The sequence below is a fragment of the Paraburkholderia sp. BR10923 genome (assembly GCF_040948765.1).
Classification (GTDB): domain Bacteria; phylum Pseudomonadota; class Gammaproteobacteria; order Burkholderiales; family Burkholderiaceae; genus Paraburkholderia; species Paraburkholderia youngii.
Genome location: NZ_JBFPKO010000029.1, coordinates 1 through 57,671 on the forward strand (window position 1 = coordinate 1; position 57,671 = coordinate 57,671).

Annotated in this window: 47 protein-coding genes and 1 pseudogene (1 of these 48 running past the window's edge); 18 read left to right on the forward strand and 30 right to left on the reverse strand. The window is 61.4% G+C overall.

The window, feature by feature from the left end; genetic code table 11:
* The 4 genes from AB3X94_RS34785 to AB3X94_RS34800 all read right to left on the reverse strand — a co-directional run.
* Positions 1-1,027, reverse strand: a 1,027-nt coding sequence (locus AB3X94_RS34785; protein ID WP_368613884.1) for a Wzz/FepE/Etk N-terminal domain-containing protein, incomplete at its 3' end; no start/stop codon positions are given.
* Between the two features lie 266 nt (positions 1,028-1,293).
* A complete protein-coding gene (locus tag AB3X94_RS34790) occupies positions 1,294-1,731 on the reverse strand; it encodes a hypothetical protein (protein ID WP_368613885.1) in 438 nt (145 codons plus the stop codon).
* Positions 1,731-3,689 (reverse strand): RICIN domain-containing protein, encoded by a 1,959-nt coding sequence (locus AB3X94_RS34795; protein WP_176111787.1) that lies wholly within the window; start codon positions 3,687-3,689, stop codon positions 1,731-1,733. Before AB3X94_RS34795 ends, AB3X94_RS34790 begins: the two co-directional genes overlap by 1 nt.
* Positions 3,690-3,706: 17 nt before the next feature.
* Positions 3,707-4,351 (reverse strand): SCO family protein, encoded by a 645-nt coding sequence (locus AB3X94_RS34800; RefSeq protein ID WP_176111786.1) that lies wholly within the window; start codon positions 4,349-4,351, stop codon positions 3,707-3,709.
* Positions 4,352-5,418: 1,067 nt separating this feature from the next.
* Between AB3X94_RS34800 and AB3X94_RS34805 the strand changes: the two genes are divergently transcribed.
* Complete coding sequence (locus AB3X94_RS34805; RefSeq protein WP_368613886.1) at positions 5,419-5,736, forward strand: hypothetical protein; 318 nt, start codon at positions 5,419-5,421, stop codon at positions 5,734-5,736.
* 191 nt (positions 5,737-5,927) lie between these two features.
* On the opposite strand, the gene AB3X94_RS34810 is transcribed toward AB3X94_RS34805, so the two are convergent.
* Positions 5,928-6,161 carry a hypothetical protein gene (locus AB3X94_RS34810; protein WP_368613887.1) on the reverse strand — a complete coding sequence of 78 codons (234 nt, stop codon included), beginning with the start codon at positions 6,159-6,161 and terminating at the stop codon, positions 5,928-5,930.
* A 43-nt stretch (positions 6,162-6,204) separates the two neighbouring features.
* On the opposite strand from AB3X94_RS34810, the gene AB3X94_RS34815 reads away from it, so the two are divergent.
* Entirely contained in the window at positions 6,205-7,290 is a 1,086-nt protein-coding gene (locus AB3X94_RS34815) for a glycosyl hydrolase (protein ID WP_368613888.1), read from the forward strand.
* 314 nt (positions 7,291-7,604) lie between these two features.
* On the opposite strand, the gene AB3X94_RS34820 is transcribed toward AB3X94_RS34815, so the two are convergent.
* Both AB3X94_RS34820 and AB3X94_RS34825 read right to left on the reverse strand, forming a co-directional pair.
* A complete protein-coding gene (locus AB3X94_RS34820) occupies positions 7,605-8,390 on the reverse strand; it encodes a hypothetical protein (RefSeq protein ID WP_176123601.1) in 786 nt (261 codons plus the stop codon).
* A 90-nt stretch (positions 8,391-8,480) separates the two neighbouring features.
* A complete protein-coding gene (locus AB3X94_RS34825) occupies positions 8,481-9,353 on the reverse strand; it encodes an endonuclease/exonuclease/phosphatase family protein (RefSeq protein ID WP_176111780.1) in 873 nt (290 codons plus the stop codon).
* Between the two features lie 246 nt (positions 9,354-9,599).
* Between AB3X94_RS34825 and AB3X94_RS34830 the strand changes: the two genes are divergently transcribed.
* Positions 9,600-10,292, forward strand: coding sequence for a phosphatase PAP2 family protein (locus AB3X94_RS34830; protein WP_176112016.1), 693 nt, complete (start codon positions 9,600-9,602; stop codon positions 10,290-10,292).
* Here AB3X94_RS34830 and AB3X94_RS34835 read toward each other — a convergent pair.
* Positions 10,287-11,180 carry an SDR family oxidoreductase gene (locus tag AB3X94_RS34835; RefSeq protein WP_368613889.1) on the reverse strand — a complete coding sequence of 298 codons (894 nt, stop codon included), beginning with the start codon at positions 11,178-11,180 and terminating at the stop codon, positions 10,287-10,289. The genes AB3X94_RS34830 and AB3X94_RS34835 overlap by 6 nt on opposite strands.
* Before the next feature lie 103 nt (positions 11,181-11,283).
* On the opposite strand from AB3X94_RS34835, the gene AB3X94_RS34840 reads away from it, so the two are divergent.
* Positions 11,284-12,141, forward strand: a complete 858-nt coding sequence (locus AB3X94_RS34840) for a helix-turn-helix transcriptional regulator (RefSeq protein ID WP_368613890.1) — start codon at positions 11,284-11,286, stop codon at positions 12,139-12,141.
* Positions 12,142-12,229: 88 nt separating this feature from the next.
* On the forward strand, positions 12,230-14,146 hold the full coding sequence (locus tag AB3X94_RS34845) for a potassium transporter Kup (protein ID WP_368613891.1): 1,917 nt from the start codon (positions 12,230-12,232) through the stop codon (positions 14,144-14,146).
* Between the two features lie 20 nt (positions 14,147-14,166).
* On the opposite strand, the gene AB3X94_RS34850 is transcribed toward AB3X94_RS34845, so the two are convergent.
* Entirely contained in the window at positions 14,167-15,753 is a 1,587-nt protein-coding gene (locus AB3X94_RS34850) for an alpha-amylase family glycosyl hydrolase (RefSeq protein WP_368613892.1), read from the reverse strand.
* A gap of 49 nt (positions 15,754-15,802) precedes the next feature.
* On the opposite strand from AB3X94_RS34850, the gene AB3X94_RS34855 reads away from it, so the two are divergent.
* Both AB3X94_RS34855 and AB3X94_RS34860 read left to right on the forward strand, forming a co-directional pair.
* Complete coding sequence (locus AB3X94_RS34855) at positions 15,803-17,467, forward strand: alpha-amylase family protein (RefSeq protein ID WP_368613893.1); 1,665 nt, start codon at positions 15,803-15,805, stop codon at positions 17,465-17,467.
* Positions 17,468-17,597: 130 nt separating this feature from the next.
* Positions 17,598-18,611 (forward strand): Gfo/Idh/MocA family protein, encoded by a 1,014-nt coding sequence (locus AB3X94_RS34860; RefSeq protein ID WP_368613894.1) that lies wholly within the window; start codon positions 17,598-17,600, stop codon positions 18,609-18,611.
* Positions 18,612-18,672: 61 nt separating this feature from the next.
* On the opposite strand, the gene AB3X94_RS34865 is transcribed toward AB3X94_RS34860, so the two are convergent.
* Both AB3X94_RS34865 and AB3X94_RS34870 read right to left on the reverse strand, forming a co-directional pair.
* Complete coding sequence (locus tag AB3X94_RS34865; protein ID WP_368613895.1) at positions 18,673-19,020, reverse strand: hypothetical protein; 348 nt, start codon at positions 19,018-19,020, stop codon at positions 18,673-18,675.
* 516 nt (positions 19,021-19,536) lie between these two features.
* Positions 19,537-20,310 carry a helix-turn-helix transcriptional regulator gene (locus tag AB3X94_RS34870; protein ID WP_176111772.1) on the reverse strand — a complete coding sequence of 258 codons (774 nt, stop codon included), beginning with the start codon at positions 20,308-20,310 and terminating at the stop codon, positions 19,537-19,539.
* Positions 20,311-20,421: 111 nt separating this feature from the next.
* On the opposite strand from AB3X94_RS34870, the gene AB3X94_RS34875 reads away from it, so the two are divergent.
* Positions 20,422-21,501, forward strand: a complete 1,080-nt coding sequence (locus AB3X94_RS34875; protein WP_368613896.1) for a zinc-binding dehydrogenase — start codon at positions 20,422-20,424, stop codon at positions 21,499-21,501.
* Positions 21,502-21,520: 19 nt separating this feature from the next.
* On the opposite strand, the gene AB3X94_RS34880 is transcribed toward AB3X94_RS34875, so the two are convergent.
* Positions 21,521-22,225, reverse strand: coding sequence for a GntR family transcriptional regulator (locus AB3X94_RS34880; protein WP_176111770.1), 705 nt, complete (start codon positions 22,223-22,225; stop codon positions 21,521-21,523).
* 203 nt (positions 22,226-22,428) lie between these two features.
* Here AB3X94_RS34880 and AB3X94_RS34885 point away from each other — a divergent pair, with 203 nt between their 5' ends.
* The 3 genes from AB3X94_RS34885 to AB3X94_RS34895 all read left to right on the forward strand — a co-directional run bounded on the left by AB3X94_RS34885 (position 22,429) and on the right by AB3X94_RS34895 (position 26,442).
* Positions 22,429-23,703 (forward strand): glucarate dehydratase family protein, encoded by a 1,275-nt coding sequence (locus tag AB3X94_RS34885; RefSeq protein WP_026228580.1) that lies wholly within the window; start codon positions 22,429-22,431, stop codon positions 23,701-23,703.
* Positions 23,704-23,775: 72 nt separating this feature from the next.
* Positions 23,776-25,101 (forward strand): MFS transporter, encoded by a 1,326-nt coding sequence (locus AB3X94_RS34890; protein WP_368613897.1) that lies wholly within the window; start codon positions 23,776-23,778, stop codon positions 25,099-25,101.
* 51 nt (positions 25,102-25,152) lie between these two features.
* The gene (locus tag AB3X94_RS34895; protein ID WP_368613898.1) at positions 25,153-26,442 is read left to right on the forward strand and encodes an MFS transporter; all 1,290 of its coding nucleotides are present in this window, start codon (positions 25,153-25,155) and stop codon (positions 26,440-26,442) included.
* Positions 26,443-26,495: 53 nt separating this feature from the next.
* Here AB3X94_RS34895 and AB3X94_RS34900 read toward each other — a convergent pair.
* The 10 genes and pseudogenes from AB3X94_RS34900 to AB3X94_RS34945 form a co-directional block, all read right to left on the reverse strand.
* Positions 26,496-26,809, reverse strand: a pseudogene (locus AB3X94_RS34900) (IS6 family transposase); the annotation flags it as partial.
* A gap of 73 nt (positions 26,810-26,882) precedes the next feature.
* Positions 26,883-27,863 (reverse strand): glycosyltransferase family 2 protein, encoded by a 981-nt coding sequence (locus AB3X94_RS34905; protein ID WP_368613899.1) that lies wholly within the window; start codon positions 27,861-27,863, stop codon positions 26,883-26,885.
* Between the two features lie 462 nt (positions 27,864-28,325).
* Complete coding sequence (locus AB3X94_RS34910; RefSeq protein ID WP_368613900.1) at positions 28,326-29,171, reverse strand: hypothetical protein; 846 nt, start codon at positions 29,169-29,171, stop codon at positions 28,326-28,328.
* 355 nt (positions 29,172-29,526) lie between these two features.
* The gene (locus AB3X94_RS34915) at positions 29,527-30,423 is read right to left on the reverse strand and encodes a DUF707 domain-containing protein (RefSeq protein ID WP_368613901.1); all 897 of its coding nucleotides are present in this window, start codon (positions 30,421-30,423) and stop codon (positions 29,527-29,529) included.
* A gap of 136 nt (positions 30,424-30,559) precedes the next feature.
* Positions 30,560-31,654, reverse strand: a complete 1,095-nt coding sequence (locus AB3X94_RS34920) for a hypothetical protein (protein WP_368613902.1) — start codon at positions 31,652-31,654, stop codon at positions 30,560-30,562.
* A gap of 289 nt (positions 31,655-31,943) precedes the next feature.
* Positions 31,944-33,032, reverse strand: a complete 1,089-nt coding sequence (glf, locus tag AB3X94_RS34925; protein WP_368613903.1) for a UDP-galactopyranose mutase — start codon at positions 33,030-33,032, stop codon at positions 31,944-31,946.
* Positions 33,022-34,287 carry a flippase gene (locus AB3X94_RS34930; RefSeq protein WP_368613904.1) on the reverse strand — a complete coding sequence of 422 codons (1,266 nt, stop codon included), beginning with the start codon at positions 34,285-34,287 and terminating at the stop codon, positions 33,022-33,024. The genes glf and AB3X94_RS34930 overlap by 11 nt, the downstream gene beginning before the upstream one ends.
* Positions 34,288-35,354: 1,067 nt before the next feature.
* Complete coding sequence (locus tag AB3X94_RS34935; RefSeq protein WP_368613905.1) at positions 35,355-36,521, reverse strand: hypothetical protein; 1,167 nt, start codon at positions 36,519-36,521, stop codon at positions 35,355-35,357.
* A gap of 361 nt (positions 36,522-36,882) precedes the next feature.
* The gene (tnpB, locus tag AB3X94_RS34940) at positions 36,883-37,140 is read right to left on the reverse strand and encodes an IS66 family insertion sequence element accessory protein TnpB (RefSeq protein ID WP_368613927.1); all 258 of its coding nucleotides are present in this window, start codon (positions 37,138-37,140) and stop codon (positions 36,883-36,885) included.
* A gap of 114 nt (positions 37,141-37,254) precedes the next feature.
* On the reverse strand, positions 37,255-39,048 hold the full coding sequence (locus tag AB3X94_RS34945; protein WP_368613906.1) for a PQQ-binding-like beta-propeller repeat protein: 1,794 nt from the start codon (positions 39,046-39,048) through the stop codon (positions 37,255-37,257).
* Between the two features lie 339 nt (positions 39,049-39,387).
* Here AB3X94_RS34945 and AB3X94_RS34950 point away from each other — a divergent pair, with 339 nt between their 5' ends.
* Positions 39,388-40,281: a GntR family transcriptional regulator gene (locus tag AB3X94_RS34950; protein WP_176111760.1), complete on the forward strand. Its 894-nt coding sequence runs from the start codon at positions 39,388-39,390 to the stop codon at positions 40,279-40,281.
* Between the two features lie 41 nt (positions 40,282-40,322).
* Positions 40,323-41,057, forward strand: coding sequence for an ABC transporter substrate-binding protein (locus tag AB3X94_RS34955; RefSeq protein ID WP_368613907.1), 735 nt, complete (start codon positions 40,323-40,325; stop codon positions 41,055-41,057).
* Positions 41,058-41,163: 106 nt separating this feature from the next.
* On the opposite strand, the gene AB3X94_RS34960 is transcribed toward AB3X94_RS34955, so the two are convergent.
* The 4 genes from AB3X94_RS34960 to AB3X94_RS34975 all read right to left on the reverse strand — a co-directional run bounded on the left by AB3X94_RS34960 (position 41,164) and on the right by AB3X94_RS34975 (position 45,544).
* Positions 41,164-41,580, reverse strand: a complete 417-nt coding sequence (locus AB3X94_RS34960) for an organic hydroperoxide resistance protein (protein WP_176111758.1) — start codon at positions 41,578-41,580, stop codon at positions 41,164-41,166.
* A 210-nt stretch (positions 41,581-41,790) separates the two neighbouring features.
* Positions 41,791-43,095 (reverse strand): cation:proton antiporter, encoded by a 1,305-nt coding sequence (locus AB3X94_RS34965; protein WP_368613908.1) that lies wholly within the window; start codon positions 43,093-43,095, stop codon positions 41,791-41,793.
* 51 nt (positions 43,096-43,146) lie between these two features.
* Entirely contained in the window at positions 43,147-43,467 is a 321-nt protein-coding gene (locus AB3X94_RS34970; RefSeq protein WP_368613909.1) for a hypothetical protein, read from the reverse strand.
* A gap of 67 nt (positions 43,468-43,534) precedes the next feature.
* Positions 43,535-45,544 (reverse strand): protein-L-isoaspartate(D-aspartate) O-methyltransferase, encoded by a 2,010-nt coding sequence (locus tag AB3X94_RS34975; protein WP_368613910.1) that lies wholly within the window; start codon positions 45,542-45,544, stop codon positions 43,535-43,537.
* Between the two features lie 217 nt (positions 45,545-45,761).
* On the opposite strand from AB3X94_RS34975, the gene AB3X94_RS34980 reads away from it, so the two are divergent.
* Together AB3X94_RS34980 and nadE are read left to right on the forward strand one after the other, a co-directional pair.
* A complete protein-coding gene (locus AB3X94_RS34980; protein ID WP_368613911.1) occupies positions 45,762-46,274 on the forward strand; it encodes a CinA family protein in 513 nt (170 codons plus the stop codon).
* Positions 46,275-46,288: 14 nt separating this feature from the next.
* The gene (gene nadE / locus AB3X94_RS34985; RefSeq protein WP_368613912.1) at positions 46,289-47,149 is read left to right on the forward strand and encodes an ammonia-dependent NAD(+) synthetase; all 861 of its coding nucleotides are present in this window, start codon (positions 46,289-46,291) and stop codon (positions 47,147-47,149) included.
* Positions 47,150-47,163: 14 nt separating this feature from the next.
* On the opposite strand, the gene AB3X94_RS34990 is transcribed toward nadE, so the two are convergent.
* From AB3X94_RS34990 to AB3X94_RS35000, 3 genes are all read right to left on the reverse strand, one after another.
* Positions 47,164-47,430 (reverse strand): DUF2934 domain-containing protein, encoded by a 267-nt coding sequence (locus AB3X94_RS34990; protein ID WP_176123634.1) that lies wholly within the window; start codon positions 47,428-47,430, stop codon positions 47,164-47,166.
* 246 nt (positions 47,431-47,676) lie between these two features.
* Positions 47,677-47,949, reverse strand: coding sequence for a DUF6723 family protein (locus AB3X94_RS34995; protein ID WP_176111751.1), 273 nt, complete (start codon positions 47,947-47,949; stop codon positions 47,677-47,679).
* A gap of 135 nt (positions 47,950-48,084) precedes the next feature.
* Positions 48,085-48,648, reverse strand: coding sequence for a hemerythrin domain-containing protein (locus tag AB3X94_RS35000; RefSeq protein WP_368613913.1), 564 nt, complete (start codon positions 48,646-48,648; stop codon positions 48,085-48,087).
* Positions 48,649-48,790: 142 nt separating this feature from the next.
* Here AB3X94_RS35000 and AB3X94_RS35005 point away from each other — a divergent pair, with 142 nt between their 5' ends.
* Complete coding sequence (locus AB3X94_RS35005; RefSeq protein ID WP_368613914.1) at positions 48,791-49,870, forward strand: glycosyltransferase family 4 protein; 1,080 nt, start codon at positions 48,791-48,793, stop codon at positions 49,868-49,870.
* Between the two features lie 7 nt (positions 49,871-49,877).
* On the opposite strand, the gene AB3X94_RS35010 is transcribed toward AB3X94_RS35005, so the two are convergent.
* A complete protein-coding gene (locus AB3X94_RS35010; protein ID WP_368613915.1) occupies positions 49,878-53,000 on the reverse strand; it encodes a CheR family methyltransferase in 3,123 nt (1,040 codons plus the stop codon).
* Between the two features lie 267 nt (positions 53,001-53,267).
* On the opposite strand from AB3X94_RS35010, the gene AB3X94_RS35015 reads away from it, so the two are divergent.
* Positions 53,268-54,257, forward strand: coding sequence for a chemotaxis protein CheB (locus tag AB3X94_RS35015; RefSeq protein ID WP_176111747.1), 990 nt, complete (start codon positions 53,268-53,270; stop codon positions 54,255-54,257).
* Positions 54,258-54,363: 106 nt separating this feature from the next.
* Positions 54,364-57,671, forward strand: the 5' portion of a protein-coding gene (locus AB3X94_RS35020; RefSeq protein WP_176111746.1) for a CheR family methyltransferase. The gene runs 775 nt beyond the window's last position; 3,308 of the gene's 4,083 nt are visible here — the first part of the coding sequence; the start codon lies at positions 54,364-54,366; its stop codon lies off the right edge, out of view.

Consider the following 57,671-nt stretch of genomic DNA (forward strand, 5'->3'; position numbering starts at 1 on the left):
GCAGGCTGCGCTGCGTGGCCACGCTCTGATCCAGATAGGCCTTGCCCTGCTCACTGAGGTTGAACACGCCCATGCGGTTGCGCATGTCGTTATAGCGCCCCTCGGCGCGCTCCAGGTCGCTCTTGAGTTGCGGCAGCTGTGCGCTCAGGAACTCGAGCGACCTCTCGGCTTCCGCCGCCTTGCGCTTCAGATTCTGGTCGACATACGCATTGCCGATTTCGGCAAGCGTGCTGGCCGTCAGCATCCGCTCGGAGCCCGTCAGCGACGCGCCGATGATGCCGCTGTCCTTGCCCTTCTGCGACACGGTCAGCCTGTTCTGCAGGTTCTCCACCGTCTTTTCGCGCGACTGCCTCTCCAGAATGAACTGCGTGCCCGGCCTCGCGTTCAGCGCATCGACCCGCAGCGTGATCGCCCCTTCAGGCAGTGTCGTGTCGAGCGTTGCGCCCACACGGCCCTCGACCGGCTCGCTCAGATCCGACTGCTCCAGCCGGTAGCGCCCGTCCTCCAGAACGGTCAGCACGAACTTCTCGCCTTCGAATGCTTCCGGAACGTTGAAGCTGGACACCTTGACCGATTCGTTGCCCCACGCATATCCGCCAAATCCAAACAGACCAGGCGAGGAAAGACTTTTGGCCTGCCGCCCCAGCCAGTCGCCGATCAACGGAAAGCGCTTTGGCTTTGCGCTGATATCGAGGCGCAGATCGTCGACGGCCTTGCCGACCACCATTCTCGACTGAATGATTTCCATCTCGGCCGTCGCCTCTGTCTTGACGTCGAACATGCTCGAGACGTCGCCCAGAGGACTCCTTGAATTGTTGGTCGGGATGCTGTCTTCCACCTGCACGAGAATATCGGCCTGGTACACCGACGGCGCGATAAACGCGTATGCCACGCCCAGGGCGAGCACGCTGCCGGCGATTCCACCGACCAGCCAGCGGTTAGCCATCAGTACGTCGAAATAACGTGAGAGACTCACATCGTTATTGCGAACCACAGCGGCATTCGTAAGGAGAGAGTTCTGGTTCATCGAAACCCCAGGGCGGGTGTACGAAAAGGGTGGAAGCTGGATTTAAGGTGCAGGCGATACGGACCCGCCGCCTGCTCGAATCAAATCGTCTTATCGTCTATACAGCTTCCGCCGGACCTGGCGCAGACTTCTAATTTTTCGGCATCGGATATATTGCGCCGGCAGACAGACATCGAGTTATTCATATCAGACGCAATCGCAGCCTATCTGACGGCTTGCCGCACCTCCGTACGCTGCCGCACGTTGTCACTTTTCAGCCCAACGTGCTAGGGCCTGGTCACGAAATGCCAGAGCGCCGCACACTCGGTATCGGATATCCGGTAGTGAGGCATGGCTTTGCGCAACAACACGTTGGCTGGGTCGATGCCTTCCCTCAGCGCCCTGCAGAACGTTGCCTGATCGTAACTGCTCGCCGGACCGTCCCTTCGACTCTTCGCAGGAAACAGGGTGCCGGCGGTCAACGGTGGTGCGAATGCGTCGGCCGCGCCGGTTTGCGAATGGCAGTTCGCGCAACGGGTAGTCGAGCCGGGCAGCAGATGATCGTCGTCGCGCAATTGCGCCGCGACCGAACGCTGCCCGTTGAAGATCGCGCACCCGAGATCCTTCGGCTCGCAAAGCGGCGCGGCGTGCGCAACATGCGTGATGCCCGCCAACCCAAGCATCAGCGCCACACGCGCCGCGGTTCGCCGTGACAGTAGTGCCATCACTGGATCTGCACCGTGCGCGAAACGCTCGGCACGCCCTTCGCGTTCAGGCCAAACAGCATGTAGTAGCCGGGCACCACGACACCCGGATCGGAAGGAATATTGATCAGATATTCACCCGCCGTTCCTACCGTGAAAGTCACGGGTACCCGACGCTGCTCGTTGTTGACCGCGTGGGTCGACGAAGACATGCGCATCAACGCAAAGGCCGTGATGCCACTGCTGCCCGTTACGGCGATCGATGTCCCGAGCTGTGCTGTGGTCGGCGCGGCTGTGAGGGTCGGTCGGGTTGCCGCCGAGCCGTCCGCGTTCAGCAGGTACGGCGGGGTCAGTATTTCGAGGTTCGTGTGATTTGTCGAGCAACTTCCGCACAGTCCACCGCCGCCGCTCAGTACGCGACCGTCCGGCAACAGCAGTCCGATGCTGTGATAGTTACGCGGCACGGCTTGCGGCGGGAGCACCGAGAAAGTCTTGGTGGTAGGGTCCCACAACTCTGGCGCCAGCACGGAGGTGTCGTCCGAAAACGTTACCGGGTACGCCTCTCCACCTAAGACCACCACCTGACCGTTCGGCAAGACCACGCTGGTGTTAAAGGCGCGGCGGTAATTCATCGGCGTAAGCGTTTGCGTCACCGCGGTGCCGCTACTGATGTCGATTAGCGTGGCGTTCGCAGTCGCATTGGCATACTCGTAGCTCGTCGCACCGCCTACAGCCAGGATCTTGCCAATATCGTACATAACGGCGTTGCCGTTCATCGCATCGGTATCGCTGCCCCGGTTGCCGGCAGGCGTCACGTTGCCCGCGCCGGCGGTATCGAACCAGTGCATGGCAACGCTCGGACCGGCGTGGAAGACTCGCCCATTTGCCACCGCAAATAGCCATGCATGATTGTCGGAGCGGAAAATGCCAGCCGCGTCATTCGTGAGGATGTAGTCGGCGAGAATGGCGCTGTTGACCTGCCAACCCGTACTCGGTGACCAGGTTTCGCCGGTCTTGCCGCCTTCGCCTCCGTTCCACGAACCACCCACCTGGAATACGTTGCCATTGCTCAACGTTACGCTGCCCTGATAGGCGCGCGCAATCTTCATTAGAGGACCTGACGACCATTGTCCAGTGGAAGGCGTGTAGAAGCTCGTCTCGTCGCTGCTCGAACCACCGGTGACGTAAATACGACCATCCGGAAGATTGACGATGCCAGGACAGAACATATCGTGGCCGGTATTCGTCACATAGACCTGTTTGCTGGTGCCGGTCGTCGGGTTGAAGATTGCGGTGTACGTGTTGCCGGGGGTGACTTCGCCAGCCGTAAAGTTCAGCTTCTGGTCAGCGGACCACAGTACCACCGTTCCATCGGGGAGATTCGCCGCAGCAGCCGGCACGATCGACAGGTTATAGGGTGTCGTCCACTTCGCCGGCAATGTTTTCGCGGTCATGCCGCTGATCTGCCACGTCTGCAGCGGGCCGCCGCTGCAAGGCTGCTGCGTGATCTGCGAGCCCTGCGCGGTGAGACCCGCAATCGCCAGACACAAGTTACTCTGCGACGCAACGATTGCAAAGCCGCCACCTTGCGGTATCAGCTGAAAGCTTTGATTCGGCTGGCCGTTGCAGTTCCACTGGTCCGCCCCAGCACCCGCGTCCGTGCTTACCCCATAGATGTCGAGGCAAAGATTGCTGTTGACGTTGACGAACTGATAAAGCCCGTTGTTCTGCGTCACTGTCCAAAGCTCGTTATTCTGACCATTGCAGGTCCACTCGATGACCGAGGCGCCAGGCGTTGTCGATATGGCGCTCACATCGGCGCACAAGCTCGTGCCGTTAATGGTGATCGTGCTCGATGTCTGCGCGTCCGCCGTCGCGGAGAACATTGAAAGCACCGGCAAGAATGCAATTAGCAGCAATGCTTTCACGCACTTGCCGAATAATTGCGAGGTGATCCTACGCGATCTTGTTTGTGACATGTTCTCAGTCCAATAGATTACACACGCCCTAATGCGCCCAGTACCTCGCAAACTTGATCCGCGCGGGGCAGGTCATCGCTTCGCCAGCGCAACATTCCGTTAGCGTCGAAGCAGTAGATTTGGGTCGAGTGATCGGCAATGTTGCCGAGTGGCAAGGTGCTGCCCGAAAGCGCTGTGCGCATCCGATCGACGTCCTGCAACGTCGGCGTGGCCGCCCGCCATTCGGGTCCGGCCTGGAAGCGCTTGAGCCATGCGTGCAGCGCGGGCGGCGAGTCGGAAAGCGGATCGATTCCAATCGACACCAACTGAACGGGATAGCGATGCTGCAACTGCGATATCCGTTGCTGAACGGTGCTGAACAGCGCACCTTGCAAAGGACAAACTGAACTGCATCCTGTGTAAATCGTCTGCAACGCAGTTACTTTCCGATGCAACAGGTCGGTTAGCAGCTGCTTCTGGCCGCTTTGATCGATCACCCAGTAGTCGTCGAGACGAATAGGCGGCGTGACGAGTCCCACGCTTGCGTGCTGCGCATATAGCGGAAAGGAAATGCCGGCTAACGCCGCCGCCGATACGCCACGCAGCAGCGCACGACGACTCGGGTTTCGGACCGGCGCGCGCGCGCGCAACGCCGCGCGACTCGGCGCGTGTTGATGAAACATGAACATGATCTCCCGCAACGTGTAACGATCTTCAGAACTATTCGTCGCCATCTTTTATTGCGTGTTACTCGCGCGGCAAATACGCATACTTCGCGCGACGGCTACGTTCGCTCTCTGGTGGCGAATCATCGGTACTGGTGAGCGTATCAGGGAACCTTCATGAAAATGACAGTGTCCGTCCCGCGACTTGCTGCGTTTTGTGAGGTCGGCCACATAACCATGAACACCCAAAAACTGTGCATTTGGAAGGCCCGAGCAAAGCTCTTTCTTTGACTTGCAGATCTCGAGTTGCGCGCTGAATCACTGAATGCGGTAGAGGTGGAGAAGTGTTTCGCTGGCGATATGTGTCAGTCTGCGCCCTGACTCGCGGTGTTCGCTTTATTTCGAAACTCAAAGGCGAACCGTTGCGAAAATCCGCATTTCGCGATTTATTTAATGCGATCAGGGCAGCGCCACCAAAATTCCTCGACGGATGGTCTCTCTTTCTAAAACCATACTAATGAATTCAATTAGGTTTTCAGCCGCCAAGAACTAGACATTGGCAGAAAAGAGGTGCCCACCCCTGTCCATAGGCGCCAGGTAACAACTTTGTAACGGTTCTCCTGCTGTTGGGTGAATTCATCGGGAGAGCGTGGGAACGCGTCTGGATAAGCGTGGGAAGGGAGGCAGGGCACCTTACCGATAGGCTCCCATATCACAAATTTCGTTGTTACGCTTAGTTACGACCGCCGAGGCAATTTTTGTTCCATTTCTGTATCATTCGTTTCGTCAGATCAGTCAGGGAAAACCTAGGTCGATTTTGATTCGATCAGTAGAACTTCGCAATTTGCGACGAATCAGCGAATCTTCCTTTTTGAAGGATGAAAGCGGTTTTCCGCGCATCGCATTAAAATCTGAGGATTAAATTCAATTAATGCACGACGCGAGTCCGGCAACGGGCGCCCTTGACAAAAGCGGATCATTAGTTAGTTGTACTCCGTGTTGTTGCGTAATTATTCGTGGCGACGTCCTTATCACGCGAACGTTGTTCGTTTTAGCGGCCAAGGTTCATGGGCCTTGATAGACAGATGTCCTCTTTCAGCAGACTCTCTCCAAGACTAAAGCCATCATTTCGTCAACTTCCTCAGATCGCAAAAATTGTTTCAGTGCTTGCATTTACCGCAGGAATTCTGAGCCTTGCAGGTTGCGGCGGTGAAACAAGCGATGATGGCAACACGCAGTCCGTGACTGCCAGCTCCTCCCTTTCTGCCAACGCAGTCGCGAACGCGACTACGAATGCGTACAGCAACGGCGTAGTGCCCACCGATAACGGTTCGCCGCCGGTTCAGGCGAACGGTCAGCCTTATAACCGCGCCCAGGTGCAACGGGCGGGACAAGGCGATTGAGCCGTTTCGCGACGATCAATACGAAAGCCGCATATCCCGCGCAAGACCATTTGCAATCGTGACGTCAGCGACAGTTGACTCACGTGTTCGACGTGTTTGCGTTACGTGTGCCATCGCTTCAGGAACTGATGGTCATCGGCAAACGTAACGCCAACGTTCTCGGTCCATTTCTCCGTCAGTAGCATTTATAGCTAATCCATGAAATTCAGACTCTGCTCCTTATTCACCGTTTTAGCCCTGTTGTGCGGGCAATCGATGCCAGCGTTCTCCAAGTCGTTCTCCAGGTCACATTGGGGCAACACCAACACCACATCGACAACCGCAGCCGCCACCACATCCACGCCAGCCACCACGTCCAACACGTCCAACACGTCCACCGCATCCACCGCAGCCACCACCGCGACCACTGCAAGCGCCACTGCCACGCTGCAGCCGCCGCCCACCGGAAGCGGAAACGACCGTTTTGCAATGGACGTGAACTGCAATCTCTGGAGCGGGGATCAGACGGCGCTCAACGAATGCTCAAAAGACCTGGATCTGATTGCCGGATTGGGCGTCGGTACGGTTCGCCTCGGTGTTTCGTGGGACTTCATGACACTGGCCGACGGCAGCACGCTGGACCCCAATAAGGTGGCCTTTCTGAAGGGGCTTTTGAACGCCGCACGCACGCGCGGCATGAAGATTCTTTTCGAGGTGGGCATGTACGCGCCGTCTAGCGCATACCAATGCTCGGCCACCCAGAATCCGCCGAGCGGATCGTCGCCGCGACTCGACTTCTGCGACGCAACGTTCACGAAGTATCTCGGCTCGCTGATGGACGTCGTTCTGCCCTTCACGGCCGATATCGAACTGTTCAATGAGACCAACTGGTCGTTCTCGGCTTCGGACCCGTCTTACGGCGATCCGAACGGTATCTCCGGCTACATTCTGAATCGCAGCAAGACGCTCTATTCGGAAACCAAGCAGGTCCTGAACACGAAGAGCCAGTCGGGCTACAAAACGGTTCTGCATACTCAGGGCATCTCGTACTTCTACAACTCGGCGTATCCGAATAACGGCTGGTTACCGCCCGCAGGCAACCAACTGATCCAGGCGACCGACTACATCAATGCCATGGGCAACAACATGAAGAGTGCTTCCAGCCCGTTGAACACCACGATCGACGTCGTCGACGTTCACCCGTACTTCGGCAGCGCCGAGTACGACACGCTGGTGCAGGCATTCGTGACTACCGTGTCGAACCTCGTGAGCAGCGGTGCGAAGCCGATCTGGCTGACCGAGACCAACAATGGCACCAACGGTACGGACGCCGGACAAACGGCCGCGTTCAATCAGTTGAAGATTCTGATGAACAACGGTTCGGTGGCAAAGGCGTTCTGGTATGTCGTGCGTAACGGCGATCCGAGCAACGGCGAGGGTGACGGCTACTCGATCTACGACTACAACCGTAACCTGATTCGCCCGCAGCTTGCAGCCGCGATTCAGGCCTACACGGCAACCATTCCGAATTCGGAACGTTTCCTGTCGGGTTCTTATCTGACTCCGATCAAGTAAGCCTGCCCGTGTAGCCCATGAATGAAGGGAGCGCCGACTATGGCGCTCCCTTCTTTTTTGACGTTTGGATACGCCCCGTGTGCGATCGCTCACGTCAGGCGGCGAACTCGTCCGGCAGCGGACGAGTCAACTCAGCGCCGTGCTTTTCTTCTTTTCTTCGGCTTCGGTGGCGTGAGTGCGGCGCTCCAAAACGCGGAGGCCGCGCGTTTGGCCGCCGCCGTCGTTCGTACCCGCGCCGAGTTGGCGATGGTATTGGCGCCGCTTAGCCACATGCTCAGGAACGGGTTCTTCCTGGTCGTAGCCTCTTCGCTCTACTACCGCATCGCTCGCCCAGCAGGACGCTGCGGCAAAAAAATCACGCACAGGGCCATGAACGAAACCAGAATCACCGATGCATAGAGTCGGCTGATCTCGAGCCCACCTTGAGAAACGGGTTTGTCGAGCAGATCTCCCAAGGTCGCGCCGAGCGGACGGGTCAGGATGAACGCTGCCCAGAAAATGGCGGTCCGCGACAGCCGCGACCAGTAATACAGCGCGCCGACGATCAGCAGACCCGCACCGAAGATCAAAGCGCCGTTCTCATAGCCAAGCCCCAGTCCGCCTTCGTCCGATCCCGCCACCCAATCGCCCAACGCCGTACCCAGTGTCTGCGAAAAGAGGATCGTCACCCAATAGAACCACTCGGCTCTCGGCGTGGTTACGCTCTGCACTGACACCGTACCTTCCGATTTGTACCAGATGCCCAGGCTCGCAAGCAGAAGCGCGAAGACGATCATGACACCGCCAGGATAGCCAACTCCCACGGATCGATCGAAGAAGTCGGCCAGCGTGGTACCGAGCGTGGTCGTTGCGACGATGGTCGCCCAATAAAGCGTGGCATTGAACCGCTCCGCCCTGATCTGCCCTGCGACCAGCGCAATAAAAATAACTGCAAAGATCCCGGTGCCGATCAGATAACCCAATTTGAGCGACATGGTCACCCAATCGCCGCCCGTTTCACCAAGTGTCGTGGCGGCGATTTTGATGATCCAGAAGCCCAGCGTGATCTGAGGGACTTTGCTGACTGCATGCGCGCGAATTTCCGATTGGCTGCTATTCATGTGAGGTGCTCACTATTCTGGTAGCTTGAACATAGGCTCAACCATCGCAGAACAACTCTTAACAGAGCCTTAAGCATTCCCGCGGAAGTTTCAACGCAGTTCCAGCCACATCGGCTGATGATCGGACGAGCGGCTGTGCGGATCGACATCGCACGACGCAATGCGTGTGCCCAGGTCTTGCGTGACGAAAACGAAATCGCACGCGAATGGTCCGTCGGGCCATTGCTCGTGATCGTATAGGCCGACCGTCGCAGCCCGCGGCTCGCCGGGGTGCGCGCGGGCCCACGCATCGACGAAGGTCGGCGCGTCGGCGATCGGTTCGAGCATCCGGCAAAACGCGGTGTCTTCGAACGCGCTGTTGAAGTCCCCGCAGACAACCGCGCTGAGCGGACGCGCCGTATCGGCAAACGGGCTGTCCGGCTTTTCACCACGCGCGGGAAAGTGCGCGTGATTGCATGCTTCCTGATGCAACTCGCGCAGTCTCGCCACTTGCGCGAGCCGCTGTTTCTCCGAATAGAACTCGAGGTGCGTGCTGATGACACGAATCGGACCGACGTCGGCTTCGAGCACCGCTTCGAGCGCGACGCGCAGCATCGACGGCTTGGCGGGATCGGCAGGCCACGGCAGCGAATGGCGCAGCACCTGACGAACCGGTAAGCGGGTCACGATGGCATTACCGAACTGCCGCCGATGACGGCTCGCGCCCAGCGACGGCAGATCGGAGCCGATCGCATCGAGCACGGTCATTTCCGGAAGCAGAGCGGCAAGTTCGGCGAACTGATCGGACGACGGCGCGCCTTTCAATCCGCCTGCAGCCGGTGCTTCATTAAAGCCGCGGGTGACTTCCTGCAGACACAGCACGTCGAAGTCGCACAACGCGCGTGCTTCCCGCACGATCCGGCCGAGGTCGACGCGGCCGTCGACGCCGCAGCCCCACTGAATATTCCAGTCGACCAGTTTCATGATGGCCTCCTTGAAAGAATCCGACTATCGGTCATCGCTGCGCCTGGCGCTGCTACGGAAACAACTTCCGACAGAGCGATTCCAACCCGTATTCCGCATTGTGATGAGCGATCGCCGGGTCACCGAAAGTTAGCGATGAAATTGCGCAGTAAAAATTGTCAGTGAAGGTAAGCGCCAAAAAATGCCGTGCGTGCGATGAATTATGCTGATAGTCATCCGCGACTGCCCCAATTTCTTTGGAAAATAATGAATAGCTTCGATTTATCCATCGAAACATATCTATCCAACATACATTTCAGTCATTTCGCGACGCTATCCATACAAGCCATCGACAACCTGTACACCTTCAAAGGTCTCGTACTCGTTCCCGTGCTGTGGTGGATGTGGTTTCAGCAAGACGAATGCCGCGAATGGCGGCGAGAAATGGTTCTCGCGACGGTTGTCAGCGGCCTCGCGGCGCTCTTCGTCGGAAGAGTGCTGACTCACTGGTTGCCGTTCAGGGTGCGCCCCGTCTATGACCCCGAACTGCATCTGAGCTTCGCCAGCGGCGATATCAAGGACGCAGTGCTGACCAACTGGAGTTCCTTCCCGAGCGATCACGCGATGCTATGGATGGCGGTCGCCACCGGCATTTTCCTCGTGTGGCGGGGTATCGGCGTGCTGGCGCTTCTCTATACCGCGCTGTTCATTTGCCTTCCGCGCGCCTATCTCGGCTTTCACTATCCGACCGATTTGCTGGTGGGCGCCGCGGTGGGGATCACGATCACCTTGATCATGACGCGCGACGCGATCCGCACGCGCTACGCGACGCCGGTGCTGCGATGGATGGACCGCCACCCGGCGCCCGCTGCGACGCTAGCCTTTATTCTGTGCCTCCAACTCGTCACACAGTTCGACGAACTGCGCAGGCTCGCGAGCGGCATATTGAAACATCTATGATGGAACGTAGCGCGCTTCGTTCAGATCCGACAGTAGCGTGGGACCGGTCGGCCGCCAGCCCAAACGCGCCTGCGTCTGCGCGCTCGATGCCGGCATATCGAGCGCGGCGAACATGGCCATCCATCCGAAGTACGCCTGCGCTTCGCCCCGCGCGATCGAGACGACCGGCAACTTCAGGCCGCGCCCCAGCGCTTCGGCGATCTCTCGTGCACTAACACCCTCTTCGCCGACCGCGTGATAGCGCGCACCGCGTTCGGCCTTCTCGATCGCAAGCCGGTACAGCCGCACGACATCCGACAGATGCCCCGCCGGCCAGCGATTACGTCCTTCCTCCACATACGCGCACACGCCTTTGTCCCCAGCGATCTGGATGAGCGGCGTGATGAGGCCTTGCCTGTATGGGTTATGCACTTGTGGCAAGCGCATTACCGACACGTTGACTCCGTCCTTCAGCAGTGCATTGCCGGCCAGCTCGGAGCCGATGCGCGGGTTCGGGTGATTGGTGTTGAACACGTCCTCGACGGCCGGCTGCCCGTTGTCCCGGCTGCCGACGCCCGTGCCTGAAGTGATCAGAAGCGGCCGATCCGAGCCCGCCAGCGCCGCGCCAAGTGCTGCGATCGCACGCTTGTCCTTGTCGCAGTTCTCCACGAAGTGCGAGAAGTCGTGATCGAAAGCAAGATGTATGACGGCGTCGGCCTTCGCGGCGCCGCTGCGCAGGCTGTCGGTGTCTTCGAGCGTGCCGCGATGCACCTCCGCGCCCGCTGCGACGAGCGCCTGCGCGCCCTGATCGGAGCGGGTCATGCCGATCACGTGATGCCCGGCTTCGATAAGTTCGGGCACCAAAGCCGAGCCGATAAACCCGGTTGCGCCTGTCAGAAAGATTCGCATGGTCAAGTCTCCAGAATAGCCACCGACGCACTATGCGATCATTCGCTATGCTATTGAAGTAGTGAGCTTATCCCGGTAAAGCGACTAACAGGTTATTCGTCCAGTGAACACCGCCCAATCCCTCGGAGACTTTCTGCGCAGCCGCCGCACGCGGCTCGACCCGGCCAGCTTCGGTTTCTCGGGCCGCCGGCGTACGCCCGGCTTGCGCCGGGAAGAAGTCGCGCAGCGCGCGAATATCAGTTCGACCTGGTATACCTGGCTCGAGCAGGGCCGCGGCGGCGCGCCGTCCGCCGCGGTGCTGGAGCGCATCTGCGCGGCGCTGATGCTGACCAACGCGGAGCGCGAACATCTGTTCATGCTGGGCCTCGGGCGCCCCCCGGAAGTCCGCTACCGCTCCACCGACGCAGTGGACCCGCGCTTGCAGCGCGTGCTCGATTCGCTCGAGGCGAGCCCGTCGATCATCAAGACCGCGACGTGGGACGTGGTCGCATGGAATCGCGCGGCAGCCGTCGTGTTGACCGACTACAGCGCGCTGCCGCCGGGCCAGCGCAACATCCTGCGCTTCCTGTTCGGCAATCCCGACGCCCGCGCAAAACAGCATGACTGGGAGAGCGTCGCCCGCTCCGTGGTGGGGACGTTCCGCGCGGACGTCGCACGCGCGGGGATCGCTTCGGAGGTGGGCGATCTGGTCGACGATCTGTGTCGCAAGAGCCCCGACTTCGAACGCATGTGGCGCGAAAACCAGGTATTCGGCCACAGCGAAGCCCAGCACGTTAAGCGCCTGCTGCATCCTGCGTTCGGAACCATCGAAATGGAATATTCGCTGTTCGCCGTCGATGGCCGGCCAGAGCTGAGCATGCTCGTCTACACCCCGCTCGACGCGCGAATTGCCGCGCGCATCCGTAGCGCCGTTTCGGCGATGGACGAGACTGACAGCGCCGCGCCCCTGAGCGCTGCATGATCGGCTTCTACGGTCGAGCGCGGCCGACGGATTGCACTTCGGCCCACAAATTGCTCGTACGGCATCGCACAACCTTCGTGTAAAAAAAATGCCTGAGCAAAAGAGGGAGCAAAGCGACGATTCGTCGTCTCGCCGCCAGCGCGGCGGCGGCACGCTCGTGCTAGGCGCACTGGGTGTCGTATTCGGCGACATCGGCACGAGTCCCATCTACGCGTTGCGCCAAGCCGCCATCGAAACCGGTTCGATCGACGTGCAGGTCGTGATGGGCACGCTGTCGATGATCGTGTGGGCCGTCGTCATCGTCGTCATACTCAAGTACGCGTGGTACGTGATGGCCGCCGACAATGAAGGCGAAGGCGGCATCATCGCACTGACGGCGCTGGTCCGCTCGGGCTATGAGGACGAAGGGCGGCGGGTGCCGCGTGCGCTGCTGCTCGCGGGACTCTTCGGCGCCGCGATGTTCTATGGCGATTCGATGGTAACGCCGGCCGTATCCGTACTGTCGGCCGTCGAGGGACTGAGCGAGATCAGTCCATCTTTCGATCCATGGGTCGTGCCGATCGCGGCAGCCATCCTGATCGCGCTCTTCTCGTTTCAGCGACGTGGCAGCTCGGTGGTCGGGCGCGCATTCGGTCCCGTGATGGCCGTGTGGTTTCTGTCTCTTGCCTCGGTCGGGCTCTATCGGGTCGCGCAACATCCCGTCGTGTTGCATGCGCTATCGCCGCGATGGGCCGTATCGCTGATGATCGGCCATCCCCGCATCGCATTCACGATTCTCGCCGCCGTGATTCTCGCGCTGACCGGAGCGGAGGCCCTGTATGCCGACATCGGTCACTTCGGACGCCGCGCGATCCGTATTGCGCTCTTCGCCATCGTGTTTCCGTCGATCATCATCGGCTACTTCGGGCAGGCAGCAACCCTGTTGTTCGTGCCCGGCTCTTTTCACCAGCCGTTCTTCCACGCTGCGCCGCCGTGGGCGCTCGTGCCGGGCGTCATCATCGCGATGCTCGCGACGATCATCGCTTCGCAAGCGGTGATTTCAGGCGCATTTTCAATGACGAGTCAGGCGATCGAACTGGGCTTTCTGCCGCGCCTGCGGGTCGTCGAAACGTCAACAGAGCGGCGCGGACAGGTCTATTCGCCCGCCGTCAACCTGATCCTGTTCGTGGCGGTGCTGTTTCTCGTGCTGGTGTTTCGAAGCTCGTCGAACCTGACTTCGGCGTACGGCATCGCAGTCGCGCTGACGATGCTGATCACCACGATCCAGATGATCAGCGTGTCGCGCAACGTCTGGCATTGGCCCCGCTACGGCGTGGCGCTCGTGAGCGCGCCGTTGCTCGTCGTCGACGTGACGCTGGTATCCGCGAACGTGCCGAAAATCGCTTCCGGCGGCTGGTTTCCTGTCGCCGTCGGGCTGATTCTTTTCGTGCTGATGTCGACCTGGAATCGCGGACGCGAGATTGCCGCAACCCATGCGAACGAAGCCGATGCGCTCGACGCGTTCCTGCGCGACGCGCTAGCCGGTCCCGAACCTCCGGCTCGCGTGCCAGGCACCGCGGTTTATCCGGGCAACGCATCGGGCAAGACACCGGCGACATTCAGGAGCAACATCCGCCACAACCGCGTGCTGCACGAGACGACGATTTTCTTCGCCAACATATCGGAGTCAGCGCCGCGTATCGATGACGAAACGCGCATCGACGTGCGAGACCTCGGCAACGGATGCTTCGAGATCATTGCGCATCATGGGTTCGTCGAGCGCCCCAACCTGCCGCGACTGCTTGAATCGCTGGCGGGTCGGTTCGATGGCTGGCACTACGATCCCAGGCACACCACGTTTTTCCTGCCGCGCGATGAAGTCATCAAGGGACGTTCGCACGGCAGCATGACGCGCTGGCGCGAGGCGCTGTTCGGACAGATGGCGTTTCATTCCACGCCCAGCGCGGAATACTATGGGCTTCGAGCGGAAGACGTCGTTGAACTTGGCATTCAGGTGGCGCTTTGAACCGGTGAGTCATCTACCGTTCATGATGGAGAGTCAACGATCACGATGACCGCCTCGCTGGCGGCAAGCAAATTGGCGCCCTGGATGAAGGCGTCACCGATGCGCGTGGTCACCGTCGATAGCAGCACCATGCCCGCGCGCGATTGCACGGTGGCAGCTTCGGCACCCATGTTCAGCGCGATGAACAGACATTGATTGCTGGAGCGCCGCTCATAGGTCAGCACGTCGCCGTCGGCAACGACATTCTCTATCGTGCCCCGCACGAGCGCGGCGCTGCTGCGGCGCAGGCTCAGCAAACGCCGATACAGCGACAACATGCTCGACATATCGCCGTCCTGTTCGCGCACGCTCGTCGCGGTCGCAATCGGCAACCACGGTCTGCCGTCCGTGAAGCCCGCATTCGGCAGCGAGCCATCCCATTGCATAGGCGTGCGCTCGGGATCGCGTCCCTGGCAAATGCCCGGTTGCCGGAGCTCCGCCGGGTCCTGAATCTGATCGGACGCGATATAGCCGTCCGTCATGCCGATTTCATCGCCGTAGTAAAGCGTCGGCGTGCCTCGTAGTGTCAACAGCAGCACAGCGGCCACACGTGCCTGTGCCGCGCCGACGCGCGACGCAACGCGCGGATTGTCGTGGTTTCCCAGCACCCAGTTCGGCCACGCGTATTCGGGCAACGCAACGTCGTAATCGCGGATCATGCGGGCGATGTTCTCCGCATTCCATCTCGCGCTGAGCAACTGAAAATTGAACGGCATATGCGCTCCTTCGCCGTTCACGCCGTAATACTTCACCAGTTGCGCAACAGTCAGATAGATTTCGCCGATCAGCACGCGCTCGCCGTATTCGTCCAGCGTGGCTCGCATCGAGCGGACGAGTTCATGTACTTCCGGCTGATCCTCGGTGTAAGTTTGCAACAGTCGATGATGGTCCGGCTCGCCCGGCAAATAGCCGGGATTGGGCGGATTGTCGCGAAACTGCGCGTCCTTGATCAACAGCCACAGCACGTCCACGCGGAAGCCGTCGACGCCGAGGTCGAGCCAGAAACGCAGCACCTGGTCCATCGCGCGGCGCACTTGCGGGTTCCGCCAGTTCAGGTCAGGCTGCTCGCGCAGAAACGCGTGATAGTAGTACTGCCCCGTCACCTCGTCCCACTCCCACGCCGAGCCGCCCATACGGCTCAACCAGTTGTTCGGCGGTCCGCCATCGGGCGCGGGATCGCGCCACAGATACCAGTCCCGTTTCGGATTGTCTCGCGACGAGCGGCTTTGCTCGAACCACGGATGCCGGTTCGACGAATGATTCGGCACGAAATCGAGCAGCACCTTGAGCCCGAGCCGATGCGCGTGGCCCATCAATTGCTTGAACCCGTCCAGAGTGCCGAACATCGGATCGATGTTGCAGTAGTCCGCGACGTCATAGCCAAAGTCGGCCATCGGCGACGGATAGATCGGGGAGATCCACACCGCATCGACGCCTAGCGCCGCAACGTATTCAAGGCGCGCGCTGATGCCGGACAGATCGCCGATGCCATCGCCGTTACTGTCCTGAAACGAGCGCGGATAGAGCTGATAGATCACACCGCGTTGCCACCACGCCAGCTCCGACATTGCAATTCCTCTTCACGATCGATTGTTTAGGCGCCCCCGCGCGGAACCTATGCTTAATGACCTCTGGTACAAGAACACGATCATTTACTGCCTTTCGGTAGGCACCTTCATGGACGCGAATGGCGACGGCGTCGGCGACTTCGAGGGCCTGATGCGCAGGCTCGATTACCTGCAAGGGCTCGGCATGACGACGATCTGGCTGATGCCCTTCCACCCGTCGCCAGGACGCGATAACGGTTACGACGTTTGCGACTATTACAACGTCGATCCGAAGTACGGCACGCTCGGCGATTTCGCCGAGTTCACGCATGCGTGCGCCCAGCGGGGCTTGCGGGTAATCATCGATCTCGTCGTCAATCACACGTCCGACCAGCATCCGTGGTTCCTGGAAGCACGCAGCGATCCCGCGTCGAAATATCGCGACTGGTATGTCTGGTCGGACGACAAACCGCCCGATGCGCAACGCGGCGTGGCGTTTCCGGGCGTACAGAAGTCGACCTGGAGTTTCGACAAGCGGGCAAAACGCTGGTACTTCCATCGCTTCTACGATTTTCAACCGGACCTGAATACTTCCAATCCGCATGTGCAGGCGGAGTTGCTGAAGATCATGGGCTTCTGGATTCAGCTCGGCGTGTCCGGATTCCGCATGGACGCGGTGCCCTTCGTCATCGCGACGAAGGGCCCGAAGGTGCGCCGCCCCGTCGAGCAGTACGACATGTTGCGAACGTTTCGCGAGTTTCTGCAGTGGCGCGAAGGCGACGCGATCATTCTGGCCGAAGCCAACGTGCTGCCCAAATCGGATCTCCAGTACTTCGGTGACGAGGGCGAGCGCTTGCCGATGATGTTCAACTTCCGCGTCAATCAAAACACCTTCTACACGCTCGCGACGGGCAACACGAAGCCGTTGAAGGACGCGCTGCTTGCGACGAAACCACGGCCGCCGACTGCGCAATGGGGGGTATTTCTGCGCAATCACGACGAACTCGATCTGGGCCGGCTGACGCCCGCTCAGCGCGCGGCAGTGTTCGCCGCGTTCGCCCCGGACCCCGACATGCAGTTGTATGGGCGCGGCATCCGCCGCAGACTTGCGCCGATGCTGTCGGGCGACAGACGCCGTCTTGAACTCGCCTACAGCCTGATGCTGAGTTTGCCGGGCACGCCGGTGTTCCGATACGGCGATGAAATCGGCATGGGGGACGATCTGCGCCGGCCCGAGCGCCAATGTGCGCGCACGCCGATGCAATGGTCGGGCGAGCCGCAAGGCGGCTTCACGAGCCATTCGAACCCGCCTGTGCCTGCGATCTCCGGCGGGGCTTATGGGTTCGAGCGGGTCAACGTGGCAAACCAGCGGCGCGATCCCGATTCGTTTCTCAACTGGACCGAGCGGATGATTCGCATGCGCCGGGAAGTGCCGGAAGTCAGCTGGGGGGACTTCGAAGTGCTGCCCACCTCGCGAAACGATGTGCTCGCGCTCGGTTATCACTGGCGCAACAACTCCGTGCTGTTTCTGCATAACTTCCGCGCCGAGGCGTGTACCGTCGAATTCCGCCTCAGCTCCAACGAACCCGGGCGGGATTCGCTGATCAATCTACTGTCCGACGACCACAGCGGCGCTGACGATGACGGCCGTCACACGGTGGTGCTCGAGCCGTTCGGATACCGATGGTATCGGGTGGGCGGCCTCGACTATCTGCTCAAGCGGACCGAGGTCTAGCGACGACGAGCCACGGTTAAACTGATACGATCGCATGCTCCTGGTCGTTCGCGGACTCACGCGACTTGCCGACTCACGCGAATGCTCAGCCTGCTCGACTCATCGGATACGCAATCGGAAAAGGGATGTCATGGCAAAGGATCAAATAGTCTGGGGAATTTTGGGCGCCGCAAAGATCAACGACAAGGTGGTCGTGCCCATGCACAACGCGCCGAAGTGCCGGGTGAAAGGCATCGCGTCGCGCTCTCTGGAGAAGGCGCGGGAAGCCGCGGCCAAATATGGTCTGGCTGTCGCATACGACGGCTATGAGGCGCTGCTCGCGGACCCGGAAATCGACGCGATCTATATTCCATTGCCCAATCATCTCCACGTGGAATGGACGATCAAAGCGGTCGAGGCGGGCAAGCACGTGCTGTGTGAGAAGCCGATCAGCCTGGACGCGCAACAGGTCGAACGGCTAATTGCCGCGCGCGACAAGAGCGGCCGATACATCCAGGAAGCCTTCATGGTTCGTACGCATCCGCAATGGTTGAAGGTGCGGACCCTGATCGACGAAGGCGCGATCGGCGAATTGCGGGCAGTGACCGGCGGTTTCACCTATCACAACACGAACGAAGACAATATCCGCAACAAGAGCGAGCTAGGCGGCGGCGGTCTGCTCGATATTGGTTGCTATCCGATCACGACGTCGCGCTTCACGATCGGGCGTGAGCCACGGCGCGTAGTAGCGCTGGTGGAACAGGATCCTGCCTTCAAGGTAGACCGGCTCGGCTCCGTGCTGATGGACTTCGATGGCGTGCAGGCGAGTTTCTTTTACTCGACTCAGACCTATCCGTACCAGCGGATGCAATTTCACGGCACCAGGGGGAGAATCGAAGTCGAAATTCCGTTCAATGCGCCACACGATCGACCAACGCGTCTGCTAATCAGTGAGCACAATAGCGACGGTGTCGCGACTGATCGCTGGCTGGAAGTTCCGGTGTGCGATCAATACGGCGTAGCCGCCACCACGTTCGCGGAGGCGATCCTGAGTGGCGGCCCGCAAGCTATTCCGCTGGAAGATGCGCGCGCAAATATGCGGGTGATCGATGCCGTGTTCCGCTCGGCTCAGTCGGGTGCGTGGGAGAGCATCGCCCAAAGTTGAAGTGCAATGCTGGGGCAACCTGTGCGGGTCAACGCGGCGAAGTGCCCCAGCTGTCTGATCTCTACTTGACTGGCGCAGTCACATCGCAATCGCCGCCATGGCTGCCGCCGCCAGTGCTTTTCAGCGTAAGCACGAGTCTGCTGCCTCGGTTTGCCGTCATGATCTGACCATAGCTAACCGTCGGAATGAACTGGATATCCGGCGCGACCGCCACGGGCGGATTTCTCGCCCCGTCGACGGTCAGGTCTAGCTCCACGGTGATCGAGTCGATTGCGGCGCCGAGATCCTGCTTCCGGCCGGCCTGGTCTTTGCGGAATTTGCACAGGCCCTGGAGAACCTGCTCGAGGGCAGTCGGAATATCGACCGGCTTGCCCGGTGCGATCGGAGGCGTGTTACAGCCGACGATCATGAATGGCAACGTGCAAAGCGCTACATATCGCCAGGCTCGCATCGGCTCCCCCGCTTGATGTGGTGGACGTGGTGTCTGCCTTCCCATGCTGTCGCTGGTTCAGTGCCCAGCCGGCGCACGCGAACTCAAACGCTCAATACTTGATATTCCTGGCCGCCTGACGGCCGCTCTGCCTGGTTTGCCGCTTGTCCTGCCGGCAATGCGAATTACTCTTCTGGTCCGCGGCTCTGCACTCCTGCTTCGTATGGCGGGCGCCCTGGCGTGTCTCCTGTCGAACGTCACGTCCGGCGCGACGTTGCTGAGCCTGTTCGGTTGCCCACGAGCTTCCAGCGCAAGCCATCGCGGACACAGCCATGACCGCGGCCGCGAACTGCCGGCTCGATGAAAACATGGCGACCTCCCTGACAGGTTGCATGTGAGTATTCCGGCTTTGTACAAGGGTGCCACGCGTGGGAGTCGCGTCAATCGGACCAAGGTCCTAGGGCCGTCGCGATGGCTTTGTCAGGCGGGCGAAGCTCAAACGGGTGTGTAGATCGAGAGTTTCAGCGACGGGTCGTCGTTCGCCTGAAACGTCGCGTATTGGTAACGTTGGATACCACGCTGAGGATGCGCGAGTACTTTCTCGCCGGACGCGCCGCCACGGACGTCATGCGCGATCCACCAGCTAGCGAACTCCGCACTCGACGAACGCAGGCGCTCCACTAGCTGGACGAACGATGGATCGGTGGCGAAGAGATCATGCGTTGCGCGAAAGAGCGCGATCATGCGGCGCGCTTCGTCTTCCCACGCGGGTCCGAATAGCCGTCGCGCTTCCGGGTCGATGAACATGAAAACGAGGATATTGCGGTCCGCCTCGGTCAGCCGATCGAATCCTAGTAGATCGGCGGCCGCCCGGTTCCACGCCAGGATGTCCCACCGCCTGCCGGTCACGTATGCCGGCAGGCCGAGGTCTGAAACGATGCGCGCGATTGCCGGCGGCACTTTCTCGGCAGCAAACGTCCGCTGATCGTTGCTGCGCGCGAGCGCCCGCAGATGCGCGGCTTCTGCTTTGCCAAGCCGCAGGGCGCGAGCAAGCGCGTCGAGGGTGGCATCGGAGGGGCTGACCGTTCGCCCCTGCTCCAGCCGCACATACCAGTCCACACCGATGCCGGCCAGTTCGGCAACTTCTTCCCGCCGCAGACCCGGCGTACGACGGCGCCGGCCGCTCCCGAGCCGCCCCGATGCCGGGCTCAGCTTCTCCCGGCGCGACCGCAGAAAATCGCCAAACTCACTCCGTCTCGATGCCGGCATGTTCATCCTCGCAAGGAGGTATCGATGAATCCTGGGATAGTACCAGGCCTTGTTGCCTATTCTAGGTTCGCCAGAATGACCTCGTCAGACCACCCTTGACGGAGAACGACGATGAAAGCTGCAATCCTGAATTCGCTTGAGCGACCGCTCGCGATTACGCAAATGCCGGATCCGGAAATCGGCACGGGCGAGGTGATCGTGGATGTCGCCGCTGCGCCGGTGCTGCCATACGCGAATGAAGTGTTCAATGGGCAGCGCCGCTATCCGATCGAGCTGCCGATCGTGCCCGGTTGCGGCGCGATCGGTCGTGTAAGAGCGAGCGGTCCCGATGCGACTCATCTGAAGGTGGGCGACTGGGTGTTCTGCGATCCGACCGTGCGCTCGCGCGACGACGCGTTGATGCCCGACATAGCGCTGCAGGGCTGGAGTTCGCGTGGAGACGGGGGCTTGCGACTGCAACGGTACTTTCACGACGGCCCGTTCGCCGAACAGGTGCGTGTGCCGACCGAGAACGCGGTTCGTATCGGCGACATCGATGCTGGCGAGGCGGCGCGCTGGTGTGCGCTCAACGTGATGCTCGTGCCTTATGGCGGGCTGCTTGCGGCCGCGCTGCGGGCTGGCGAAACGCTGCTCGTCAGCGGGGCTACCGGCAACTTCGGCAGCGCCTGCGTGGCTGTCGCCCTCGCGATGGGAGCGCGCTGCGTGGTCGCGCCGGGACGCAATGCGGAAGCACACGACGACCTGAAACAGCGCTTCGGCGCGCGTGTGCGCCCGGTCAGACTTTCAGGCGATGAACAGGCGGATCGCGAGCGGATGCAACAGGCGGCTCCTTGTCCGATCGATTGCGTCATCGATCTGCTGCCGCCCTCGGCGCCCGTCACAGCCGTGCGTGCCGCGATGAGGGCCGTGCGGCCGTACGGCCGCGTCATTTTGATGGGTGGCGTGGGCATGCTGGGCGATGCTGGGCTCGATCTGCCATATCCGTGGCTCATGCGCAACGACATCACCGTGCGCGGCAAATGGATGTACCCGACGGAAGCCGTGACGCTGATGACGGGCCTGATTCGCTCGGGGCTGCTCGATCTCCGCCATTTCGACGTCAAGACATTCCCGCTCGATCGCGCCAATGAAGCGGTGTCCCACGCGGCCACAAACAGCGGTCCATTCAGAATGACCGTGATCCAGCCGTAGCCAGCGATTCAGCGAACGCTCACTCGTCCGCCAAAAAATTCGGATGACTCGTGCGAATCTGATCGATCTGACTCAGCGTCCCCGACAGATGCTTGCGTAGCGCCGCCTGCGCGGCCTCGACATCGCCTTTGTCGATCGCATCGACGATCTCCGTATGATCGCGCACGACCGCCATCGTCTTGCCCTCCGCCGGCAGATTCAGGCGCCGCAGCCGGTCGATGTGCCCGCTCAGCCTGCGCACCAGATCCCACAGCTGCGGCACGCCCGCCGCCTCGTACATCTGCCGATGAAACGCCTGATCGAGCAGCGAGAACTCCTCGTAGTTCTTTAGATCGAGCAATTCCGTTTGCCGGGCGATCGTGACGCGCAGTTCCGCGATCAGCGTGGCGTTGCGCTGCTCCGCGAGCGTGCGCACCACTTCGAGTTCGATCGAGCGGCGCAGGAAATGCGCCTGCAGCGCGGAGGTCACTTTGATCTGACTAACGACCGTCGCGTGCTGCGGATAGATATCGACGAGTCCTTCCTCGCCGAGCTTCATCAGCGCGTCGCGCACCGGCGTCTGGCTGAGCCCGTAGCGGTTCGCGAGCTCGCTGCGCGACAGCACCGTGCCCGGCGTCAATTCGAGAGAAAGGATCATTTCGCGCAGTCGTTCGAAGACTTGCGGCGCGGCGTGGCGGGAGCGGTCGAGTCGGGTGACCGTCGACGAGTGAGCGTGGTTTTTCATGGCAGAAATTGAAGCTTGGAAGCAGGCGGACCGACGGGGCGGTCCGCTGAGGCACTAGTACTATAGCCGACGCTCGCCGCTTCCAGCGGGCTTGCAAGCGGAATTCGCCACGAAGTGGACATGGGAGTTTACCCCACTAACGCACTAATATATTAGTGCTTTACTATCCGGCCCATCAAACTCCACTTATGCCGATTGACATCATGACTCGCGACATCACCATCACCCAGGTGCGCATCACCCCGATCGCCTTCCGCGACGGCCCGCTGCTCAACGCCGCCGGAATCCACGAACCCTGGGCGCTGCGCGCCATCGTCGAACTGGAGACGAGCGACGGCCGCGTCGGCATCTCCGAGACCTATGGCGACGAACCGATGCTGCGTGTGCTCGAACAGGCGAAGTCGCTGGTGATCGGGCTGTCGCCGTTCGACCTCAATCGCATGGAAGAACGCGTGCGGGGCACGATCAAGGCGACCCCGGGCGCGGTCGAATTCGAACTCGCGCCCGGCTCGCACGCGGCGAAGAACGCGCCGAAAGTCATCAGCACGCTCGAAGTCGCGATGCTCGACCTGCAAGGGCAAATCGTCGGCGCGCCGATCGTCGATCTGCTTGGCGGCAAGGTGCGCGACGCCGTGCCATACAGCGCCTATCTGTTCTTCAAGTACGCCGAGCACATCGACAAGCCCTATGCGCCCGACGCCTGGGGCGAAGGCCTGAGCCCCGAGCAGATCGTCGCGCAGGCGCGTCGGATGATCGAGCTGTATGGTTTCCAGAGCATCAAGCTGAAGGGCGGCGTGTTCGAGCCGGCACACGAAATCGCGTGCATGCGCGCGCTGCATCAGGCGTTCCCCGGCGTGCCGCTGCGCCTCGACCCGAACGCGAACTGGACGCTCGAAACGAGCATCGCCGCCGCCCCTGAACTCGACGAACTGCTCGAGTACTACGAAGACCCGTGCCCGAGTCTCGAAGGCATGGCCGAACTGGCGAAGCACACGCGCCTGCCGCTCGCGACCAACATGGTCATCACGACGATGGAAGATTTCCGCCGCGGCGCCGAGATGGGTTCGGTCAAGGTCCTGCTGTCGGATCACCATTACTGGGGCGGCCTGCGCGCGACCCAGACGCTCGCGCGCATGTGCAAGCTGTGGGATCTCGGCATGTCGATGCACTCGAACTCGCACCTCGGCATCAGCCTGATGGCGATGACGCACGTCGCGGCCAGCATCCCCAACCTGACCTATGCGTGCGACACGCACTACCCGTGGCAGGAGGAAGAAGTCATCAAGGGCGGCCGTGTCACGTTCGACAACGGCTCGGTGCGTGTGCCCACCACGCCGGGCCTCGGCGTCGAGCTCGACCGCGAGCGGCTCGCCGAACTGCATGCGCAGTATCTGTCGTGCGGCGTGCGCAATCGCGATGACCTCTCGCAGATGCGCAAGTACGAACCGGGCTTCACCGGCAAGAATCCGCGCTTTTAATTCTCGCTTCCAAATCCGCGCCTACGAGGCCCGCGACGCGCAATGCGCGTCGCCATCGAAGGAGACAACCCCATGAGTACGATTGCCGACACGGCGCGGCCCGAGCGCGCCGGCGTGCTGGCGAGCGCGGTGCACAAGATCAAGTGGCGCGTGCTGCCGCTGTTCGTCGTGATGTTCATCGTCAACTACATCGACCGCGTGAACATCGGCTTCGTGCGCCAGCATCTGAGCGCCGATCTGGGCATCGGCGCGGCGGCCTACGGGCTCGGCGCGGGGCTCTTCTTCATCAGCTACGCGATCTTCGAAGTGCCGTCGAACATCATGCTGCAGCGCTACGGCGCGAAGCTGTGGCTCGCGCGCATCATGCTCACGTGGGGGCTGGCCGCGGCCGGCATGGCATTCGTGCGCGGCGAGACGTCGTTCTACGCGATGCGGCTGCTGCTCGGCGCGGCCGAAGCGGGCTTCTTTCCCGGCGTCATCTACTACTTCACGCAATGGCTGCCGAGCAACGAGCGCGGCAAGGCGATGGCGATCTTCCTGAGCGGCTCGGCGCTCGCGTCGGTGCTGTCCGGGCCGATCTCCGGCGGGCTGATGCTGATCGAAGGCGCGGGGCTGCGTGGCTGGCAGTGGATGTTCATCATCGAAGGCATGTTCTCGGTCGTGCTCGCGGGCTTCATCCTGCTGTGGCTCGACTCGAAGCCGCGCGACGCCGCCTGGCTCACCCGCGCCGAGCAGGACGCGGTGCTGGATGCGATCGACGAAGAGCAACGCCAGCGCGCCGCCGCGCACCCGGTCAGGCCGTCGCTCGGAACCCTGCTGCGCGATCCGCAGATCCTGATCTTTTGCCTGATCTACTTCGCGGTATCGCTGACCATCTACGGCGCGACTTTCTGGCTGCCCAGCATCATCCACAAGATGGGCCATTTCAACGACTTCCAGGTCGGCCTGTTCAACTCGATTCCGTGGCTGATCTCGATCGCGGCGATGTATCTGTTCGCGATGCTCGCGGCGCGCTTCAAGTTCCAGCAGGCGTGGGTCGCGTGTGTGCTGCTGATCGCCGCGCTCGGCATGTATGCGGCCGGCCAGGGCGGCCCGGTGTTCTCGTTCGTCGCGATCTGCTTTGCTGCGATCGGCTTCAAGGCGGCCTCGTCGCTGTTCTGGGTGATCCCGCAGGGCTATCTCGACGCGCGGATTTCCGCCGCGGTGCTGGCGCTGATCAACTCGATCGGCAATCTCGGCGGCTTCGTGGCGCCGGCGACCTTCGGCTTCCTCGAACAGAAGACCGGCTCGATCGAGGGCGGCCTCACTGGACTCGCGGTGATGTCGGTGATTGCCGCCGGGGTCGTGTTCTTCTCGCGTATGAGCCCGCGCGAAGGATTGCCGGCCTCAGCGCATTGACCGTATCGAACAACCATATAGACACATTTTCAGAAACCTTCAGGAGACTCGATGAAAACACTAGAAGCTACGACGGCTGCCGCACGGACGGCCGTCGGACGATACCGATGGACCATCTGCGCGATGATCTTCGCGGCGACGACGATCAACTACATGGATCGTCAGATGCTCGGGCTGCTCGCGCCGCTGCTGCAAAAGGATATCGGTTGGAACCAGGTGCAGTACGCACAGACCGTGATGGTGTTTACGGTCGCCTATGCGGTGGGTCTCGCGATCTTCGGCCGCATCGCCGATCGCGTCAGCACGAAGAAGGTCTACGGCAGCGCGATGGCGCTGTGGAGTCTGGCGGCGATGCTGCACGCGGTGGCATCGACCGTGCCGGGTTTCGCGGTCGTACGCGGTCTGCTCGGCTTCGGCGAAGCGGCCAATTTCCCGGTCGCGATCCGCACTACCGCCACGTGGTTTCCGAAGAAGGAACGCGCGCTCGCGACGGGCTTCTGGAACATGGGCGCGACGATCGGCGGCATCGTGGCGCCGGCCTTCGTGCCGATCGCCGCGGTGATGTGGGGCTGGCGCGCGACGTTCATCGCGGGCGGCGCGACCGGGTTCGTCTGGCTGGCGGTGTGGTGGCTGGTTTATCGGCAACCTTCGGAGCATCCGTCGGTGTCGAAGGAAGAACTCGCCTACATCAATGCGGATCGCGAAGAAGTCGTCGAGCAGAAAGTCAGCTGGTTGTCGGTGCTTAAGTACCGCGAAACGTGGGCGTTCGTCTTCGGCAAGCTGCTGACCGATCCGGTGTGGTGGTTCTATCTGTTCTGGCTGCCCAAGTGGCTCAATGAGTCGCGCCATATCGATATCGCCCACATGGGCCTGCCGCTGATCGCAATCTATACGATGTCGTCGATCGGCAGCGTGGCGGGTGGCTGGCTGTCGTCGCGTTTGATGGCGCGCACCAACCGGCCGAATTTCGCGCGCAAGCTCACGATGCTTATCTGTGCATTGTGCGTGGTGCCGATCGCAACGTTGTCGGCATTCCAGAGCCTGTGGTGGGCGGTGCTCGCCGTTGGTCTCGCGGCAGCGGCGCACCAGGGCTGGTCGGCGAATCTCGTCACGACGGTCGGCGACGTGTTTCCGAAGCCGGTGGTCGGCACGGTGGTCGGTATCGGCGGCGTGGCGGGGATGGTCGGATCGTTCTTCTTCTCCGGCGTGATCGGCGAGACCTTGCAGCGCACTGGGAATTATTGGGCGCTGTTTACGGTCGGCGCATCGGCGTATCTGGTTGCGCTTGGCATCATTCATCTGTTGATGCCGCGGATGACGGCGGTGAAGTTGCGCGATTGATGTAACGTTTATCGGTGACACAACCGGAGGGCGGGGGACGCATGATTGGTGTCGTCGAGCTCGGCGCCGTGCTCGTCAACCGCCCGTCATGCAGATACGGTTCTCCACGAAGCGTGACGAACATTTCGTCGAGATGCCATGTACTACCCGGCTTATGTCGCGCCGCTTTGACCCGATGAGCAAAGCCCTTACCAAACTTGTCAAACCAGCATCGGATGGTCTCGTATGTCACGATCACGCCGCGCTCGAACAGCAGCTCTTCGATGTCGCGCAGGCTCAACTCGAAGCGGAAATACCATCGAACCGCGCAGCTGATGACCCCGGCCGGAAAACGCTGACCGTGATAGAGCGATTTCGATTTTTTCATCACGCCATCTTACCGGCCTCGCAACCTGACAAAGCCCCAATATTTAGTCGGCGATGCGTAAGCGGCAAGCGTGTCAGCGGCGGTTGAAGCGTCTTACGACGCAATAAAAGATCCACGGGTGGATCTTGAGCATGGTCATAGTGATGGAAAGCTTCAGATGCCGATCGGCAAACAGGCCAAGCAGGTGCTTCACGCGCAGCTTCTCCGATACGCTTTGCAGAATAGGGCTCGCGAGGCGGTAGGTCGGCGCGGTGATCGCGGTCTGAAACGCGATCGCGCGGAATGCCCAGCTGTATTTGAGCCGGAAGAAGAGGCGCTTATAGTCGGTAATCGGGAGGGACGCGGTATTTTTTTCCACGCGGTCCATGATGGCAAAAAGGTCGACGACCTGCGGGTTGAAGCGTCTCGAAATTCCTGATTCACGGATCATGTATGAATAGAGGTTGTCCGGAATGAGGCGCACCACTTTCGAGTTGGCGAGCGTTTGCACCGACACGCAAACGTCTTCGAAGATGAGACCGCACGGATGATCGGCTGCGACGAAGATGGAGCGGCGCACAAGCTTGTTCCAGCAAAAGGCTTGCAGCTTGAGTTCTAGAATTTTCTGGACGGCTTCCACGCCAGTGATAATGCCGTCGCCGGAATCGATCCGAGCGTTGACGGCGCCATCGGAACTAATGCGCTCGGCGGCGAAAATGACGACATCGGCATTGTGCTGGTCGGCTTCGCGCAGCACGGTGCAAATGAGATCGCGATGGACGTGGTCGTCGCTGTCAACGCAGAGCACATAGTCGCCCCGCGCTTCCGATGCTGCGATTTTTCGCGTTTCAGCGAGCCCTTTGTTGTCGATGTTTCTGATTAACTTCCACGAAATGCGATCCTGTTGCGCGAGAACCCGGGCGGCGATTTCACCGGAGCGATCGGGGCTGCAATCGTCGACGGCGATGATTTCGAAATCGGTGCAGGATTGTGACAGCAGTGAGTCGAGACAGTCCTCGATATAGTCCTCGACCTTGTAGATAGGCAGCAGAACGCTGATTCTCGGCTCTGACATAGACAATGCTCCTGGAGGTAAACGAGGCGTGAACTACCCGTTCTATATCGAAAAATCTTGCTTCGCGAAGAAGACAACTAATCACGAATCATGTGGGGAGCAAATCGGGCCGACCTGATGTGCCGGCAGTCTGGGCCTACCAAGATCGCCAGCAACTGAAATAAGCAGACAATTAATGGGTAAAACGGGACGATGCCGTCGCGGCGCAATCACAAGACAAAGTCGACCAGCATGCGGCCGGGAACGAAGTACTCTCAAGACTAGATGTAAATACATCGCTGCACCAATATATTGTAGGAATCGGCACAAATTGGTGAGGTATTGGCGTATTCCACCACTGCGGCAGTGGACGAGGCAAGTATGTCAAATAGGAATTTTTTAATGAAATCGTTTTTGCGATGAGTAGACGAATATGCCAACAGATATCAATTAAATCGGGTGTGTGAGCGACGTGTCGTCAAATTAGCTGGATAACCCGCGCCCCAATGCTATTCGCATGAGTTTGCGAACGCCTTCATCGCGGCCGACTCTCTCTTCGGCGTTACTGATCAACCTCTGCATCACATCCGCGGGATAGATCTCGTCGAAAAGCTGATCGGATCCAGTACTGGCAAACACGTGATGCAGGAATGACCCCTCTGGTGGACAGACCCGTTTGAACACGCCAAGTTTAACCACACGATTATTCCAAAATTTAAGCGTATATGCATTGGTGCAAAGCGCAGCGCACTCTTCGAAATGGTGGGGCAAAAAGACCTTATAATAGGAATCGGCATGCACCGGGTAAAACACTTTTTCAGGCAAGCCGGCCTTTGCACCATAGACTTCCGTCAAAATATGGGAGCCAGTAGCACGCCATTTTATATCCGTGTTTTCCATCGCTTCTACCCGCTGAATTACATCATGCAGCCGTGGATTCCGCGGGTCGAGGCGCAGGAGTGCGGTGCAAAGCAGATCCGGCTTTCCCCGGCCGACCAAGTCGCCCGCAATGTTCAGGTCAAATCGTCTCAGGAGAAGAATATCTGTGTCCGCCCAGATTTCATCGGTTTTGGTAAACATTATTAACCGGAAATAATCTGTGAAATGCGCCATTGAAGGAACGTCATTAACGGGAAAAGCGCTCAGCGAGTCAGCAGAAAGGATCGACCGGGCGTCCTTTTCGATCACGCCTTTTGGCAAGTTGCTAATGGGTTTGTAACTATATACAGCGATTTCGCTGCCATAAGCAGTGAACGTGTTCAAACAAGCGATTTCATAAGGAGATAATTCCGGCCAATTCCAGAACGTTGCAAATTTCGCATCGCTCATAATTTACCTCCCTCGATTTGCTTCGTTGAGAGCATCGCTGCGTTGCTGCATACCATTGGAGGCTCGGCATAGCGTGCCGTACGCGAGGAGGTGATTGCACCGGACTACGCGATACAAGATTTTATACAGAACTAAATGCGATCTGTAGAGCATGTCCGTTTTCGCCCGACTAATGTCGCCAATGGTTGAGCGTGATTAATGAATCATTTAATCGAAAATCTCCGCCATCGCCAAGTCGATCCTGACATTCATCACAACTGCCGACGGCTTGGTCAGGTTGCGAGACCGGTGGGATAATGGCGTGATGAACGCGGCAGCGATACGGTATTCGCGTCACTCACACGCATTATCATTCTCAACGGCTCGAGCGCCTTTCCGGAGCCTGCTGTATTGGCCACGTTGTGGGCTTGATATGATGAAGCCACGGGAGATACTCTTTCAGCAGCCTCATAAAACTGACGATATCTTTCCGTCGCACCGGATTGCTGCCCTTTACCGCATGAATGAACAACATTGGATTGCCCAGTCGACCGCTCGCATATGATTTGCCTGCATCGCTTGTTTTGCCACGAATGACCTTTATCGGAGTGCCCAGCATCCCGTATTGCGCGAGCGTCTGATTCAATTCAAACGTTGGGCTCGTAGTTGAATCGTCTCCCATGCCGCTCCCAGCCGAACCGACCGGGCGTGTATGGAACACGGGAAAACGATCAATAATGCCAACCTTTCCAAAAGAAGCGACCCACTTGGGCCACAAGAAATCGAGGCCCCAGCCTGATTTGTTCATCCCAAAGCTGTGTTTTATCGCATGCAAAGCATTCGAAGATAAACATGGCATCATCAACTCCACGAAATTTGTTTCGCGAAATTCAAACTCATTGTTTCGCAACGTCGTTTGGTGACCGAAATAGCTTCTCTCGTCGAGAGACGGTTGCGCGAGTGCGAAATTCTCTCGTTCTACATATTCGAAGAAATCGTTCACGGTTTGGACGTCCGTCAGGATGTCGTCGTCCGGGAGCCAGATGTAACGATACTGCAGAATCAATTGGGAATTTTGCAACATGAAGTCGTTGAGACCTTCCCATTTTGATCCTTTGAATCGATGTATGGCTTTGGCAAAGATGTCCGCATAATCTTCGTTCTTCCCGTAGTAACTCAGCATCAAATCAAAGTTTGGGGCCTGCCCGCCGCTGAACCATTGCGGATGCAAGGAACTGTCTCCACACCTCAGAACGACCAGGTATTTGTTCATCTTTCAATTTCCCTATGCGTAGAAGCAGATTGCGCGGCACGTAAAAGACAGTCACTGGCGAAGAATTGCATTTGACAGACACCAACCGCGCGAAATCATGAAACGACACACTCCGCTCGGCGACGCGCGCCCTTGCTCATTTCCACAGCGTGCGCACTCGCCGATAGATCGCGCGACTGACACGCTTCGACGCTTCAAGCGTCCCCTTGGTGGCCTGCGGCGGGTGATCTTCGAGCCACCGCAACCGTGCTTCGATATCGCGTTCGCGGTCCGTGTAGAGTGAAATCGGAAAGGGATGGCCGAGCCTCGCGTCGTAAAGCGCGCGAGCGGCATCGACGATGTCGCGGTTCTCCTCGCGCTGGGTGAAGTACGCCATGTGCACGAATGGCACGCTGCGCGCACAGACGATTCTCAGCCGGTGCCGCGCACAGTAGACATGCATCATGTGCTCGTCGTCCTGCCCACCGTCGTCGATCATGTCCCATAACTGCTTGCGAAAAAGAATGCAGCCGATCGAATAGCGCGATTCTGAGGGCACTTCGCAAGGTTCGAGCGCCCGAGTGGCGGCGATGAAAGCATCAGGCTGCAGCGTCGTCCGTTCATGTAGCCAGCGCGCGATATGCGGATAGCCCCATATCGTGCCATTGGTGCCTTTCTCGATCTGGTCAGCAGGGATGATTCGCATCGGACAGCGACCGTCCCCGGCGGCACCGACGAAATGCGGACGCGCCTGGTTCGTGAAGTACTCGCGTTCCAGACTCATCGCACGCATCACTTCAGGGAAGCCCCAGTTGTTGTTGTTGATGAGCGGGGTGACATAGGCAAGCCCGTTCCCGCTTTCCTTTTCCACCGCGTCGTACGTGGCGAGCATCTTGTCGAGCCACCCGCCGGCGATCGGGAACGCGTCGTCGTCCACCTTGCAGATCAGGTCGATTTCGGCGAACGCCGGCTGCGAGAGTAGTTTCTTGATCGTGCGATAGGGGGGGCCAGGTGGAATATCGTCGACGACACGAACGACGCCCGGAAAAAGCCTTGCGTAGCGCCGCGCGACGGCAAGCGTGCGTTCCGCGTCATAGCCGCCCCTGCAGTTCTGAAGCAGGATGAACTCTACGCCTGTCGGCCGGTACGCCATGTGACTGGCGAGGGTCAGTTCAAGCGCTGCGTAGTCGCGACAGAGCAGGACCAGAATGGCGACTCGCCTCAATCCCGCGTTTGAGCCGGATGCAGTCATGCTACTCCTTCGTAGGACGAGTACATTGCGCAATGAAACACTTGACCACGTACTTTTTCATCTCTCAATTTCTCTATGCGTAGAAAGCATGTTGCGGGACACGGAAGAAAGAGTTAGCGGCGAAGAATTGCATTTGATCGACGCCGACCGCGCGAAACCTGGAACCGTTACTACGGCGAGCCCGATGCGCACGCGAACGAAGAGACGTTCAAGTACACGCTCCAAATCTTTCAGGCAATCCAGGCAAGCTCTCGGTTGCCACCAGTCAGAGCTTTCTTACCACTGCTCCTTAGACGAGTCCTTCTACTGCTTTGAGCGCCGCACCAACGACCTGGTCCATGTTGTAATAGCGATACTGCGCCAGCCTGCCCACAAAAGTCACATCGGTAACTGTCTCCGCGAGCGCGCTGTAGCGCATGAACAATGCCTCGTTTTCCTTGCGCGGAATCGGGTAGTACGGCTCGCCTTCGGCTCTCGGATACTCCTTTACAATCGAAGTCCCCCGATGCTGTTGCCCGGTGAGGTGCTTGAACTCCGTAATCCTCGTATATTCGTGATCGTTCGGATAGTTGATGGTACCCGTCGTCTGAAAACGCTCCACGTCGCTCAGATGCTGGTGTTGAAAGTGGAGGCTGCGGTACGGAAGCTTGCCGAACCGATACCCGAAATACGCGTCGATCGGACCAGTGTACACAACGTGTCCACATTCGATATTCGCTTTCACCACGTCATAGTCGGTCGACAGACGCACGTCGATATTTGGACTGTCAAGCATCTTTTCGAACATCGCGGTGTAGCCGTGCGCCGGCATAAATTGAAAAGTATCGGTGAAGTACCGGTCGTCGTCGTTCGAACGCGTTGGTATTCGCGCAGCGACACCCGCAGACAATTCAGACAGATCGAGTCCCCATTGCTTGCGCGTGTAGCCACGGAAAAACTTGTCGCACAGATCCGGGCCAACGCTGCTCAGCACCACGTCCTCGCTGGTCGTATTGACCTCTCGCGCTTCACGTACCGACTCAAGGAACGCTATCGTGTCCTGCTCGCTCAGATCGAGTCCATATAGCTTGTTGATCGTCGTGCGATTGATCGGTATCGGATACAGATCCCCGTCTACATAAGCCTTTACGCGATGCTCGTAGAAGCGCCAATCGGTAAAACCCGACAGGTATTCGAATATCCGCTTACTGTTCGTATGAAAGATGTGCGGACCATACGGATGGATCAGCACACCGTTCTCATCTTCACGGTCATATGCATTGCCGCCAATATGATTGCGCTTGTCTACGACTAGCACACGCTTGCCGCTTGCCGCCAGACGTTCGGCACAGACGGCGCCTGCAAAGCCGGCGCCTACGATAAGGAAGTCATAATTCATCTCTGCGCATCCTCGTATAAAAAGCCGGAATCTTGCATTTGATCAGGTGGAGAGCCATCAAGGTCGTAACCAGAAATTCGGTGGCAAGCACTGACATTGCCGCGCCCTGAGCGCCGTAAGCCGATGCAAGCGGCACGAGCAGGGCAAGGTTGATCAAGCCGCAGACGACCAGTATCTCGCTGACTCTCTTCTTCATGCCGAGCGGCAGCATCACCTGAACGCCGAGTACATTGTTCAGACAGATGAGCAACGGCAGGAGGGACATCCACTTAAGGACGATGACCGCTGGTTCGTACCCAGGTCCCACGGCGATGCGAATGATCAAATCGGCGCCGGCCCAGAGCGCGACCGAAGCCAGCAACATGGTCGAGCCCCCCAAGTAGAGCATCTTGCGCACCAGCCCGAACGCCTTTTCGGAGTCTTCGGAAAAGAGCGCCGTCACGCGCGGGTAAATTGCGTTGGCGAACGGTACGAGCGGCGCCTGGGCGACGTTCCGAATCTTGTCGGCTACGCCAAAGTAGCCAACAGCGACGTCTCCCGCAATAAATCCAAGCAACACGCTATTAGTGGTTGTGTACAGACTGATCGCTGCCGTGGAAATGAACATGTGCCAGCCTTCACGAAGCGCTTCGATGACGTCCGCCATGCTCGGCATCAAGGGGATGATCAGTCGGTTTTTTGCGATCAGGATCGATGCGACGACTCCGGCAGCAATCACGCTCATCGAACTGATGAGCGACGCGATCCACGTGTCGGCCGGCGAGTGCACCAGGAAGAACGTTAGCGGAAGCAGTAGCATCCGCGCGCTCAACGTGGAGACCGTAGTAAACGTCATCTGCTCCAGGCCCTGGAAAAGCCACTGTGGAAACAGGACCGTTCCGATAACGACCGGATAGGTAGCCAGCAGAACCGGCAGCAGTTCGCGCAATCTTGCTACGAAGAAAGCCGCTACAAGCAGGATGGCGAAGCAGACCAAAGCGATAAGCGCCTTTGCGCCTTGCGTCGCCCAAAAGATCTTCGATACCGCGTGCCGATCTTTTTGGACCCGTGCGACGTGAGCAGTCGCTGACCAGTTAAAACCGTAGTCCGTCAGCAGCACGAGATAACCAACCAAGGCTTGCGCGAAGACGTACGCGCCAAAGTGTTCCGGGCGCAGAACACGCAACAGGTAGGGAAATGTTGCAAGCGGCAGCAGCATGTTGGCTGCTTGCAGAACTGACAGCGCAACGATGTTGTGTCGGAGTGGACTCGTCATGAGTTAGCCGTTGTCAATACATCGATGAAGGATCGCTTGGAGACATATCTTTATATCCCCTGGGCGGAGTGCGAGTAAGGTCTCCGCGGAAGCGAATACCTGATCAGGCCAACGCCGGTTGGGCCTTGCTGCCGGCTCCCCGACCCTTCGTCCGAGGAAGCTACCGCTACCGGCAATAAGCCGCACGACTCGTTTACGGTGCGCCACGAATTTCATCCGAGTCGTACAACAGTGACGCATCCGCGCCGGACCAGTGCTGACTTTGGCGGACCTCGACATCACTGTCATTAACAAGCACCTAAAATAGATTTCAAATTCCTGGCGAGCTCCGGTATCAAGCAACCAGTTCGCCAGCCTGCTCTTGGGACCGCGCGGCTCGTCAGTAAACGCCACCTTTGTCGATGTTTCTGACGAGCTTCCAGGGAAGGCGATTCTGTTGCGCGAGAACCTCCGGCGGCGATTTCACCGGAGCGATCTGGGCTGCTGTCGTCGCCCTTGTTTCGCGAAAAACGTTGTTGGAGCAAACCGGGCCGACCTGAAATGCCGGTCGTCTGGGCCCACCAGAATCGCCAGGAACTGAAATAAGCAGACAATTGATCAGGTTAAACGGGTTTGTGCCGTTGCGGCGCAATCACGGGAAAGGTCGACCAGGTGCGGCCAGGAAACGAAGTACTTGAGGAATTTGTACATGCTTCGCTGCACCAATGTCAGGAACCGGCACAAATTGGAGAGGTATTGGCGCGTTCTCCACTTCGATAGTGGATCAGGCAAGTATGTCAATAGATATCTACAAACCGGCGTGAGAGCGTCGCCATGGGATGGTTGGGGAGTACCTTTACGCGTCCGCCTCGCTGCCGGTGACAAAGTAGTCTCCGCCACTCGTTTGGCGGGGCCTACCGTGGCCACTTCGGCGCCATCGGTCTAGACGGTATGAGAGTCACCGCCATGAACAAGCGCTGCGCGCACTCGATTCGATAGATAGCAACGCATGCTCTGCGTTATGTGCCAGATGACGCATTTCGCAGGGTCAGCGGCAATGGAGGCTTCTCATGAAGCAATGGACGACGTCATGGTGACGTAGACCTCCGGCCGCTCGTCGCATCGCGCTTGCCAGTCACGACATACCACGCTCGGCGACCGTTTTTCAATAGCGTGCGCATTCGCCGATAGATCGCGCGACTGACACGCTTCGACGCTTCAAGCGTCCCCTTGGTGGCCTGCGGCGGGTGGTCTTCGAGCCACCGCAACCGCGCTTCGATATCGCGTTCACGGTCCGCGTAGAGTGAAATCGGGAACGGATGGCCAAGCCTCCCGTCGTAAAGCGCGCGAGCGGCATCGACGATGTCGCGGTTCTCCTCGCGCTGGGTGAAGTACGCCATGTGCACGAATGGCACGCTGCGCGCACAGACGATTCTCAGCCGGTGCCGCGCACAGTAGACATGCATCATGTGCTCGTCGTCCTGCCCACCGTCGTCGATCATGTCCCATAACCGCTTGCGAAAAAGAATGCAGCCGATCGAATAGCGCGATTCTGAGGGCACTTCGCAAGGTTCGAGGTCCCGAGTCGCAGCGATGAAAGCATCAGGCTGAAGCGTGGTCCGTTGATGTAGCCAGCGCGCGATGTGCGGATAGCCCCATATCGTGCCATTGGTGCCGATCTCGATCTGCTCCGCAGGGATGATTCGCAGCGGATAGCGCTTGTCCCCGTCGGCCCCGACGAAATGCGGATGCGCCTGGCTCGTGAAGTATTCGCGCTCCAGGTTCATCACGCGCATCACCTCAGGGAAGCCCCAGTTGTTGTTGTTGATGAGGGGAGTGACGTAGGCAAGCCCGTTCCCGCTTTCCTTTTCCGCCGCGTCGTACGTGGCCAGCATGTTGTCGAGCCACCCGCCGGCGATCGGAAACGCGTCGTCGTCCACCTTGCAGATCAGGTCGATTTCGGCGAATGCCGGCTGCGAGAGTAGTTTTTTGATCGTGCGATAAGGTGGGCCAGGCGGAATGTCGTCGACGACCCGAACGATGCCCGGAAAAAGTCTTGCATAGCGCCGCGCGACGGCAAGCGTGCGTTCCGCGTCATAGCCGCCCCTGCAGTTCTGAAGCAGGATGAACTCGACGCCTGGTGGCCGGTACGCCATGTGACTGGCGAGGGTTAGTTCGAGCGCTGCGTAGTCGCGACAGAGCAGGACCAGAATGGCGACTCGCCTCGATGCCGCGTTAGAACGGGATGCAGTCATGCTACTCCTTCGTAGGTGCCGACGAGCACATTGTCTAAGGAAAATACATGCGAGTATCGGGACACACTGAATTTGGCGTCGTCTACATCACGAATTTACGAACACCAACAGTGCCGATGCTAATAACCGCGCCTCAGGTCGCAGCACCGATCGCGGCTACTTAAGAGACAAGACGGGGACACGCCGGTTCATCATAGTACAAGCAATGATGAAGTGAAGTCGCATTCCATAGCGCGTCGCCCCACCTCTCGACGGCGAACGGTTACTTCAAGTATTGAGGCAAACAACTGCCGACCGGAAATTGCGCGACAGTGATGGCGGTGGGCGGCATGGCTATCATGACGCCCAACTCGCGCTACGTTTAGAAGCTCGGGGAGCCTTGTATTTGCGCGGGCGAGAGCAACGTCAGCTCGCGCGCGTCACCGCGACGGCGATGCGGCGCGCGCGCCGGGATCTCGATGCCCTCCAGCCAGGCGTTGAGTTCGGCAAGCGTGAAGCCGCGTTGCGCGAGCGCCAGTGGTGACGGAAAGCGGCGCCGTTCAAGGCGCGTGTACCAGAGCGCGAAGCCGGTGCGATCCCACTCACCTGAGCGCGGAGGAACGCCTCGACGACATCGAATTGCGACGGGTCAGCAGGACACGCGCAGCGGCGCGATACTGCGAATCACTGCGCGCAATCAGAGCAGAGTGGCTATGCTTGCGAAAAAGTTACGTTTCGCTAACGGGTTTAGCAGTCAGAGGCCATAGGCATGAACCACGTGGTCGCCACCAGCGACGAAGACTTGCCCGTTCACGACCATCGGCGACGCGAAGTTGCCCTCGCCGTTCTGAGCTGGCGTGTATTGGTCGTGGAAGAGTATGGTCCCGTCCGCTGCATCCAATGCATAAAAGTCGTTGCCCAAACCGTCTGCGTAATACACCACACCATTTGCGGCGACGGGCGGGATAGCCGGGTTGAACGCGACTTGGTTCAAGCCGACTTGCGCCGTCCACACGGGTTTGGGGTTCACAGTACAGTTGCTGTCGATCGACAGTGCAATGACCCCGTGCTGGTATAAGTTGTTGCTCCCCGAACCGCCAGGGGACACGACGTAAAGCCGATTCAGCACCGGGTCGAATGCAGGAAGGCCTATGTTGCTGCCGTCGGCTGAAGTTTGGGAAATCGTCAACTTTTCAATGGGGCCCTGCTGCTGAATAGTGGCTCGGTTATAAATGAACAGGTTGCCGGACTTGTTGTAGGCCGCGAGCATCGTCGGGCAGGTGGGACGCTGAAAGAGCAATGCTGTAGCGCCGAAGTCGACGTCCGTGAGGGGCGGAGAAAGCGGCGAGTTCGACGCCGCTACCGCCAGGGTCGGCGTGAGCTTCACGACGTGCTCCGCGAACGCGGCATTTTCCGGCTGGGCGAATGCGTTGCCCGTGAGTGCATAGACGACCGTCCCATCCGGCGGAATCGATACGCCGCCCATACCCCATACACCGCCCCCATCTGGCCCGGTTGCGCCGGTTGGATACCAGCGTTGCAGAATCGCAGCTGGGTTTGTGGTGGACGCGCGGACGACCTGTCCATGGTACGGCTCCGTATCGCAGGGGTCGCCGGCTGTCGCCACGTATATCGACGAATTGTCGGGACTAAGCGTCAAGCCGCCATAGACCATCGTTCTTGGAGTAGCGTTGTTTGGGTCGAGAAGTAGCAGGTTGAAGCCCGGGAGATCCACGCCGGTCTGGAGGTTGTACGCATGCAGGTAGCCTCGCCCGCTCACAACGAAAATCCGGTTGTCGGCATGGTCGATGACGGGCGTGCCCTGCACCCCGATCTTGCCTTGGAACAGCCCCTGGCAGGCCGACGTCAAGATAGCTTGAGGGATAGGGGCGCTTTTCCAAATGATATGCCCTGTCGCGGCATTCAGTGCATATGTACTGTTCCCCTCTGTCCCAACATAGACGATGTCGGTTGGCACCCCGTTGATCATCACCCCGACAGCCAGTACCGGCTGAGTCAGGATGGCACCGTCCAGCACAGGCGAGTCCCAGTGCTTTACCAACGTCCTAACGTTGGTCTGGGTGAGCACCGTCTCGACTGAGTTATACCCAGTCCGCTGCCTGTTCATACCAAACGTCGGCCAGTCGGTCGTCGTAAAGGTTGGCGCCGCGACGGCCCCTGGTGTCCGGCTCAATGTAGCGGCAGTCGCTGCTTCGGGAGCCTGGTACGGCGTATCCACCGCCGGCCCGCGATCGTCGAGGAATTTATTCGGATTGATCTTGTCTCCGCCGTTCTGTTTGTCCACGTCCGATCCATCGAGGGCGGCGGCTGGCGGCACTTTCGGTCCGACGCCATGCGGGTGCGGGCCATGAGGGAATGGGTTCAGTGCGTTTGACGACGCCTGAGCGGCTACTGCAAGACCCGGCGCAGATGCCGCTGCCGGTGCCGCGTTCGAACTTTGCGCTTGTGCGCCCGAGCCCGCCATGCAGGCGAGGATCAAAACTGCAACGAGCCGAGAAGCGTCGATAACGTTGTGTGCGCTCTTCATGTAGCCACCTCTTGCAAATATTGCTGTTAGCATTGGGTAGACGGCGCACCGCGACTTCTCGCCTCGATCTACTAATTCATACGCGCTTTGCTAACGTGAGGTTAATCGTAGGCCATCTAAAACCAACCGCAAGAAATGGCCGCGATGGACTACCGTCTGGCGGACGGGGAATTGTCCCTATTGAGTAATGCAAGGCTCACACACCGTTCGGCTGCTTCATCCGAATGCGCGATTTCGCTGGAAGCAGATCGGCACATCCGGCCACCCCGTCCAGAGCCGTTTTCAATCAACGTGCCATCCGCCGCCGCTACGCTGACGTTGCGGCCGAAGGCAAGCCAAATGATCGATCGATCCATCGCCAAGCAGATTGTCGAGCTCATCAAGAGCGAAGGACTCGACGCCGGCGCGCACCTGCCCGCACAGATGCTCGCCGACCGTCTGCGCGTCTCACGTTCCCCCGTGAACGAAGCGCTCGCGTTGCTGCACGAGAAAGGCATCTTGACGCGGGAAAAGAATCGCGGCTTCTTCCTCGCGAAGCCGCTCTCCGAATCTTTTGCGGACGTGGACGACGAACTGCGCCTCGCCGAGACCGACGTCGTGACGCGCGCCTATTTCCAGATCGCCGACGACCGCCTGAAAAACGAATTGCCCGACGAATTCTCGGAGCAACTGATCCGCACTCGCTACGGACTGACCAGCGCGCAACTGACCGCCGTGCTCGGCCGCATCGCGCGGGAAGGATGGGCCGAACGCAAACCTGGCTATGGCTGGCAGTTCTCGCCAATGCTGACCACGCCCGACAGCCTGCTAAAGTCGTACCGGCTGCGCCTCGCGCTCGAACCGGCGGCACTGCTCGAGCCCGGCTACCGGCTCGAGCGCAAGGTGCTGGAGCGGTGTCGCGAGGTGGAGAAGCATCTGCTCGCGGGCGGCATCGAAACAGATACCGCCGACCAGTTGCACGATCGCGGCGTGCGCTTTCACGAGTCGCTCGTCGAGGCTTCGGGCAACAGCTTTTTCATCGACACTATCCGGCGCGTGAACCGCGTGCGCCGTCTGCTGTCGTATCGCTCGATGCAGCATCGCGAGCGCTATGTCGAACACGCGAAGCAGCATTTGCATCTGCTCGAACTGCTGGAGCAAGAGCGCAACGAAGAAGCGTCGGAAGCGATGCGTCAGCATCTGCTGCACACGCTCGACGCGCTGTCCCGCATCAGCGAACTCCTTGAACCCTGAGACCGCCGTTCGCCCTGAACGCGGTCGCCACGAGAACCTCCATGACTATCGATCCCTCCGTCGTCACCGCCTTCACGCCCACGGGCAAGCTGCGCGCGTCGATCAATCTCGGCAATCCGATCCTCGCTAATCGCCATGCCGGGTCCGGCGAGCCGTTCGGCGTATCGATCGATCTCGCGCGCGCGTTCGCCACGAAACTAGGCGTCGAACTGGAACTGGTGGTATTCGATACGGCCGCCAAATCGGTGCAGGCCGTCAGCGAGGAACGCGCGGATTTCGGCTTCTTCGCGATCGATCCATTGCGCGGCGAAACGATTGAATTCACCGCGCCGTATGTACTGATCGAAGGCTTCTATCTGGTGCGCGACGACTCGCCGGTGCGGTCGAATCAGGATGTGGATCAGGCGCACAACCGGGTCGTCGTCGGCAAAGGCAGCGCGTACGATCTGTTCCTCACACGCGAGCTGAAAGCCGCGCAGATCGTCCGCGCGCCGAGTTCACCGAGTGTCGTGCCGACGTTCATCGAACAGCAGCTGGAAGTGGCGGCAGGCGTGAAGCAGCAACTCGAAGCCGATGCGAAGCAAACGGCCGGCCTGCGCCTGCTCGACGAGCGCTTCATGGTGATCCGGCAGGCGATGGGTGTACCGAAGAGCCGCGGCGAAGCGGCGGCTCGGGCGCTGCGTTCGTTCGTCGAAGACGTGAAAGCGTCGGGCTTCGTGGCGGAATCGCTCGCGCGGCATGGGATCGCCGGGGCGTCCGTAGCGCCTGCGGAGTAGCCGTCGGCTCCAAGCCGACACCGCATAGCAAGCGGGGCGGAACAGAAAGGCGGAGCCGCGCCCGATACGTCGGCGCCGCCCCGCCACAAACTACCCTGACCAACCCTCAAACGAGCGTAGTCTGCACATCCACGTTGCCGCGCAACGCCTTTGAATACGGGCAGGTCAAATGCGCGCGCTCGATCAACGCGTCCGCCACGTCCCGCTCGACACCGGGAAGACTGACGAACAGACGCGCCTGAAGGAAATAGGCGCCATCGGTGGTGCCGAGATCGATTTCGGCATCGACGCTCGTATCGGGGGGCAAAGACACGTGCAGCGCGCGCGCAGCCAAACCGAGCGCACCGATGTAACACGCCGACCAGCCGGCAGCCAGCAACTGCTCGGGGTTCGTTCCAACTCCCGAGGTGCCGGGCGACGACAGCTTGATGTCGAGACGGCCGTCCGAGCTGCGCGCGGCGCCTTCGCGGCCGCCGGTCGTATGGGTCTTGCCGGTGTACAGCACGTTTTCGATGCGGGTCATGGTGGCTTACTCCTGTTGATCCAGTGATGTTGATATCTGCAAATCCGGGCTCGAACTCGCGTTGGACGTATTTGAACGCGCCGACGTATCTCGCATGTGTCTGGATCAGCGGGTTTGGTATGCGCACGTATCCGCGGGCCGCGCAGATACATTGCGATACAAGGAGCGGCGCGCGGCCACTAGCGCACGCCATCGCGCCCGTCGCTTCATTCAGCGACGCCGGTCGAAATACCGCCGCAGCAGATAGTTCGCGGTCGAGCCATGCAGCAGCACCGACAACACGATCGCATCGAGCACCGCTGGCAGCAGCGGCGTCATCGCGCCGCGCGCGTATTCGAGGCCGAACATCAGGTAGTAAAACGCGCCGACACCGCGAATCCCCATCCATGCCATCAGGTACCGCTGGCTGCTGTCGATGCGCGCAGCGATCATCGCGACGACGACGGACAGCGGCCGTGCGACGAAAAACAGAAACACCGCGGGCAACACGGCGCGCACGTCGAGCATCTCGCGCCAATGCGCAGACACGACGCAGCCGATGATCAACATCAGCGACAACTCCGCGAGCCGCTCCATTTCGCGCGTGAAGCCCATCATCGATTCGGCGAGGACCGCATGCGCCTTTTCCGGGTCTTTCGCGACTTCGGCCTTTTCGCCGTGCTGCACTTCGTCGAGCACTTCGGACGGATTCTTGTCGCCGGTCGAGCGCAATTCCTCGTGACGCACGGTGACGCCCGCCACGAATACCGCCACGAACGCATACGCGTGCACCAGCAGCGCCGCGCCGTATGACGTCGCCATCAGCCCTAGCGCGAGAAAACCGTCGAGACCGATCGCTTCGCCGTAGCGGGTGCGCAGCAAGAAGATCGCGCGCGCGAACACGATTGCGGATACGCAGCCGACCGCGAGCGCGCTGACGATCCCCCACAGCACCGAGCCGGCGAATTGCACGCCGCTGCCGGAGCCGAACAGTCTCGCGCCGGCAAGCGTCAGACCCAGCACCGCAAACGGATAGGCGGCGCCGTCGTTGAGCCCGCCTTCACCCGACAAAGCGAAGCGCACGGGTTCGTCGTCGCCGGCCTGGGTCACGCGCAACTCGTTGGCGAGCACCGGGTCGGTCGGCGCGAGCGCTGCCGCGAGGAACAACGCCGCGCCGTCCGCGCGTCCGGTCAGCCAGGCGGTGAAGCCGAACATCAAGGCGACGGTGACGATCATCGCGGGCCCGCCGAGCCGCAGAGGCAACCACCACAACGGATTGCGCAGCCGCACGCGCAGATGCATGCCGATCGAAAACAGCGACACGACGAGCCCGACTTCGGCGAGCGTCGCGAGCAGCACGGTATCGGCGAGCAGATCGACACCGACGAGCCCGGACACGGCCGGACCGACCGCCACGCCGACCAGCAGATAGATCATCGCGCCGGTCAGCGGCAAGCGGCGGATCGGCCCGCGCGCGACCGCCATGAACGTGAGCAGTGCGCCAATCAGCAGGAACCAGACCGGTTCGTTTCTCATGGCGGAATCGCGTGCGCAAGCGGCGACGGCGGCAACCGGGCCGCGTCGCCGCTAGTGCGCGCGGCTGGCACCGTGGGGCGCGCTCGCGCCCTGCTGACTGCGCTGTCCGTGCTGAGCCGCGGCCTGGTTCGCGCGCCCCGCCTGTTCGCGTTTCGTCTGGTCGCGGGCCAACTCGCCGGGTGGCGTGCCCGACTGGCCTGCTGTGCCCGCGCCGCCTTCGGTGCCCGCGTCTTTGCCGGCCTGCGCGAATAGCAACGGTGGCGCGGCGACAGCCGGCCGAGTCCCGGCCCACTCGACGGCTTGCGCGCAGACGAAGTCACCCGCAACACTGAACATCGCGGCAATGGTCAAGCGCTGTACAACCTTGTTCATGAGCGGCTCCCCGGTTTGGACAAGCTGGATATGCACTGTCCGCTCCGTTGCAAGCCGCGTTCCTCGCTCACACACCGAATGGAAAAGTCTCCGCCGCGTGGTACTTCTCGTCGGCGGAAACGGGCAGCGTGGTCACCGCGCTGGTGCGATCGAACCACACGAACGCATCGAACTGATCGGCCAGCGACGCTTCCGCGTAGTGGCTATACCGCTCGGTCTCCGGACGATAAATCACGCCGATGAAGCGCTCCAGCAGCGACGCGCGCAGCCGTTCGCGCAGCGCGTCGTGCACGCCGGGCCGCAGGTCGAGCAGAAAGCGTGCGAGGCCAGTGGCGTGCATGCTGAATTCGACGCTGCCGTCGAGCGATGGCCGCACGGTCTTCACTTCCATCGGTCCGTCCCAGTCGCTGGCCGCGGCGACCGTGCCGCTGTGCGTGCCGAAGCCGATCAGCGCCGCCGCGTCACCGAACTGCGCGCGGCACAGCTGCCCCAAATTGATCTCGTCCTGCACGCGACCCATCTGCGTGGCGCTCGCGTCGCCGATATGCGAGTTATGCGCCCACACGACCACACGCGCCTGCGGCCCGTGACTGTCGAGCGCATGACGCAACGTGTCGAACATATGCGTGTCGCGCAGATTCCAGCTTTGCGGTCCACCGTAATACATCGCGCGATAGTAGTGCTCGGCGACAGCCACGAGCCGCGCATTTTGCGCCGCGTCGAGGAAGCGTTCGCCGTCTTCCCGTGCATAGTCGAGCCGGCTTTTCAGGAGATCGCCGAGCTGGGCGACCACGTGCTCTTCGCACTGCGCGTAGCCGCCGCTCAACGCGGCGCGCCCATACACGGCGGGATCCTTCTGCCACGGACTGAGGCACCCATAACGCCCGCGCGCGATGCGCGCCGCGGCCGGGTCGACGCTGTCCAGATAGCGCAGCACCGCGTCGATCGATTCGGACAGGCTGTAGATGTCGAGCCCGTAAAAGCGCGTCTCGCTGTCGCGGTGCAGGGCATTGTGCGAGCGCAGCCACGCGACGAAGCTCATGAAATCGGTGTTGCGCCACATCCAGGTCGGAAAGCGGCGAAACGGTCGAGACCGCTCGCCGGGCATCGGCCGGTCGCGCACATGCCGGTCGATGATCGCGGCATCGGGCCAGTCGGCCTCGACCGCGATCATCGAAAAGCCGTGCCGCTCGACGAGGCGTCGCGTGATCGCCGCCCGCGCGCGATAGAACTCCGACGTGCCGTGACTGGCCTCGCCGAGCAGCACGACGCGCCGCCCGGCGAAGCGGTCGAAAAACGCCGCGAATTCCGCGGAATCGATGTCGGGTAACGGTTCGGCCGCGTCGCGAAGCGCGAGTTCGAGTGCGGCCGGCTTAGGCGCGGCCGGCTCAGGCGTGGGCCGCGAATCCTCATGCGGCACGCCGCCCGGCGCCGGCCAGCCGTCGTCACCGACGAGCGGCACGAAGCGCACGTCGGCGAATGCATGTTCGTCGTAATCGTGCTCGTCGCGCCGCACGATCTTCACGAGCCGCTGACGGCTCGGACTGCTGCCGACCGGCATCACGAGCCGTCCGCCGACCGCAAGCTGCACGCGCAGCGCCTGCGGCACACGCGGCCCGCCCGCCGCCGCGATGATCGCGTCATACGGCGCATGCGCGGCAAGACCCGCGGTGCCGTCGCCGACATGCACTTCGACATTCTCGTAGCCGAGCCGCTGCAAGCGCTCGCGCGCGCCCTCGGCGAGGCTCGCGTCGCGTTCGATCGAATCCACCCGGCCCGCGATCTCCGCGGCAATCGCGGCCGCATAGCCCGAGCCCGTACCGATGTCGAGTACACGGTCGCCGGGCTGCAATTCGGCGGCCGCAAGCATCTTCGCGACGATGTACGGCTGCGAGATCGACTGTTCGCCGCCGATCGGCAGCGGCGTATCGTCATACGCGAAGTCGCGCAGATCGGACGGCACGAACGCTTCGCGTGGCACGCGCCGCATCGCCTCGATCACGAAGTCGTCGCGCACGCCGCGTTGCACGATTTGCCGCTCGACCATCCATGCGCGCGCTTCGTCGAAATCGCCCATCGCCGCCTCCTCGCGAATGCGCAGCGCTGCGCGCGCCACGCATCGCGACGGGGCCGCGCGCGAGTTCGCTGCTCTTCCACGCTTCAGCAATGAGCATACCGCCGGCTTGAACCAATGGCGATGCGCGAAACGTGAAGCGCGCGCGGACCGATCCTTGCTGAGCTTTTGCACGAACAAAACGCCGGTCCGAATCCGTCGCACAACAAGGGCGAAAATCATGAACGTTCCCATGCAGGTCGTGTCCTTCCTCAGCTCGCGAGGTCTGAAGCTCGCGACCGCCGAATCCTGCACCGGCGGCCAGATCGCGTCGTATCTGGCTAGCGTGCCGGGTAGCGGCGCGTGTCTCGATGTCGGCTTCGTCAGCTACTCGCCGTCAGGCAAAGCAGGCTTTCTCGGTGTGCGGGAAAGCACGATGAAGCAATACGGGCTCACCAGCGAAGCGGTCGCGCGGGAAATGGCCGAGGGTGCGCTGCGTCAGGAAGGCTGCTGCGCTGACATCGCGGTATCGAACACGGGGCTTGCCGATGGCGGTTCCGCTGACGGCCCGCCACCGGGCACGCAATGCTTCGCATGGTCGTTCCGACGGCCCGGCAATCAGTTCGTCACGTTCGCCGAGACGCGGCGCTTTTCGGGCGACCGCAACGACGTGCGTTCGGCCGCCGCGCTGTATGCATTGTCGCGCGTCGAGCATTACTTCGATCAACTTCCGCGCAGCGAGCGGGACCACTGAAGAGAGGCCGAACGATGAATCTGCACCCTTCCTTCGACACCGACGCGTGGCAGCAGGCAGTGATTGACGAACTCGGCGTCGAGCGCGATTTCGACGTGGCCCGCGAGCGCGAGCGGCGTGTCGCGTTCCTCAGCGACTACCTGGCGTCGCAAGGCTTGCACACCTATGTGCTTGGCATCAGCGGCGGCGTCGATTCGTCGACTGCCGGACGCCTCGCGCAGCTTGCCGTCGAACGTCTGCGTGCCACCGGCTATGAAGCGCACTTCGTCGCGGTGCGTCTACCGTACCGCAGCCAACGCGACGAAGAGGACGCCGCGGCCGCCCTCGCGTTCATCTGCCCCGACGAAACGCTGACGGTCAACATCAAGGAGCCCGCCGACGCGATGCTGTCTTCGCTCACGCGAGGCAACGTGCAGTACGTCGACGACTTTCATGAAGACTTCGTGCTCGGCAACATCAAGGCGCGGCAACGCATGATCGCGCAATACGCGATTGCGGGCGCGCGGGTCGGCGTGGTGATCGGCACCGACCATGCGGCCGAATCGCTGATGGGCTTCTTCACGAAGTTCGGCGACGGCGGCGCCGATATCCTGCCGCTGGCGGGTCTGACGAAGCGCCGCGTGCGCGCACTCGCGCATGCGCTCGGCGCATCGGAGCGGCTCGTCGACAAGGTGCCGACGGCGGACCTCGAATCGCTGACGCCGCAGAAACCGGACGAAGACAGCTACGGCATCGGCTACCAGGACATCGACGACTTCCTCGAAGGCAAGCCGGTCAGCGACGAAGTATTGACGACGATTCGGCGCTTTTACATGGCGACGCGTCACAAACGCGCGCTGCCGGTGGCGCCGACGCGATCGTCGGCGCCGGTGTAGAGCGCGGCGCCCGCTTATCCGGCGCGCGGGCGTTTGGCGCGCTTCGGCGCTTCGATGTCCTCGCCCGGCGTTTCCTGCAGTTGCTGTTCGGGCGCGATGCGCGAGCCGCGGTCGCGATCGGCGGACTGATCGGTCGGCTCCTGCGGCGCGGCAGCGCCTTCCGCCTCGATCTGCCGGCGCGCTTCCTCCCAATGGTCGTCGGCTCTCCCTTCCGGCGACGGATCGTTTTCCCAGATCTGGTACGCCCGCGTGCGGATGCGGGCTTCGAGTTCCTTGTCCATATGTGTTTCTCCGTGAACGTGAGCGATGCCGCGGCACGGCGCCGCGCGCGCCGGGTCCGGATGACGGCGAGCGAAAGGCGAGCAAGGGTTGTTCCGCGCGGCGCGCGTTGGGTCGATGGCATCACGTCAGCAAGAGAGCGGCTGCCACACAACTCCACCATGTGCCGGTCGTGAACCGGGACAAGCGTTTGATGGGGATGCCGTCGTCACCGCGGCGGGTCGCCGCGCGCTACCCAGGCCGCGCGCTTACGCCTCGGGACAGGCAAGGTCGGCCGCGACGATCCGCGCGCCGTACTCCTCGGCGGCGAGCCGCGCTTCCTCGATGCTGTTGAACGGACCGACTTCGGGCGCGCCATCGAACGGGAACAGACGGCGGCCATCCACTTTACGGCTCACCAGCAGATCGGCATAGAATCGTCCATCGGCGCTGCGTCGTGCAGTGACGTAGATCGAAAAGTCGTCGCGCGAGGCGATCGCTGCCGCCGGATACTGCGTGAGTTTCAGCTTTCTCCTTGACATGGCTCTCCCTGCCTGCATCAGGCGATCCTGTTGTGCCCTCCTGAAATCGATGTTAATGGACATGCAAACGGGTGCGTTCGTCCGTAAGCGTCGACTTATGAACGGGACTGTCGCAGCGACGCTTTAGGGTTCCGATCAGGTCCTGTCGCCAACCGCCCGGCTGCCCGCCTGATCCAGCCGCGCTTGCAGCGCTTCCTTGCGCGCCGCGATCTTTTTACCAAGCCCCGCGAGATCGCAGCCGGTGCGCCGCAAGGCCGGAAAGAGCTCGCTTTCCTCTTCCTCGACGTGATGCCGCACCAGTTCGGCCATGACCTTGAACGTCGCGTCGAAGCCTTTGTCGCCCGGCTTCAGCGCCGTGAACTTCGCGATTAGCGTCTTCACCAGAAAATGCTCGACGTAGGCTTCATCGACATCGAGCTTGCCGTCGTCGGGGAGTGCTTGCTGCGCGGCCGGATACAACAGCTCTTCCTCGATGATCGTATGCATCGTCAGCTCTTCGCACGCACGCTGCGCCAGCGCGGCTTTGGCTTCGAGCGTGTCGCGTTCGTCACCGCGCGACTTGCCGAACGCATCGAACAGCTTTTCGACGGCGCGGTGATCGGCTTCGAGCAGCGCGAGCGCGTCGGGTGCGCTGGCGGTTTCGCGTGCAGCGGTGGGCTTCGTGTCGTTAGAAGCGGATTGCGTTGCGCGGTGGTTCATGGCGGCTCCTTTGATCGGTCAAGTGCCCGCATCGAGCAAGCGCCGTACCGTGTGACCGGTCGCGTGGCGGTACGTCGATTGCTGCTGGTGGTCCGGCGCGGCGTGTTGCGCGCCAACCTCCCTCCCCTCTTTTCAACGCCCGATGAGAATCGCCCAGATCGCTCCGCTTTACGAAAGCGTGCCGCCGTTCGCGTACGGCGCAACCGAACGCGTCGTGTCGTATCTGACTGAAGAACTGGTCGCCCGCGGCCACGACGTGACGCTCTATGCGAGCGCCGATTCGACGACCGCCGCGCGGCTCGTGCCGATCTGCCCGCGCGGTCTTTGGCGCGACACGAACGTGTGGGACACGCAAACGCATCACGTCCGGCAATTCGCGCGCGTGATTCGCGACTCGGATCAATTCGACGTCGTTCATTTTCACGGCGAGCCATTGCATTTCGCGTGGGCCGAGCGCTTGCCGTGCCGTACGCTGACGACGCTGCACGGCCGTCTGCTGCTGCACGATCATGGCCCGCTGTTTCGCGAATTCGCCCGCGTGCCGGTGGTGTCGATCTCCGCGAGTCAGCGCCGGCCGGTGCCGTGGGCCAACTGGCAGGGCACGGTCCATCACGGCCTGCCGCTCGACGAGTTCTCGTTTCAGCCGATAGCCGGTTCCTACCTGCTTTTCCTCGGCCGCATGATGCCGGAGAAACGTCCCGATCTCGCGATCGAAATCGCCCGGCGCAGCGGCTTGCCGTTGAAGATCGCCGCGAAGATTCATCCCGGCGAGCGCGACTATTTCCGCGAGCGCATCGATCCGCTGTTGCGGCGCTCGACCACGTTCACCGAATACCTCGGCGAAGTCGGCGGCCTCGCGCGCCGGCGGTTGATCGAGAACGCATGCGCGTTGCTGCTGCCGATCGAATGGGACGAGCCGTTCGGCATGGTGATGATCGAGGCGATGGCGTGCGGTACGCCGGTGATCGCGTTTCGCCGCGGCGCGGTGCCGGAGTTGATCGAAGACGGCGTGAGCGGCCTGATCGTCGACAACGTGGACGCGGCCGTGCAAGCCGTTGCGCGCATCGACGGCATCGGGCGCGACGCGTGCCGCCACGCGTTCGAGCGCCGCTTCACGGCCGCGCGCATGACCGACGACTACCTGACGATCTACGACGCACTGCTCGCACGCGACACACGAGACCATCCGCGCGCGACGGGCAGTCAGCCCGCGCCGGTGTAATCGCCGTTCAGTTGCGATCGGGCGCCTTGGTACGATCGTCATGATCGTCGGACTCCGTCGCATAGCGACGCGATTGACCGAGTTGCCGGCGCAACTCGTTAACCTCGTTCTTCAGATCGATCATGCGCAGTTCGCGGCCGATCGCCGCCTTGTTGAACCGCTCGAGTTCCTCGTTGCGCGCGCGCAGGTCTTCCTCGGCCCGCGCACGTCCGACCGCGGCCCATGTGCGCTCGGCCATCAGTTCGAGAAACATCAGTTCGTCGGGCGCCCACGTGTGCGCGGTGTCGAAGTGCATCGTCAGCGCGCCGAGCACGCGGCCCGACTGCACGAACGGCATGTTGGCCCACGCGCCGATGCCGAGTGCGTGGCACGCGCGCCGCTCGGCCGCGCTAGCGGCGGGATCGGCCATCACGTCGTTGCTCCAGCCGCTGCGGCCGGTGAACAGCGCGGCGGTGAGCGCAGGCCCGGCGTCGTTGATCGCGCAGCGGCGGCCCAGCATATCGGCCGTGCCCGCGAGCGCGTCGGTCGCGACGATTTCCAGTTCGTCGGGGCCACGCGCTTCCGAGTAGTTGACGCGCGCGGCGCCGAACTGCTGACGCAGCATCCGGATCGCCGTCGATCGGGTATTGCGGTATCCGGACAGCCCGCGCAGCGCGTTGGCGAAGCGCACCATGAAATCGTGCATCGCGCTTTCGCGCAGCACTCTTTCCGCGTGCTTCAGGTCCGAGATGTCGGTAACCGTGACGGCCACGCCGCTCGTGCCGGTCTGCGACAAAAACGGGCGAATGCGCCGCAGGAACCATCCCCCGCTGGCGTTTCGCACCTCGGCTTCGCGCGGTGTCCCGCTCTGCATCACCGCAAGCACGTCGCGCAGGAAATTCACGTCGTCGACCTTCGGCGAAATATCGGCGATGCCGCGTCCGACGTCGCCCGTTTTCAGCGGAAATATCTCGCCGATCGAAGGCGTGAACCAGCGCACGCGCAGCGCCTCGTCGAGAAACATCGCCATTACCGCACCGGCGCTCAGTACGCCGCTCTGCATCTCCAGTTCCGCGATCTTGCCGGTGAGCCGCGCATTGGCCCGGTTCAGGTCGTCGTTGACGAGATTGAGTTGCTCGTTCGCGGCTTTCAGTTCCTCGTTGAGCACCTGCAACTCTTCGCGCGACGCCTCCAGTTCCTCGCGCGAGACGCGGATCGCTTCGCTCCACTCGCTCGAAGCTGCGACGTCCGCAGCGTGGCTCGGCAGCGCAACGGGTTCGGTGGCGCCGGGCCGAATCTCGCGCGCGCGGGAAATGAACGATGCGAGCAGCCGCGGCGCGGCGCCGTTTTGCGCGCTTCGAATCGGTGTGAGCCGGATCTGGAACGCGTGCGTGACGTTCCCTTCTTCACGCAGGCCGTTGACGATCGTCGGCTGACCGTCTTCGAGCGCTATCTTCGCGGCCGCCTTCAGGCTCGACGCCAGTTCGCGCTGCGTCAGTTCGAGCAGGTTGTCGGTGGGTTGGCCGGCCGGGACGCGCAGGTATTTTTCCGTATCGCCATACACCCGCAGCACGCGAAATTCGTCGTCGATCAGCACCGACGGGAAATCCCGCTGCGCATGCACGCTCGAATGACCGATGAAAGGCACGGCGCTCGCGCGCAAGCTTGTCGCGACACGCAACGGGAAGCGGACCTCGACGTCGCTCGCGGGGCCGGTTTTGCGGTAAATATGCCAACGGCTCGACACGACGTTGAAACCGCCTTGCCGCGACAACAGCGGTTCGCCCTTGCCGAGGAACAGATAGCCGCCCACCTTCAGCGAGTTGTGCAGCAGGAATACGACGCGCTTGACCGCTTCGGGGTCGAGATAAATCAGCAGGTTGCGACAAGTGACCAGATCCAGGTTCCTGAACGGCGGATCGAGCAGCAGGTCCTGCGGCGCGAATACCATCTTTTCGCGCAGGTGGCGTTTGACGCGCCAGTTGCCGTCGGTGGAATAGAAGAACTTCTGCTGGCGTGCCAAAGAGACGTTCTTCAGCGCGTCGCCCGAAAACGCGCCGCGGCTCGCGCGCGCGACGATCTCCGGCGAGGCATCGGTCGCGAACACCTGGAAATCGATGGGACGGCCAGTCTTTTCCGCATGCTCGTGCAGAAGCATCGCGACCGAATACGCTTCTTCGCCGGTCGCGCACGCCGGTGTCCAGGCCCGTACGACATCGCTCGCGCGGCGCTCGCTCAGCATCGGCTCTATGACCTCGTGCCGCAGCACGTCCCAGGCGGGCGCGTCGCGGAAGAACTCGGTCACGTGAATCGGAATGCCGCGAATCAGCGCTTCGAGCTCAGCTGGGTCGTCGCGCAACAGCGACTCGTAGTCGCCGAACGATTCGGTACGCCGCAAATCCATGCGCTGCTGGATGCGCCACAGCAGCGGGGTCGCCTTGTAACCACCCAGATCGAAGCCCGCCTGCTTGCGGATCATCCCGACGATCTCGTCGAGCGTTCGCGTAATCTCGCCGGTCCACGCGACTTCGTTGGCCGGCCGCACATAGGCGGGTGACGCGCAGCGCAGCAGCTGTTTCGCGATCTCGCCGACCGGCAGGATGTAGTCGGCGGCACCGCGCGAAATCACCGCTCTCGGCATGCTGTCGTTCATCGTGGTGACCGGGTCCTGCACGAGCACCACGCCGCCGGCCCGCTTCACGCAGATCGCGCCGGCCGCGCCATCGGTGCCTGTGCCGCACAGGATCGCGGCGAGCGCGTGCGAGCCGCGATCTTGCGCGAGGCTTTCGAGGAATGCGTCGATGGTATCGATGCCGGGACGGCGGCTGCCGCCGTCGACCGGCCGCGTGCGAAAGAGCCCGCCTTCGAGGGTCAGCACGTCGTCGGAACCCGCGACGTAGACGTGATTCGGCTCGGGACGCTCGCCGTTGTTCGCGGCACGGACAGGCAGCAACGTCCACTTGCTGACCAGATTCACGAGCTCGTTCGATCCACCCGGCAGCTGGTGTTGCACGACGACGAGCGCAAGCGCAGGTTCGGCGGGCAAGGCCTGAAGCAGGCAATGCATCGCTTCGATGCCGCCGGCGGATGCGCCAATGCCGACGACGCGGCAGCTTTCCGCTGGCGCGGAAGCTTGAATCGGAGTCGCCATGAGTGTGAGCTTGCGCAGGAACGTCATCTCGTGCCGGCCATGTCCGGCACGCCTGTCCTTACACGTTCATCATATGCCTGTGCGTGGCGTGCGGCGCTTTCGGCCAGCTTGGCCGTCGTGTGGCGCAGGCTGAAAACCGGTGCCGGCGCAAGGACGCTTGCACCGACGACGGCGCAATAAAAATGCCCGGACGGCATATCGCTTGCTCATTACTGACTGACACGAAAGGCCCGCTTTCCCGTCCTGCTTCCACGTCCCGGAGTCCACTTGACCCACCGTGATTTCATCGTAATCGGCACGTCCTCGGGAGGTGTCGACGCGCTGCGCGCGCTTGCCTCGCAGCTTCCCGTCGATATGCCCGCCAGCATCGCCGTCGTGCTGCACATCGGCGCGCACGGCAGCATGCTCCCCACGCTTCTGAACCAGGCCGGCCCGCTGCCCGCCAAGCACGCGCAGGATGGCGAACATTACGCGCCCGGCAGAATTTACGTGGCGCCGCCCGATCGGCACCTCGTGGTAGACGATGGGCAGTTGCGGCTCCTGCATGGCGCGAAGGAAAATTTCGCGCGCCCCGCGATCGACCCGCTGTTTCGCAGCGCGGCCGCGCAGATGGGACCGCGCGCGATCGGCGTGATCCTGACCGGCCTGCTCGACGATGGCGCCGCGGGCCTCGAAGCGATCCAGGCGTGCGGCGGCACGACGGTCGTGCAGGACCCCGACGACGCGTTCGCGAGCGAGATGCCACGGCATGCAACACCCTTCGCCGATCACGTGCTGCCGCTCCAGCAACTGGGCCCATGTCTGGTAAAACTGACCGGCGGCATTGCCAACCCGCCGGTAAATATCGGGCCGGCGCAGCGCGAGGCCTCCGACCGCGTCGTCCTCGAACAGCGCGCGTGGCTGTCCGGCGCCGCGCCGTTCGACGCCATCCGGGGACTGGCCACGCCGTCGACTTTCACATGCCCCGAATGCAACGGCACACTGTGGCGCATCATCGGTTCGCGCGTGATGCGTTACCGCTGCCATACCGGCCATGCGTATTCGGCCGCGTCGCTCGACGACGGCCGCATGATCGATGCGGAGATGTCTCTGCGCAATGCGCTGCGGGCGCTGCGCGAGCGCGAAATGTTCAGCCGCGAGCTCGGCGAACACTTCGCGGCGATAGGGGACACCGCCGCGCAACGACGCGAGGAGGACAATGCCCGGCGCGCGGGCCACGCGGCCGAACTCTTGCAGTCCATGCTGCTGGAAAAATGAGTGCAATGCGGGATAATAACGATCCGGGCCGAGCAAGAAATGGGCTCGCGGCCCTATAAAAATTCACCGCTGAACACTATCCTTTTCCAAGAAGGGACACGCAGCCATGTCAAAGAAGCGAGGGCAAACTCTGCCTAGCCAGGCACTCTATCCGATCGTCGGTATCGGCGCATCGGCAGGAGGGCTTAACGCGCTGACGGAATTCTTCGAGGCGCTGCCCGCGCACACGTCGATGGCCTTCGTCGTGGTCGTTCACCTGTCGCCGGACCACGAAAGCAATCTGGCCTCGCTGCTGCAAAAGGTCACCAGCATGCCGGTGCAGCAGGTCACGGGCCCCACGCAAATCGAATCGGACCACGTTTATCTGGTCGCGCCCTCGTTCGAGATGATCATGGTCGACGGCTACCTGCGCGTCACGCAGAAGCAGTCCGAAGAGGGACGCCGCGCGAGCATCGATCTGTTCTTCCGCACGCTCGCCGAGGCGCATCGCGAACGCGCGATCGGCATCGTGATGTCGGGTGCGGGCTCGGACGGCTCGGTCGGCCTGTCGCGCATCAAGGAAATGGGCGGCATCACGCTCGCGCAGGACCCTTCCGAAGCGGAATACGACAGCATGCCGCGCAGCGCGATCGCGACCGGCATGGCCGACTTCGTGATGACCGCGGCCGAGATGCCGCAGCGGCTGCTCGATCTGTGGTCCACCGCGCGGGAAATCCATCTGCCGGCCGTGCAGCCGGACGAGCCCGAGGAAGACACGGTCAACGAGTCGGCCGAGCGCGCGCTGCGCGAGATCATGGTGATCCTGCGCACCCGCACCGCGCACGACTTCCGGCATTACAAACGGGCTACGGTTCTGCGCCGCATCGAACGCCGGCTGCAGGTCAACGGCATTACGGATCTGCAGGCGTATCGCGATTATCTGCATCTGCACCCTGAAGAAACTCAGGCGCTGCTGCAGGACATGCTGATCAGCGTTACCAACTTCTTCCGCGACAAGGAAGCGTTCGACGTGCTCGAGCGCGAGGTATTGCCCCCCCTCTTTGAAAACCGCGGCGAACAGGACCGCATCCGCGTCTGGTCGGTGGGCTGCGCGACCGGCGAGGAGGCGTATTCGCTGGCGATGCTGCTGCAGGAGCGCTCGCTGAAGTCACCCGAGGGCGTGTCGTTCCAGGTATTCGCGACCGACATCGACGAGCGCGCCATTGCGTTCGCGCGCGTGGGCCTGTACCCGGATTCGGTCTCGGCCGACCTGACACCGGCGCGCATCCGCCAGTTCTTCACGAAAGACGCCGCGCACTTCCGGATCAAGAAGGAGCTGCGCGAACACATGCTGTTCGCGCACCATAACGTGCTCAGCGACCCGCCCTTCTCGCGGCTCGACATGATCTGCTGCCGCAATCTGCTGATCTATCTGGACCGCGAAGCGCAGATCGAAATTCTGAAGATGTTCCACTTCGCGCTGCGGCCCGGCGGCGTGCTGTTCCTCGGCAGCTCGGAGTCGGCCGACAGCGTGAGCTCGATGTTCACCGTGGTCGACAAACGCAACCGCATCTATCGCGCGAACATGGCCGTGCGCGGTGACACGCCGATGCCGATCGCGATTTCGGGCACGATGAGTTCGCGCCCCCTCGTCACTACGGTGCAGCCGCCCGGGCGCCGGCGCTTTTCGTTCGGCGATCTGCATCAGCGGCTCGTCGAGCAATATGCGCCGCCCAGCGTGCTGGTGAGCCGCGAATCCGAAATCGTTCATCTGTCCGATCGCGCCGGGCGTTTTCTGCAATATTCGGGCGGCGAGCCGTCGCATAACATCGTGGCCGCCGTGCGTCCGGAACTGCGGCTCGAACTGCGCACCGCGATCTATCAGGCCTTGCACACGAACCGCAGCGTCGAAGCGCGCCGCGTGCACATCGAGCGCGATGGCCGTTCGTACTTCGTCAACATGACCGCGCGGCCGGTGCACGACCCGGAAGCGAACGCGGACTTCGTGCTGGTGCTGTTCGACGAGGTCGAAGACAGCATGGCCAACGCCGAAACGGCGTCGGCCGACGTGCAGAAAGACCCGATCATCAGCCAGCTCGAACGCGAGCTGCAACGCACGAAGGAGCAACTGCAGTCCACCATCGAGCAGTCGGAGACCTCGACGGAGGAGTTGAAGGCGTCGAACGAGGAATTGCAGGCGATCAACGAGGAACTGCGCTCGGCGACCGAGGAGCTCGAAACCAGCAAGGAAGAGCTGCAATCGATCAACGAAGAGCTGACCACGGTCAACGCGGAGCTGAAGTCGAAGGTCGAGGAAACCGGCAAGATCAACGACGACCTGCACAACCTGATCGCCGCGAACGACATCGGCACGATCTTCGTCGACCGCAACATTTGCATCAAGCGCTATACGCCGCGCGCCACCGACGTCTTCAGCATCATTCCGTCGGACATCGGGCGCTCGCTGCTCGACATCACCCACCGCCTCGAATACGACAAGCTCGCCGACGACGCGGCCGAAGCATTCGAATCGCTGCGCCTGATCGAACGCGAGCTGAAGAGCAACGACGGGCGCTGGTATCTCGCGCGCTTCGTGCCCTACCGCACGACCGAAGACCGCATCGACGGCGCGGTGCTGTCGTTCATCGACATCACCGGCCGGCGTCAGGCGGAAGACCGGCTGCGCGAAGGCGAGCGGCGCATGCGCCTCGTCGCCGAGGGCACCAAGGACTACGCGATCATCACGTTCGACGAAAGCGGCGTGATCAATAGCTGGAACGCGGGCGCGGAACGGATTTTCGGCTATTCCGAAGCCGAAATGATCGGCCAGTCCGCCGACATCCTGTACACCGACGAAGACCGCGCCGCGAACGTTGCGCAACGCGAGTTCGCCGAAGCGCGTCTGAACGGCCGCGCAGAAGAGGAGAGCTGGCATCTGCGCAAGGACGGCACGCGCTTTTTCGCGAGCGGTGTGCTGTCCCGTCTCGATGAGCCGGGCATCAGCGGTTTTGCGAAGATCACGCGCGATCTCGGCGAGTTCGCCAGCGACCCGACCTCGGGACGCGGCACCCACGTCGAAACGCTGCGCGCCGCGAGCGAGCGCGAAGCGCAGCGGCGCCGCGATGAATTTCTCGCAGTCGTGTCGCACGAACTCAAGCATCCGCTCAACCTGATTTCAGCGAGCGCCGAACTGATCGCGCGCGCGCCGGAAACGCGCCAGAACCTGAACGTCTCGCGCGCGACCGATACGATCCGGCGCACCGTAATCGGCCAGGCGCAAATCATCGACGACCTGCTCGACATTTCGCGCGTGCGCACCGGCAAGCTGTCGGTCGTGCGCACCGTCGTCGACATGCGTGAGATCGTGCAGCGCGTGTGCAGCGCGGTGCAGGACGATGCCGCGCAGCGCGGCATCACACTGAGCGTCGAGGTGAC

Excerpts from the sequence above, each read along its gene's own strand:
- AB3X94_RS34790 (WP_368613885.1), bottom strand. The coding sequence starts at position 1,731 with ATGGCACTACTGTCACGGCGAACCGCGGCGCGTGTGGCGCTGATGCTT.
- AB3X94_RS34795 (WP_176111787.1), bottom strand. The coding sequence starts at position 3,689 with ATGTCACAAACAAGATCGCGTAGGATCACCTCGCAATTATTCGGCAAG.
- AB3X94_RS34800 (WP_176111786.1), bottom strand. The coding sequence starts at position 4,351 with ATGTTTCATCAACACGCGCCGAGTCGCGCGGCGTTGCGCGCGCGCGCG.
- AB3X94_RS34805 (WP_368613886.1), top strand. The coding sequence starts at position 5,419 with ATGTCCTCTTTCAGCAGACTCTCTCCAAGACTAAAGCCATCATTTCGT.
- AB3X94_RS34815 (WP_368613888.1), top strand. The coding sequence starts at position 6,205 with ATGGACGTGAACTGCAATCTCTGGAGCGGGGATCAGACGGCGCTCAAC.
- AB3X94_RS34820 (WP_176123601.1), bottom strand. The coding sequence starts at position 8,390 with ATGAATAGCAGCCAATCGGAAATTCGCGCGCATGCAGTCAGCAAAGTC.
- AB3X94_RS34825 (WP_176111780.1), bottom strand. The coding sequence starts at position 9,353 with ATGAAACTGGTCGACTGGAATATTCAGTGGGGCTGCGGCGTCGACGGC.
- AB3X94_RS34830 (WP_176112016.1), top strand. The coding sequence starts at position 9,600 with ATGAATAGCTTCGATTTATCCATCGAAACATATCTATCCAACATACAT.
- AB3X94_RS34835 (WP_368613889.1), bottom strand. The coding sequence starts at position 11,180 with ATGCGAATCTTTCTGACAGGCGCAACCGGGTTTATCGGCTCGGCTTTG.
- AB3X94_RS34845 (WP_368613891.1), top strand. The coding sequence starts at position 12,230 with ATGCCTGAGCAAAAGAGGGAGCAAAGCGACGATTCGTCGTCTCGCCGC.
- AB3X94_RS34850 (WP_368613892.1), bottom strand. The coding sequence starts at position 15,753 with ATGTCGGAGCTGGCGTGGTGGCAACGCGGTGTGATCTATCAGCTCTAT.
- AB3X94_RS34855 (WP_368613893.1), top strand. The coding sequence starts at position 15,803 with ATGCTTAATGACCTCTGGTACAAGAACACGATCATTTACTGCCTTTCG.
- AB3X94_RS34860 (WP_368613894.1), top strand. The coding sequence starts at position 17,598 with ATGGCAAAGGATCAAATAGTCTGGGGAATTTTGGGCGCCGCAAAGATC.
- AB3X94_RS34865 (WP_368613895.1), bottom strand. The coding sequence starts at position 19,020 with ATGATCGTCGGCTGTAACACGCCTCCGATCGCACCGGGCAAGCCGGTC.
- AB3X94_RS34870 (WP_176111772.1), bottom strand. The coding sequence starts at position 20,310 with ATGCCGGCATCGAGACGGAGTGAGTTTGGCGATTTTCTGCGGTCGCGC.
- AB3X94_RS34875 (WP_368613896.1), top strand. The coding sequence starts at position 20,422 with ATGAAAGCTGCAATCCTGAATTCGCTTGAGCGACCGCTCGCGATTACG.
- AB3X94_RS34880 (WP_176111770.1), bottom strand. The coding sequence starts at position 22,225 with ATGAAAAACCACGCTCACTCGTCGACGGTCACCCGACTCGACCGCTCC.
- AB3X94_RS34885 (WP_026228580.1), top strand. The coding sequence starts at position 22,429 with ATGACTCGCGACATCACCATCACCCAGGTGCGCATCACCCCGATCGCC.
- AB3X94_RS34890 (WP_368613897.1), top strand. The coding sequence starts at position 23,776 with ATGAGTACGATTGCCGACACGGCGCGGCCCGAGCGCGCCGGCGTGCTG.
- AB3X94_RS34895 (WP_368613898.1), top strand. The coding sequence starts at position 25,153 with ATGAAAACACTAGAAGCTACGACGGCTGCCGCACGGACGGCCGTCGGA.
- AB3X94_RS34905 (WP_368613899.1), bottom strand. The coding sequence starts at position 27,863 with ATGTCAGAGCCGAGAATCAGCGTTCTGCTGCCTATCTACAAGGTCGAG.
- AB3X94_RS34910 (WP_368613900.1), bottom strand. The coding sequence starts at position 29,171 with ATGAGCGATGCGAAATTTGCAACGTTCTGGAATTGGCCGGAATTATCT.
- AB3X94_RS34915 (WP_368613901.1), bottom strand. The coding sequence starts at position 30,423 with ATGAACAAATACCTGGTCGTTCTGAGGTGTGGAGACAGTTCCTTGCAT.
- AB3X94_RS34920 (WP_368613902.1), bottom strand. The coding sequence starts at position 31,654 with ATGACTGCATCCGGCTCAAACGCGGGATTGAGGCGAGTCGCCATTCTG.
- glf (WP_368613903.1), bottom strand. The coding sequence starts at position 33,032 with ATGAATTATGACTTCCTTATCGTAGGCGCCGGCTTTGCAGGCGCCGTC.
- AB3X94_RS34930 (WP_368613904.1), bottom strand. The coding sequence starts at position 34,287 with ATGACGAGTCCACTCCGACACAACATCGTTGCGCTGTCAGTTCTGCAA.
- AB3X94_RS34935 (WP_368613905.1), bottom strand. The coding sequence starts at position 36,521 with ATGACTGCATCCCGTTCTAACGCGGCATCGAGGCGAGTCGCCATTCTG.
- AB3X94_RS34945 (WP_368613906.1), bottom strand. The coding sequence starts at position 39,048 with ATGAAGAGCGCACACAACGTTATCGACGCTTCTCGGCTCGTTGCAGTT.
- AB3X94_RS34950 (WP_176111760.1), top strand. The coding sequence starts at position 39,388 with ATGATCGATCGATCCATCGCCAAGCAGATTGTCGAGCTCATCAAGAGC.
- AB3X94_RS34955 (WP_368613907.1), top strand. The coding sequence starts at position 40,323 with ATGACTATCGATCCCTCCGTCGTCACCGCCTTCACGCCCACGGGCAAG.
- AB3X94_RS34960 (WP_176111758.1), bottom strand. The coding sequence starts at position 41,580 with ATGACCCGCATCGAAAACGTGCTGTACACCGGCAAGACCCATACGACC.
- AB3X94_RS34965 (WP_368613908.1), bottom strand. The coding sequence starts at position 43,095 with ATGAGAAACGAACCGGTCTGGTTCCTGCTGATTGGCGCACTGCTCACG.
- AB3X94_RS34970 (WP_368613909.1), bottom strand. The coding sequence starts at position 43,467 with ATGAACAAGGTTGTACAGCGCTTGACCATTGCCGCGATGTTCAGTGTT.
- AB3X94_RS34975 (WP_368613910.1), bottom strand. The coding sequence starts at position 45,544 with ATGGGCGATTTCGACGAAGCGCGCGCATGGATGGTCGAGCGGCAAATC.
- AB3X94_RS34980 (WP_368613911.1), top strand. The coding sequence starts at position 45,762 with ATGAACGTTCCCATGCAGGTCGTGTCCTTCCTCAGCTCGCGAGGTCTG.
- nadE (WP_368613912.1), top strand. The coding sequence starts at position 46,289 with ATGAATCTGCACCCTTCCTTCGACACCGACGCGTGGCAGCAGGCAGTG.
- AB3X94_RS34990 (WP_176123634.1), bottom strand. The coding sequence starts at position 47,430 with ATGGACAAGGAACTCGAAGCCCGCATCCGCACGCGGGCGTACCAGATC.
- AB3X94_RS34995 (WP_176111751.1), bottom strand. The coding sequence starts at position 47,949 with ATGTCAAGGAGAAAGCTGAAACTCACGCAGTATCCGGCGGCAGCGATC.
- AB3X94_RS35000 (WP_368613913.1), bottom strand. The coding sequence starts at position 48,648 with ATGAACCACCGCGCAACGCAATCCGCTTCTAACGACACGAAGCCCACC.
- AB3X94_RS35005 (WP_368613914.1), top strand. The coding sequence starts at position 48,791 with ATGAGAATCGCCCAGATCGCTCCGCTTTACGAAAGCGTGCCGCCGTTC.
- AB3X94_RS35010 (WP_368613915.1), bottom strand. The coding sequence starts at position 53,000 with ATGGCGACTCCGATTCAAGCTTCCGCGCCAGCGGAAAGCTGCCGCGTC.